The organism is Clostridium sp. DJ247 (assembly GCF_014231265.1).
In genome coordinates this window covers 1-57671 of sequence record NZ_JABAIW010000019.1, presented here as the reverse complement: position 1 = coordinate 57671, position 57671 = coordinate 1, and the positions used below count along the sequence as shown (strand labels likewise).

The window sequence follows — 57671 nt, the reverse complement described above, 5'->3', positions numbered from 1 at the left end:
CTCTGGTATTATCCCACTTATATATAGCTTTCCATGCTCATTTAGCTCTTTTGTTATTTTAAGCTCTAATATCTCTTCATATGCGTAAGGGGATATTATAATATCTGCATAGGTATGTACAACTTCACTCATACTCTATCATCTCCTTTTACTCTTCTTTCACTACCTTTATTGTTTTTATAACCTGAAAGGCTATTTCTCTCCAGTTTTCATAATCTTTATAAAGGCAAGAGAATGTACCCATAACAGTTTTACCTTCAAGCTCAAAGAAAAACATAATATTATATACAAAGTCGTCTATGGCAGAGCTTTTAAATTCAAAATAACCTATGTTTTTATCAGCTACTCTTTCAACTCCATCACTAAAAAATACATTAGCAGGATTAGTTTTCTTTATAATTGATTTCATTCCGTCTGTTAACTCCTTAACCCACTCCTCCTGTAGGTCATTGTCTATTTTGTTTAATGTTATATTGATGCTTCCTGTTTCATCCGTTTTAATAATTTGTGGACGGTTGCTGGATGGATATTTTAACTCTCTTAAATTTTCAGCCATTTCTTCAAAATCCTTTGGAATATACAGTTTTAATTTTTCATCAAAAAATTCTCGTTCTTCAAATTCATAATATCTATCTCCAACTTTAACTGGACCTTCACAAATGTTTTTAGGTTCATTTGCTTTTTCTGCCTGATTAATAAAATCTAATATTTTTTCATCAATATGCTCCATAGAACATACACCTCCCATTTAATTCACTTTGATACCTTCTTGTCATTACTTAGTTGACTTTTTCAAATCACTTAAATATTCATTACATTTATCTAAATCACTTTGGTTGTAGAACAGTATTTGATTAGAATATATTTACACCTTAACAACCTTTGTTCCAGCTATAAGATCATGGACACACCTTCTATCTTTACGTACAATTGATATAATATCTATAATGCCATAAATTACTGTTCCATATAAAATTAGGTTTAGAAAGCTTCTAACTAGATAATTTCTTATAAATCCACCATTTGTATTAGTATGTGCCTTTACAATTTTAATTTTCAATATTTTCTTTCCAATAGTTTGTCCTGAAACAGATAACAAGGCTATTTGAGTTATCGTTATAACAAACATTAATATACTCCCTACTATTTTAATTATTTCAGAATCATTTGCTCTCAATAAATACGAACCTATACCAATTCCATAATCAATTACTGCGGCAAATAATCTTGTCCAAACACTTACTTTATCCTTTTCGATATTCGTTTCTATGACACTATTATTTTGTATAGTATTATTGTCCAAAACCGGTATTTGGTTGTTACTTTCCATTTTAATATTATTTTTTTCTTTTTCTTCCTTACTCTCTTTCATTTGTTTTATAAAGTTTATTTGAGTTTCAGTTTTACCATAGTTATCGATATCCTCAGAATTGCTCACGTTAATATTCTTTAATTCTTTAAATTCCTCACTATTAAGTTCAATATAGGAACCGCAAACTGGACATACTAGTAACATCTTGATTTCATAAGGAAAAACAGAATAAAAAATAGTGTAAACCATGTAGATACTTTCACTAACTCCCAATAAGAATCATTGTTACAATGGTTGCAATGATATGCTCTTTTTGGTCCAAACTTTGTGGCCTTTCTACGCCCCCATCCAAAAACTATCATATTTATACCTCCATATTAATTATTTCGATTTGCTAATATGAATTTTACTTTTCCTAAAACGCTGGCTGAAATAATATTTTAACTTCCTTAGAAATTAGAATTTTTGTATATAAGTCTTTTAATCCACAATTATCCTTGAAGCTCTGCCTTGCCTTCTTTCAGCATTCCTTCTTACTCCACTTTCTACTTCCCTTGCTATGTGACAAAAGTATTTGTATATTTGCATATTAGAATACTCTTTGTATTCCATTTCCAATCTGTTTGATATGTAGTAAAGTATTACTTCTCTATCTATACATCCCTCTTTCATACACTGCATAGCAAAGGTTATGTCATAGACATTATTTGTTTTGTTTTTTAATACTGTTTCCGAAAAATATCTCAGTATATACGGATGCAGTGTGCTCTTCTTATAACCAGAATACTGTGTGTTTATTATATTTAGTGTGTTATATTCAGTTGAAACATCATAAAAATCTGTGTAATTCTGTCTTAACAAAGCTCTTTCTTTTAGCTTGAACCTTGCCAGCTCCAGCTCATCTCTTTCTATTACTGTATTTTCATCTATAAATATTTCTGCAGTGTTTATAGTAAAATCACTATTCAAAGCACCATCTAAAAATCTTACCTTTACTATTAACTCTCTATTAGCTGCATAATAAGGAATACTTATATCTCTTTCCATAATATACAGCTTATTTCCAAATCTAATTATACCTTTTGTTACTATAATTTCCTTTTCCTCTACTATTAAATCTGCACCAGAAATTACTCCATTTGAAAAATCCTTGAAGTAAATATCCAAAAAATTTCTTGGATAATCTCTTATATTCTCAAGCATCTCCTTCTTTAGAATTCTTCCCTTATTAAAATTAGGGAATATATTCACAAACAATGTCATTCCTCCCAAATACTTATTTTAGTCCGTCAAAGAAATCCAATTCTGACAAGTCATTTTCAAAGGCAAAGTATTTTTTCTTTCCCATATAAAGCTCATGATTTTCTCTTCCTACAGGTACCACATAAAAACCCCAGCTTTTTTCATGAGCAAAAACAAAAAATCTTGTTTCTCCGTTCCTTATAGTATCTGTGTCTTCCTGAGATATTTCTTCACCATAAGCTTCCCTAATCTCTTCCTCTGATGATAGCTTGTATTCATCAAAATTATTTTCATATACATATTTGTGTTTTAAGTTTCCTTCAGCATTTTTTAGATAAAACTCTATTTCTTCTGCTCTTAGTGGTCTTGAAATATATCCTTGTGATTTGTTTATTTTCTCTAAGCTGTATATGAGCATCTTTTCTTCTTTATTGTAAGTAAAGGCACTAACTGAATAAGGTATTATAGGTACTTCATTTTTTATACTTACTTCTACATCTCCCATTTTTCTTGAATTTAAGTATCTTATAGCACCTCTTAAACAGGAAAGCTTTAGCTCTGGTACTTTTTCAGCTTCTTCTTTTTTCTGTTTAAATTCTATACTTTTTCCTGGTACGAATTCCTTTAAAGCTTCCTTAAATATATCTATTCTACAGGATTGTCCTGTTAATTTTATTATGGAATATTCCTGCAGCTTTCCACTTTCATAAAAATCCTCAAGGAACTTTCTTACTATTTCATATATTTCTCCTTTTATTAGCTTACTTATTTCCTTAATATTGAATATTACTTTTGGAAATTCATAAACACTTACAAAATCCTCTTTTTCAAGTACACATATATTCCACTTACTCAAATGAGTTATTATAAGGTCCTTTTCATCTTCACTTTTATCGTAATCAAACTTGTTTCTTAATATATTTGTTCTTTGGAAAAACTCCTTTTTCATGTTGTCAGCTATTTCCCATAGAAAATAAAAATTATTTTTTACATTTTCATATTCTTCTCTTGATCTATTCTCATACTCTTTAAATCTAGTGGGTATAACTTTTTCATCATTTTCATAGTATTTCTCAAAGTTTTCATAAAGCTTTTTTATTCCTTTTTCATCTACATACCTAAATATGTCACTGTCTGGAACATCTATTATGCTGTCTATTTCAAGGGTTTTTCCTGTCTTATAATAGTTTGCAAATACTATCTTCATAAACTGCATTATTCTATAGGTTATATTGTTTCCACCAAAGTTTGTATCTCCATTTTCATAGGTAGTGTTTATGTCTATTTTATAAGAAATATGTCCCTCTTCAATGGTAAAACAGCAGGAGGATAAATCTGTAGTTCCTCCTCCACAGTCTATAATTAAAGCTTTATATTCTTCTCCATTATAAAAATTATTCTTTTGTATTTGATCTGCTATGGTATTGTACAGCACAGCTATTCCTTCATCTAAGGAATTTTCTCCTTCTATGTTATACTCAGGTAGTATTTCCTTAAACATGTCTATAAACTGCATCTTAAGTTTCACTGGACTTGAAATATGTAAATTCTTAAATTTACACTTAAATTGATGTTCTGCTGTTTCAATTATGTACTTTATATATGCTTTTATAATTTCTCCCCTTTGTATCTGTGCCACATTTCCCTTGCTATCATATACTTCTTCTATTTTTGAATAATTGTTTACCCATCTTTTTATTCCTTGGTATACACTGCCATTACATATATAATCATTCCTTTTCATAAGCTTTTGTGCTTTATATCCAAAGTAATATTTTATATTATCTGAATCAGCACAATTAGCCACATATACTATAGTTGGTATTTGTTCTATCCAACCTTCTTCCTTTTTTGTTATATCCATAAATCTTACATAGTTAATAGAATTTAGCTCTATATTATGGTTTAATATGTCATTGTAGCAGGGATCAGCTACATAATTACTGCTTAAATATACTCCTGCAGTGGTATTTGATGTACCAAAATCTATAGCTAGTACAGTATTAGTTTCTTCCAGTTCCTTTATTTCTAACTCAAGTAAAGGAATTTTGTAATACTCTAGATTTGCAGGAGGAAGAGGTATATCAGAATAGTATGTCCTAAAAATATATTCAGAATGTTCTTTGTTAAAAAATAGCAGACTATAATTTCTAGTAGTTGATTTTTTTATTTTTAAATTTTTTTCTGCAACTAAGTAGTATAAATCTTCTTCATTATCATCTCTTATTAAATTAAATATTCCACATAAATCATTATCTTCATTTACTAACAGTACATTGGATTCTACTATAATATTTTTTTCTCCTGTTACTTTATACATATCTTCTTTCTTAATACCCAGCTCTGGATACAAAGTAATTTTAGCTGGAATTTTAATTACTTCACTATTAGACATTTTTGAAACTAGGTATTTTTTTAAGGCTTCCTCTACTCTTTCAAAGCCCTCTTCCTTATAATCTTCTATAAGATAGCTTTCTTCTTTTCCTCTATATTTAAGAATAGTTCGTATAAAGCCTTCTCTATCAAGATTATTTATTACTCCTTTGATTATTCTTTCCTCAAGACATATATTCTTCAGTTGCATTGTAGTCATTTCCATTAATTCTTCTCTTGAATATTTTCTTTTATAAACATTAATTTTATTGTTGAGCTTATATGAATGCATGATTACCTTACTCTCCTATTACTTATTTTTTAGGATACTTTTAATAAATAGCTATGTTATCTATTTTCATTGTTTGTTCTACGCCTATTACTCCAAAATGATTTTTCCAATAGATTTCCGTATTATATTTTATAGGCAGAAACAGCTCCTTAATAAATGCTAATTTTGCTAGTTTTTCCTCTGTTTCTTCCTCACCCATATAAAAAAGTAATTCCTCAGTTTCTTCACAGTTTGTATAAATTATTGAATTTCTAAATAGCTTTCTTATGGTATCCTTCAGTAAGTATAAAGTTTCTCCTGTAGTGTATAATCTTAAAAGATTGTATATTAATATATTTTTTTCTTTAAAGCTAAATAATTTTATGTTTTCTTGTATAGCACTTCCAAATACGTTGTTTTTTATATCTTCTAAAATAAAGTTCATATAGTATTCTTTTTTATTCATACCTTGAGTTAAATCAATATCTGCTAGAAAATGCATCATAATATCAAATAAGGTTTCCCTTAGCTCTAAGTATTCATTATTATTTACATCAAATAAATCTTTAAATATTTCGTAAAATCTATAATTAGCATTAATTTCTATATTTTCTTCTACTATATGTGAATTAATATATTTATTACTAAGCTCCATATAAGGAGAACTCACTTTAGCTGGGAAAAATTTAAGTTTTTCCTTTGGTATACCGCACTGTTGAGCTTTTATAATTAAATCCCAAATATAGTTCATACAAGTTCACCTTCACACTTATATTCTGGAAAATACCTTTGTATTTCAGATACTAAAAAGCTCATAAAATCATATACAATAAAACTACTATAAATACTTGTTTTAAATTTTAGTGTCATTGTCTTTTTGTAACTACTTTCTCTTATTTCATCTATTATGAAATAGTTCATATCATAGGTTGTATTGACTTCATGACTTTTATCACCTATCTGTATATCCAATAATTGAAAATATTTAGAAATTTCAAAAGAATTTATTACTCTATTTATTTCTCCTTTTGTTCTTATCACAAGGGCTTGTTTTTTAGAAAATCTATTTATAAAACTGTCATTTTTTCTATTGGATGCCAATTCATATTCATATTCATATTTTTCTTTTTCTTCATTTATAGGCTGTGATATTCTAACTACATTCCAAGATGCTGCATTTTCTTTAGGAGAAACTATTGTCAGTTCTTCTTCACTGTGCTTTATATAGCTTACAAGTCCTTCTTCAGCATCTACCAAATATCCATTGCTGATACCTATTTTTTTTAATGAAACTACTTGCTCAAAGTTAACCTTATCTATTACAGGTATTGGAAATCCATCACTTTTTAAATTTACAGTATCAACATTCCAAAGTGGTATAACATCTATAACCTTATACTTTTCATATTCGCCAAGTTCAAAGGATATTTCTTTTATTTCTTCTTCTTCCATAATATCTTCACAACTTGTTAAAACAACTTCAAAAAATTTATTTATATAAGGGCTATTTATGGTGTTCCATGGAACATTATTTTTTTGAAATATATTGTATAGCTCTTCTATTTTTTTCATGTAGCTTCTATTCTGCTTTAAGGTTACTTCTATTTTATATATTCCTTTATCCGTAACAATTTTTCCCTTATAACTTGCTTTGTTATTTAAAATCTCATTTATTTTTATATAATCGCAATTTAAAAAAATTGTAACCAGTTTTATACTTTCTCCAGTTTTAAGTTTTTCTAAGATTTGTTTTATGTTATAATTCTTTTCTTCTAAATCTTCCTGAAGCATGGGGTGTAGAAACTCATCCAATGGATCCACCTTGTGTTTGTGACAAATAGTAGTATATATATTATATTTTTTTTCTGTATCTTCAATCTCATTAAATACTCTAGTTCTTATACTGTCATGCACCTTTTTTTCATATTCAACTAAGTTTGTAAAGACTCCAGCCATAATACTCTTTAAAATTTTACGCTGTTCCAAATCCTCTATTTTATTCAATCTTTCCTGTATTATATCTTTCATTTATATCTTTCCCTTACTAAATTTTTGCTAATTTGTTCTTACCTTAGAGCCTTTAACCCTTGTCTCTCCAATCATGTCTATTACACTAGATTTACATTTTATATTTATGGATTGCTAGCTGCTGGATTTGCATCTGTATTATTACTAGTATCTTTATTTGAGTTTTTATCTTTACCTGAATCTCCACCGCTTTTATTGGCATCATTCAAAGCTGGAGGATTAAGTTTTTCTTGTACGTCTTTTATTTTAGCTGCAATACCTAAAACTCCCTGAAGGTTATTTAGATTCTGATACATACTTTGAGCAGATTCATAATTTTGTAGAGCTTTTCCATAGTCTTGAGCTGTATAATAGTTATCTCCCAGCTTTTCTAAATCATTACCTTGAATAGTTTTTTGTTTTTTATCTAAATCTGCCATCTTTGAATCTGCTTCCTGAATTTTTGATTTTAATTCTTTTTTTGCTTCTTCAAAGGAAACCTGCTCTGCACTATCCTTGGCTTTTAAATAAGTATCCTTTGCACCTGCAAAATCTTGATTATCCAACTGTTTGTCCCCTTGTTTTTCAATGGCTAAAACATTTATAAAATCTGCTGTTTTAGTTATTTTTGCATTTAGTTCTTTTTTATCATAATACTCTTCACTATCTGCTATTTTCTTTGCCTTTTCGTATTTGTCTTCAGCCTTTTCATAGTCTTTATCTGTAAATTTTTTATCTCCATCCACAATAAGCTGTGTTATCTGCAATTTTTTGTCTAACTCTTTTTGTTTATCTTTAACCTTTAGTTTTTCTAAAGAAGCCTCTGCATCCTGATATTCCTTAAGTGCCTTATCAAAGCTGCCATCCTTTACAAAGTTATCTCCATTGGTTTCATGTTTAATCAGCTGAGCTCTTATTTCTGTTTGTTTCTTTTGGCTATTTATTCTGTAAGCTATTATACCTGCCGCTATTATAATAATAGGAAGTATTATTATAATTGCTTTTTTCACATAGGCTATTTTGTCTTTATTATTTTCTTTAAATATTCGATTTCCAAAGATTGCTGCCGCAGTATAATTGTTTAAAAGCTTTTTTTGTTTTGACAAAAGTATTTCCTCAAGATTATCTACAAATTCCTCTGGCTCTTTTGTATCCTTCAAAGCTTGAATCATTTCCACAGTATTTACATTTTCCCAGAATCCAGCTGTGCATAGCAGCATTACATCTCCATCATTTAATTTATATTTACCTGATATGAAGGGTTTAAAATTATTTTGTTTCCCAAGATAGTTTATAAGATTATTTTTTTCTTCATGCTGATCAATTTCATATTCATCTATTTTTCCTGCATCACACATTATTTGTGCCATACTTTGATCTTTTGTTTTAAAGTTAAATCTACCCTTTCTAAAATGATATAGTCTTGCATTACCTGCTACAGCCCATACTACTTTGGAATAATCTGTTACAACAATTATTAAGCTGGATTTTAATCTTATACTTCTGCTTTCCTTTTCTAATATTCTATTAGCATTCATTATGTATTTTTTTATTTTTCTTTTGGATATAGTAGGCTTTTCCGTAAAATCTGCAAATATACTTTTCACCGCTATTTCTGCACTTTTAATGTCATCATCAGAGTCTATGCCATCAGCTGCTATCCAGCAAGCTGCATCATCTAATTCTACAAATGCAAAATAATCTTTATTGGTTGTAAAAATTCCAGCCTCGGATATGAAACTAGTTTTAAACTCACTATTGTCTTTTCTCATTTAAACACCCCGTTAATTGTTCCAATATAAATACATTTATGAGTTTCATATAAAAATAAAGTAATTATGTACTTAACTATTTTTTTGAAGAATAATAATAGTTGCGTTATCCTGTTTTGGATGGTTTTTCTTATTAATTATATTTATAATTTCTTCTGCAGCTTTATAAGGCTTTGTATTTTTTATAAAAATTTTTTCCATTTCAAATTCAGATATACTATTATAAACTCCATCACTACACAGTATAATTTTATCTCCAGTTCTTAATTCTACAGCTTCTTTACTTAATTCTATATCCTTAAAATCATGGTGACCAATGTAGCTAGTAAGTCTTTTCTTCCTAGGATTATTCATTACTTCCTCCCAGGAAATTTTTCCTGAAGCATATTGTTCTTTTAATGTAGCTTCAAAAATGTGTTTTTTATTAAGATTTATAAACTCTCCATTTCTGAATAAAACTATAGCGCTATCTCCTACAGATACCCAGTGAAGATAACTGTCACATATTATAACAGCTGCCATAGTAGTACCAGTTCTTATGCCCTTTGAGTTCTCTATTATTTCTCTATTGGTCATATTTGCTACATTAATAAAAAAGTTTTTTATATTATTTATACTGTCCAATTTTGAAAACTCCCGTATGAATGTATTTACAGCTATATTACTTGCCATCTTTCCTTTTGAATAACCTCCCATGCCGTCTGCCAATACTGCCATTATTCCATTTTCAGTTATTACTGTAGAAAAACTATCTTCTTGTTCTTTTCTTTTACCAATTGTTTGCTCATTACCAATAGATATGTATTGTGTTTTATGCGGGTTTTTAAAAAACCTCCTTATGTAAATAAGAAAAAATATTATAATAATAAATATTAAGACTAAAAACTCAGAATTTTTATACCAGCTTTCTTTCATCAGTTATCTTTCCTTTTTGTTATCATTTTCCCATTCAAAATGTATACCACATAAAGGAATAAATATAAATTTACTTTTCCCCATTTGTATTACATCATAAGCTGTTAGCTCTAAAGAGGAATATACTGCTTCATCATTAACATATACAAGACCAGAAGCATCACCGGATTTAAGAATAAAAGTTCTGTTTTTAGGATCATAAATTATAACTGAATGGTTCCTTCTGGAAATAGAGTTATCTCCAGTTATTTGTATATGCATTTCTTCTGATCTTCCTATAAAGTTCTTTTCTGTTCTAATCTTGTAGTCTTGTCCTACTTGAGCACCTTCTATACATACTAACCATCCTACTACAGGCTCTATACCATCATACTCGTCCCAATAAGGTACAGTTTTTTCCACATCTTCACTTTTATACATTGCTTTTGGGGCCTCAGCTTTAAAGTTTTGCTCTACTGAAATATCGCAGTAAGGACAAGTGTTACCATACTTTCTTGAATTAAACATATGACCATTTGCGCATCTTATCAAACTCATGCTATTCATTCCTCCATCTGTTTTATATACAAATACTTTGTTTAATCTATTTACCTCAATTCATTTATTTTACAAATAATTTGGTATTTACTATATAAATAATATCTCCTGAATCTAATTTACAAGGAGTGTCCCTTTTCAATTTCTTTTTTGAGGTTTCATTAACCTTTTTTATTCCCACACCATTACAGGAACCAATATCTTCTATAAACCAACTGTTTGCAGCAAAATTTAAAACAGCATGCTGTTTGCTTATAAGGGAAGCATATTCCGTATTGGATAAATCTATATCAACTTCATTGTTTCTTGTATTTTTACCTATCACTAAGGCTTGTTTATCTTTTATATCCCATTCAGCTTCATAATTTCCTTTTCCATCTATAAGTATTAAGGTTGTTATTCCTTCATATTCTGTTTTGTAGTTCATTACATAGCTTGTTATTTTTATCATATACGCAACTATAAATGCCACTACTAAAATACCAATTGTTATTTTTAAAATATGATTAGTATTTATAAAATAAATATAGTAAAATGCTGTTATAACTGCTATTATGATTGCAATGTCCAATAAAATTATGCCAAATTCTTCATTAGTACCCTTAGAGTATTTTTCTAGCTTCTTTATAGCAATATACTTTTTTATATTACTTACTATGTTAAGATGATCAGGTATTTTCCACATGCTACCCCCCCTTTAAAAGTTTATTTTTTATTTATTCCAAAGTATCTTTCAAAAATATCTGTAGTATCAATGGGATTTTTTTTCTTTTTTAATGTTGCTTCTTTATTTTTAGGATTGAATCCAAAGAAATTTTCAAAACTTCTTTCAATATTCTCTATATCAATATCTTTATAATTTTTTTCTTTACTTTGTTCTGATTCTTTTGTTTTTCCATAGTAATTAGTATTTTTACTGCCTTTTTTTATATTGTCTATCTTCAAATCATATTCTTTTCTTAGAGAATCATTGTTTAAAGTATTATAGGCTTCATTTACCTCTTTAAATTTTTCTTCTGCATCTTTATTTCCTGAGTTTACATCTGGATGATATTTTCTAGCTAGCCTTCTAAAGGCTTTTTTTATTTCTTCCTGTGAAGCATCTCTTCCTACAGCTAATACCTCATAATAATTCTTCATTTTCCATATCCTCTCAATACTGTTTTTCTATTTTCTTAAATTTAATTCCTGTAAAATCACGTCTTAGTATAGCTTCTGCCAAATCTAAACTTAATACTGTAAATTCTTCCAAAATTCCATCTATCTTAAAAATTTTATTAAATCCTATTTTACTTTCATCTATTATAAGTTTTTTTAAAGTTCCATTTTTATTAAATTCACTTTTATTTGAAAGACAACTTACAGCTTTAGGTACTATATTCCAATATAAATCCTGCTTCATTCTTTTTATATCTGCAAGCACAACTGGTCTGTAAAAAGTATCCTCTTGAAAATTTTCCATTATAGTTTTTAACTTATCTGATACTAAAGGAATAGGCTTTTCAATATAATCTATATACTGATTTTCTTGTTTTTCTTTTATATAAAATTGCATAGGCATTTCATCAATAGTTTCACGTTGTTTCTTTTTCATTGCATTTTTATCTAATGCTATTCCTGCAATAGGCTCTGCAAAATTTATAACTCTTTCATCTTGACAGATAATATAGTAATCCATTTTAAATTTATTTCTCCTTTTAATTTTCTGCACTTATAAATTCTTCATGGTTCTCTGTTCTTTGTATACTAATTCACTTGATCCTCTGTACTCTCCAACTCTAATTTCTACAATGTCTTCTTTATGTATTTCTTTATATTCTTTCAATTTTATAGCTTCTGGCATGGAATATTTAGCTAAGTCTATAATGTATTGATTATATAATTTTGTTTCCTTTAACTTTATCTTGTCTATATCTGGAGCTGATATCTTATTCATATATAGCTTTCTTATTTCCTCTAGTTCTTTTTCAAATTCCTCTAAAAAATCAAATGCCCAGCTAGTGTCATATTCTGTACTACATTCTTGAATATCAAAGTACCAGTATTTATTAAATGCATCTACTAAATGCATGTATTTTCTATCCATTATATTAGTTCTAAGTATTGAGTAATTTATATACGCTATTTTATCTTTCTCTGCAGCTGACTGCATATTACTTATTTTTATACATATATCTTTGAATGATTTTATAAAACCATTTGCAAGTTCATCTTTATTTTTTATATAGTATTTTTTTAGTTCATCTATCTTTTCATCACTTTTTATTTTCACATATTTTTCTTGAAAATGTTGTAATGCTTCTTCTCTTGTCATCCTACTCGTTCCTTTCACTTTATACTGTGAAAAATTTTATTAATAATAAATATTGCATATAGGTTCAAAAGGCAGAATATTCTGCCTTCTAAACCTATAAAAAGTAAAATAAAATTTGCAGAAAATATTAGTTCTTAGCCTGCAGCATATCCGCCTTCAATTTTAACAAATTCGTTTTTGTCTCTTTTTTGTTTAACAACAAGCACAAAGGATCCTACGCCTTCAGTATCTCCAAACTCTTCAGTATAATCAACTACGAATGCATTTGGAATATTGATTTTTCTTACTACCTGATCAGCAGCTATTGTTTCAAGAGTAACTTTTCTGTAGCAATCTGCTTTTTCTGCTGACACAAGTGACCATTTAGCTAATTTTAAAGTGTCATCAGCCTTGTCACCGTCTGTAGCTGTGATAATTTTACCGCTTACTGTAAGAATAGAACCTACATCTGTAGATCTTGCGTTTGAATCATTAGGCGTATCTGTTTCATACTTTACAGTTTGAATGTTATCTGCCCCCAATTCAATTGTTTCTGAACCTTCAACTTTTAATCTGAATCCCATAAAATGTTACCTCCTATTTTTTAATAAATTAATTTATATTAATACTTTGGGAAAGTACTAATAGCTTGTACACCATTATTTAACTGCACTTGTGCTTTTTGTAATAGCCACTTGAAGATTTTTAACATTTCCATTAAATACAAGATCAATTTCACATAAATTACTTGAATCATCTATTATGTAATTTAAATCATCTCCATCTTGAATAATTGAATTTACAGAACTTCGGCTATTAATCCATTTGCTTTTTTGACTACTTGGATTATTACTAAAGAACTTTACAATATTATCTTGTTTAAAATCACTAGTCTGAAATCTTAAAATTCTTTCTATATAAGTACTTACACTTGTTTTATAAATAGAATCAAATCCATCTTCTGTAAGTGCTAAGCTTCGTGCTTTATAAACTGTTATTCTCTTTATATCCCTTCCTTGGAGCTGAGCATTCTCGGAAGAAAAAACAAATCCAAAGCTTCTTCTATTTATAGAGTCCTTTATGTTATTTGTAAATCCTGATATTTCTTTTGCCATAGTGGTAATTACTTTTAAATTATTCTCACCTGACTCTATATCAAATCTTACCCCTGGGTAATCTTTGCTTACATTTTTAAAATATTCCTTTAAGTACTCTGGACACTGATATGCAGCAACAATTCCAGCTGCTATGTAAGATGCATCTACGTATACACCTTCTATCCAAAGCTTTAATATATCTTCTTTTTCCTGTGAAAGTTTTACCCCTTCTTCTGTTTGCAGCATTTTACTATCTATTATTACTCCTGACTTGTCTTTTGGAATAATTGTAAAATTAGGCATACAAGGTATAGCAAACTCACTATAATCTTGATGAGTTAACACTTCACATTTTTCCATATACTTATCAATTCCAGCTGTGGCCATATTATTAAATGTAGTTTCATCGTTAGCCTCGAAATTGAAAAATACTTGTATCTTGTATTTTTTTAGAATTTCCAATAATATAGTTAAAGATTCAATTGTATTTCCTTCTTTTTGAGATACTTTTTCATTGCCTCTAAATCTTTCTCTTCTTGTCTTCACTTTGCCTACTGATGACATTTCTATAGATGGAACTATGCTGAACCATATAGTATCCATAAAATCATTCTTAGAATTTACTGTATTTAGATATGTTTCTAATCTATCTGAATTACTACTTTTTACTGTCATATCCAGTTTATTATTTGTAATAATAAGTGTAGGCTGCATTCCTTTATTTTTAGTATTATATTGATCAAAAAACATTTTTACACCCAATATTTTTTCAACTAGAGGCTTGGCTGTTTTTACAAAATCATCTTTTGCAGTTTTGTAAAATTCAAGATAAGTATTATAATTTTGTACTTCTCTTTCTACATCTATTTCATTTTGTATTGCTGGCAATGGACAAAATGTCCTCACTACAAGATCTTTTACATAATCAGATGCATTCTCTGTAATAACTTCATAGTCTTCCTCAAATGTACTAACAAGACTATTGTTTGTATTTTCATCCATTACCATTAATGCATTACTATCACTTTTAGGAGCTTCTATTATTTTTAATTCACCGTTATCTCCCATACTTAGCATGCCTATTTGTACAGCCTCTGCTTTGTTATCTTCTTGATTTTTTCCAAATAAAAGCCTAGTCTTTATATCTTCAATTGCCAAAGGAAGCATGGCCATTACATTATTATAATTTTGACTTGCTTCTTCAAATTTATAATTTAACTTATCTCCTAAATCTAATCTTTTAGGATCTTCTTCATCAAGTTCTTCATATTTATTATATAAGTAATGTATCTCTTTTCTTACCTGCTTTATATCTTCAATTACTTTTTTTGGGGATATCATATCAAGAACTTTTTCAAATTTAAAATCAACATTTTTTATACCTTGACTTCTTTTGGTATCTATTAGTGTAAATAACATTTTTAAAAAATCATTGTTTTGATCAAGCTTTATTTCTGAAATACATTCATCAGAAATGTTTTCAGGTTTTTTTAATGCGTAAACAACTTTTTGATTGGCAGCATTATAAAATGAATATACACTAGGAGAAAATTTTTCTAAAAATTCATCAAAATTCTTTACAAGAAGATGCTCATTAATTTCTCTTACTTTTTCATCACTTAAGCTATCTATTCCTTTAACATCTCCCACAATGGTAATAAGATCTAATTTTTCAGGATTAATTTCCTCAAAAAGTATACTTTTGTTTGTTTGGTAAATAGTATCCACTTTTGCCCCCCCTATTTTTCATTTTTAATCATATTGTGTCAATAAAATCCATCATTGGATAATTGTATATTAACATAACATTTTTACCCAATCAACCTTTTTTTATGATAATTAACCCAAAAAAAATTTTTTTTTAACGAATGTATATAATTACACTAAAGTTACAATTAAATTTAATATATAAATGAGACCTTGTTAAATCTATTTTGTAAAGGATTTACAAATAACTTTAGTTCTACAAAATAAAATAAAAAAATGTTGCTACATGTAGCAACAAAAATTAAAAAGATATGAAAATTTACAGTTTTATGGTATATTAGATTTGGAAATTACTTTTATAATATTAATGTGAATAATTGTTACTTCCTTATGTTAATCTTTATTTTTAAAATAAGGCATTCTAAATAAATAAATATTTTTAAAAGCTTTAATACGGAAAATCTTCTTCCATAGTCAATAGATAAGTTACGCATTATAATACTTGAGAATATAAAAGATATTTGTTTGTTATATTTATTTATATTTTCTATATTATCTTCAATAACTCTTTCTGATACCGCAGCAGGTGCCTTTCCACATAAATAATAATATATGGTAGCTGCAAAACTATAAATATCTGAGTATGTACCTTGTTTCGATTCTTCTGAGAAAAATTCTAATGGAGAAAATCCAGGTGTTATAAATATTATCTTTTTTTTATTTTCTTTATAATTTATGGCAGAACCAAAGTCAATAATTACATGATTGCATTTTTCATCAATTATTATATTGCTGGGTTTAATATCCCTATGTAGTATATTTTTTTTATGTATAAACTCTATAGTATTGATTATAGGAATAAATATATTTTTAAAAAAATAATAAATGGGAATATCCTTATTTTCTTCTATATATTTATCAAGAGTTTTTCCCTCATAATATTGTATTACAATATAGGTTGTATTATTTTCTATAAAGCAATCAATATATTTAGCAATATTTTTATTATTAAACTTTTTTAAGATCATAGCTTCATGAGAAAACTCTTTTCTTGAATTGTTATATTTATCTTTTAAACCTGGCATTTTACATAAAACTGTTTTACCATCTAAATCTCTTAATACCAGTTTATCTGGAAAATATTCCTTTATTACATATTTATACTTGTCCTTAATATTCTGTGCTATATATACTATAGACAATTCCCCTTTAGCTATTATTTCTTTTATTTCATAAATGCCTTTTAATATAGCCCCACTTTCAAGACATTTATCTTCTACATAAACTTCCAATTTTTAAGCTCCCCCCTATAGAAACTTATAGTCATCAAGTGATTCTTAGCTTTAGATAAAACGTTTAAATTTACATAAAAAGGAGCTATAAAGCTCCTCTCAATTACTTAATATAAAAATTTAAAACTCTCTTACTTTATTCTAATATTTTTCAACTCTAACGCCTTCTGTATCAGGCTCTAACAAAACAAGCTCCCATTGATCCTCAAGATTATCTAAAAATATTTTTAATTCTTTTTGAAACTTGTCTTCTTCATTCTTATTGATAACAGCCATGAGCGTAGAACCAGACCCACTAATAAATTCCCCTACAGCTCCAAGTTCTTTAACCTTTTCAAATACTAAATCTGAATCTTTAATTAAATTTTTTCTATAAGGTTGATGTATCCTATCTTCAAAACATATTCTTAATTTATCAAATTCTCCATTATATAGAGCACTAACAAGCATAGCAGTCCTTGATGAATTAAAAATACAATCTTCTCTTACATATGCTTTAGGTAAAACTTCTCTTGATTTTTCAGTACTTACCTTAAAACTAGGTATTATAGCAGCAAATTTTAATTCATTTGGTACTTTTATTTTAGAGTAAGTTACCTCATGTCCATTTTGTATTGATACAGCCATTCCCCCAACAGCAGCAGGAACTACGTTATCTGGGTGTCCCTCTATTTCTGTAGAAAGTTCGACAATTTCATCCATAGACATTTTATTTCCCATAAATGCATTTGCCGCTGAAATTCCGCCTACGATACAAGTTGCACTACTTCCAAGTCCTCTTGAAAGAGGCACCTCACACTTAGAAACATTTATAGTAAAATGTCCGTATTTATAATTAAATTTTTCAAAAGCTTTTACCATACTAATATATATTAAGTTTTCTTTATAATCTTCTTCACTTTTTATTCCATTATTAAATACTATTGTTTCTTCATTATTTTCACTTATTTCAAACTCATTATAAAACTTTAATGCCATACCAAGGCAATCAAAACCTGGTCCCATATTAGCTGTCGTAGCTGGTATTCTAACTTTAATCACTATAATTCACCTCTGTTTAATATTTGAATAAAAAACTTACCATTTTATCATTATGTTTAAACTAGCATAATTGATATTTATGTACTCCATTTATGAAAATAAAAAACTCTCCCCAAAAATGGGGCGAGTATTGTCCGCGGTTCCACCCAAATTAATGGAAATATAAATTGTATTTTATAATATTTAAACTTCGTTTTTGTATAATTATATTATTGGATAAAATATATGTCAATAGAAAGCCTTAAAATTATTAGTAATGGTTTAAACTGTATTAAAATTTAAAACAAATTATTAGTTTGTGTTTTTGAGCTACGCACACATGTATTACAGTTTACCTAATAATTTTAAAGTAACATAGTCAAATATTTCTTGCTTTTTTAGCACTAGATTAGCTGATTTTTTATCATTTATATTAACTTTAAGTAATATATATCTAGCTAAAAAAGACTCAAAAGGTAACCAACTGGCATGAGTCATGGGAATTACATACCTAGTTGATCCTTTCATTTCTCTAAAAAGCATAGTCCTACTCTTTAAAGGTAAGGTCTCATCAAACAGTGCATCTATAAAAGTTATTTTAGACTTATCAAGTAAGTGTGCATAGGAAATGGGGTCTATTCTGAAAAGTGGATGAATATGTTCACTTCTTACTATCTCTAATAATTCCATATTTTTTACTTGCTGAAACTGTTTATTATAAATATCATAAAGTTTTTCTTTATTTTCTAAGTAATACTCACTCTTAAATCCATTCTGAAAAAGTCTTCTAGCAAAGGCCGTAACCCTAGACTCATGTATTATTTTAGGGAAATATCCTCCCGTAGCCATAAATATAGTTTCACTTATACGCTTGTCGAATGTTGCAGCGATTGATGCCAGCATTCCTCCAAGACAGTATCCTACTACGCAATTATTTTTATTCCAGATTTTTTGTTGTTCTAATAAGTCTATTGTACATCGTATGTCTACAATGGCATGTTCCCAAAATTGATACATTACTTTAATATCTGGCCAAATATAACTTCTTCCACTAACAGATTTATGTTCTACACGGGTATAATTTCCAGGAAGTATTATTATAGTAGAGTTAACTCCTACAGAAGCTAAATGTGTACCTAACCAAAACATAAATTTAACATTACGACTACCTAATCCATGTAAAATAATTACAGATGCTTTTGGGGTACTTTTAGGTATAAAATTATATAACTCAACTACTTCTGTCCCTGGAGCTGGTGTCCTGTAAAATGTTTTAAATCTTGTATAGCTGCATCTATAAAAAGCTCCTTTTAATATATATCCTTCAACAAAGTTTATATTCTTTCTTGTATAAGAAAAATCTATTATCATAAACTCACCTGCCACTAAGTTAAATTTTGATTGAAGAACCCTATATAACCACGCCCGAAATTTAACTTATACTCCGGAATATGCTGCCAAACTTCGGCACATTAAAAACTTTTAATTAGTCTAAAGTTCGTGTTTATGAAAATCTAAGAACCTTTGATAAACTCGTACCTCAAACATATCAAAGCTTCTAAGATTTTCATAAACACTTCACTAAGACTAATAAAAAAGTTTTTAAAAGTGCGCTCAGTTTTGGCAACATATTCCTACGTATAAGTTAAATTTATGTTGTAGTTATCTATAATGTGCTAAAGTAAGAATATAAAAACTAGCTATTGTAATAGTCTATGTATATAATATATATGACCATATAAAAAAATTAGTATAATTGACAATATATACTTTTACCCATTAGTTTATCATAGCTATGACTCTTTAACTTTTATACTACAACCCATGAGTTAAAAACTGATGTGAACTGAATTTGTACAACTAAAATTCATTTTACCGAGAGAGGTGCTATAGATTGGAAAGATGTAGTTGGTGTGATAATGATGATTTGTACATAAAATATCACGACGAAGAATGGGGTATGCCTGTTTATGATGATAGAAAATTTTTTGAATTCATGGTACTTGAGTCAGCACAAGCTGGACTTAGTTGGATAACTATACTCAGAAAAAGAGAAGGTTATAGAAAAGCTTATTATAATTTTGACCCATTATTAGTCGCAACTTACTCAGAAGAAAAAATAAATGAGCTGCTTCAAAATAATGGTATTATACGGAACAAAAGAAAGATTGAGGCTTCCATAAATAATGCAAGATGCTTTTTAAATATACAAGAAGAGTTTGGCAGCTTCAGTAGTTATATATGGACATTTGTAGATAATAAGCCTGTATTAAACTCCTGGGAAAATATCTCAGAGATTCCTGCTAACTCTGAACTCTCCGATAAGATAAGTAAGGATTTAAAAAAGCGAGGGTTTAAGTTTTTAGGGTCAACTATTGTTTATTCATTTTTACAAGCAACTGGGATAATAAATGATCATATAATAAGTTGTTTTAGGTATAAACAACTTATAAACCCTATGACTTTAACATAGGGTTTATAAGTCTCACAGTATTACACAATTTTTACCGTATTTTTTAGTGCTCCTATTTTCTCTACTGTCACTTCTAATATGTCGCCATCTTTTACAGCCTGTATTCCTGAAGGTGTTCCTGTTGAGATTATATATCCATGAATATATGTCCATTTTATCTAATTATACATAGTTACATACTCTGCTTATAGCAATGTCATTAAATCCAAGAGCTTCAGCCTTTACAACTTTACCATTAGCAACTTCTATGATTTCTTTTAAAAGTTCCTCTCCCATTTCTTCCATTGATTTAGTTCCTGCTATTACTGCACTTACATCAAAGTCCATATTTTCTTTCATTTTATTATATGTTATTTTATTAGCAGTCATTTTTAAAACTGGAGCTAATGCATTTCCTGTAGGAGTTCCTCTACCTGTTGTAAATACTACCATTTGAGCACCACCAGCTACCAATCCTGTAACTGAAGCTATATCATATCCTGGAGTATCCATTATAACTAATCCTTTTTTACTTGGACCTACACCATAATCAGTAACTTCAACTATTGGTCTATTTCCGCCTTTGTGTATACATCCTAATGATTTTTCTTCTAATGTAGTTATTCCACCTGCTTTATTTCCTGGAGAAGGATTACCATTTCTTAAGTTTTCTCCAGCATTCTTTAAGTGATCTTCGTATCTCTTAATAATGTGATAAATCTGTTCTTTTATTTCTGGAGTAGCTGCTTTTTCAGCTAATACATGCTCAGCACCTATAAATTCTGTAGTTTCGCATAGAATTGAAGTAGACCCTAAGTCAACTAGTCTATCACTTGCATTTCCAAGTACCGGATTAGCCGCTAATCCTGATGTTGGGTCTGAACCACCACAGTTGGTTGCAACAATTAACTCTGATAATGGGAATTCTTCTCTTTGCAGCATGGAAGCTTCCATAACTAATTGTCTAGCATACTCTACACCCTTTTTTACTGTAGCAGTAGTTCCTCCTTCTTCTTGAATAACTACCATCTCAAGTGGTTTATTAGTCTTTGATTTCACTAATTCATACATATCATTTGGTTGAGCATTTTCGCATCCAAGCCCAACTAATACAGTTCCATACACATTTGGATTTGCAGCAAGTCCTGATAGTATATCCATTGTTATTTTTAAGTCACCCTCAACCTGAGCACATCCATTTTGATTTATGATGTGTACTGCTCCTTGTACTTGATTAGCTATTACCCTTGCAGTTTCACTTGAACAAGCACAAGTAGCTAATACTAATACATGATTTCTTATTCCAACTTTTCCATCTGGTCTTCTATATCCTAAAAAATTCATATTTAATTCCTCCCTTTCTTAACCTTCTAACATTTCACGAATACCAGTTATATTATGAGTGTGTAGATGTTGTCCTATCTTTATATCCTGGGTAGCCTTGCCTATCACTTGTCCATATTTATAAACTAAATCTCCTTCTTTTATATCAACAATAGCAAACTTGTGATATATAGGAACATTTTGTACAATATTAACTTGTCTTGTTTCTTCTCCAACTTTATAGCTAGCAATACTTGCTTCTTTTAATTCCTCTATTGCTACTGCAACACTATCTTTTTCGTTAATAATTAATGAATTAATCTTATTTTCCATTTTTATCATCCTTTCTTTCTTTATTTATTAAATTTATATTTATATTGAAGTTTCAGCTACATTATTATTGACTGCATCATTATTGAATTTAGGAGCTCCATACTTCTTTGCCATCCAATCAACAAAAGGAGGAACTATAATAGCTGTTATAACAACAGCTGCTGCAATCTGTGCTGTTGCTGACGCAACAAATGGTTTATATGTTGGATCAACTAATGCAACTGCTGCTGGTGTTGCGATGGTGTTTCCTGCTGCACTTGCTATAGCAGCTCCAGCATAACCAGGTCTTCTACTGATAAATTTGTCACCAAGTATAGCGCAACCTCCACCAATGATAAATACCATTGCTGCTAAAAGTACTCCACTAAATCCTGCTCTAACAATATTAAAGAAGTTTATTCCTGCTCCTAGAGCAAAACCTATAAATGGTATTACTAACCCTACCCCTGGTGAAAAGAATTTTCTGAAATCATCATCTAGATTTCCTAAGATACATCCAATAAGTAGAGGTACAATAGCAGCAAATAAGGCCATTATGGGAATATTAGCCAAACCTGATACGCCAAAAGTAAGAAGCGTTAAGAATGGACCATCATGAATATTCATAATGCTTTGTGCTGCCAAGTCTTTAGAATCTCCATACTCACCCATTAATGCAAGATACAAGCTTCCATTTGCACCTGTAACAGAACTTATTATTGCTAATGCTGATACTCCTAAAATACCTTCTCTTCCAAAAAACTTGGCTATAAGAATTCCTAAAATTGCACCAGCAACGTATTTTGATATAAGTAAAACAGTACCTCTTTTAAGAGCCTCTGGGGCCTCTTTAACTTTTAAACCTGTTCCTATAAAGAATAACTGCATTCCTACTATTGTAGCAGCAGCAACATTGGAAAAAAGTGCCGTAGTAAAAGATCCTATTTTTAAGGCTTGTGGAGCAAAGGTATTAATTATTGCTCCTAGTAGCAGTGGAACAACCATCATTCCCCCTGGAACCTTCTGTATGGTTTTCATTATCTTCATAAACTATCCCCCCATGATTATATAAATCTAATATATTAGGTTAACTTTGCTTTTTTAAGAATCTCTTTAATTTCTTCTACCTGATCTTCACTTAATGTAGATGCAGGACTTTTACATGTAGGCTTTATTTTATACCCTGTTAGCATTTTTGCTGTCTTAATAGCTGGGATAAAGAAATCAGATACTGTATAAATACCCATCAAAACGTTAACATTTCTTTGTAATAATTCAAGGGTTTCAAAATCTTTATCATTATAAGCTTTGAAAAGCTTTGCAAAATACTCTGGAGCAATGTTAGAAAGCCCTCCAATAAGTCCATTTCCACCTGCTAATAGATTGGGAACAAAATATTCATCAAAGCCTGAAAATACTGCAAAGTCTTTTATTTCTGATTTAACTATATTAATTAATTGTCTTGTATGGCTAATATTATCTACTGTATCTTTAATTCCAATGATATTCTTAAATTCCTTTGCTAATTTTAGAACAAGTTTAGCATCAATATTTACTGCTGTTCTATCAGGAAAGTTATAGAGAACTAATGGTAACTCTGTATTTTGAGCTACTTCAGCAAAATAGTTGTAAAGGCTATCATTATTTAACTTAAAATAATAAGGTGATATAACAACTGCTGCATCAGCACCTTCATCTTTAGCAAAGTTTGTTAATTCTATAACTTCCTTAACTACAGTACCACCTGTGCCTATTAGAACTGGTACTCTTTTATTTACTGTCTTAATAACAAATCTTATAAATTCTTTTCTCTCATCCATTGTCATTGCGAAGAATTCCCCAATACTTCCTAAAAACAAAAGACCATTTACTCCGCCATTTACTAAGCTATTAATTCCTTCTTCGTTTCCTTTAAAATCTAATTTCCCCTCCTCATCAAAAACGGTTACAACTGGTGTAATAACTCCTTTTAACATAATATACCTCCTAGTAAACTTTTATTTCTTCTACACTTTTATTATTAAGCAAACTCTGTGCCAAACTTATAAAACAAAAATTTTTTTGCTCACAAGCCTTAATTTTTAAAGATTCTGAAAACAATTACAAAAAAAGGAAAGTTCAAAAACTCAGAACTTTCCTTTTTGATTTCAATAATGAAATATTATTTTTCATTATTGAAATTTAGTTTTCTCCACAGAGTAGTTTTGCTTATACAGAAATCTTTACATAACTTGTCCTTATCGCCATTACACCTATTTAATAGAATTTTTAAAATTTCACTTTCCATTTCCTTTAAATTATTAGATAACCTTATATTTATTTCATTTTTGTTATCCTTCTCACTTTTACTAATTTTCTTTTTCTTTTTAGAGTTTAACGTTTCCATAATGAATTCTTCATTTAGTTCTTGTCCATCACAACAAGCTACAAGTCTCTCTATTAAGTTGCGTAATTCTCTAGCATTTCCATACCAATCATAGTCTAGTAAACAATTAAAAATGTTATTATTATTCCAGTATAACTTCTTATTTTCTCTAATGCATTCTTCTTGCAAAAATGAAATAACCATTGGAACAATATCTTTTTTTCTTAATCTAATAGGTATTAAATCTAATTCAAGTGCACTAAGTCTATAATATAAGTCTTCCCTAAAGTTTCCTTTTTCAACTTCTTCTAAAAGATTTCTATTTGTTGCACATATTATTCTTACATTAATAGGAATAACCTTATCTCCTCCTATTCTTCTTATTTCTTTTTCCTGTAATACCCTTAATAATTTTGACTGAAATCCTAAAGATATTTCACCTATCTCATCAAGAAATAGAGTTCCCCCATGAGAAAGTTCAAAAAGGCCTTTCTTTCCTCCTCTCACAGCTCCAGTAAATGCCCCCTCTTCATACCCAAAAAGTTCACTTTCAAGTAAGTTTGCACTTAGAGCCGCACAGTTTACAGATACAAATGGCATGTTTACCCTTTTACTTTCATTGTGAATACTTTGAGCAAACAATTCTTTTCCTGTACCAGTTTCACCGTGAATTAAAATAGTACCTTCTGACTTTGCAAATTTAATAGCCTGATTTTTCATCTTAACGATTTCATGACTTTCGCCAATGATATTTGAAAAATTATTTTTAGCTACAAATCCTTTTTCATTTAAGTTTTTTCTTATTTTTAATTCAAGTTTTTCTATGTTAGTAGTCTCGTCCAAAAATATGACAGTATCACATAATTTATCATCTATGCATATTGGAACTTTGTTGAATACTACCTTTTTACCATTTAAATCAGTGAGCATATTTTCTTCTTTCATTTTTTCACTAAGTTTATTTACTATACCTTCAGGTAAACATTCATTTATATTTTTTCCAATAACACTGTCCTTAGAATATCCTAGTATCTTCTCTACAGCAGAATTATATACAGTTAAGTTATCATGAGTGTCAACTGTAATGATGCCTTCTCTTACCATATTTAATATAGTTTCAAATTTTTTCGCTCTTACCCTCTCTTCTAAATTTAATTTTATTATCTCATTTGCTTGAATTATAGCTTGTACTATGGATTCTTCACCGGACTCTAGCAATTCTCCATATATACCATTTTTAATTGCTTCCCTTGTAGCTATTACATCTCCTACAATTGCATCAACTTTTTTATCAGATATAAGATATTTTACTTTACCTGCAATTTCACTCACTTCATTACACGCTTCAAAGTCTAGAGTAACATCAAGTATCTTATTGAAGTAATCTTTTTTAAATATGATATTTGATGTAGTAACAAAAGCTATCCTTTTGTAACCTTTGTTACTTATGCTGCTTATAGCCTTTAATATATCGAATGATGTTACAGGAATTTCTATAATAGGCGTATCTAACTTTTTTCTTAGATATCTGGCCGTTCCCCCTCTGGTTACTATAACTTTTACTCCTCCCTTTATCTTCTTTTCAATTTTATTAATTCCTTGATCTAAATTACTGGTTAATACAGAAAAGGGTACGTTTACAGATTTTTTTAGTTTCTTAGCTAATTGTTCTAATTTATCATAAGGAGCAACTAATAATATTTCTTCCATAAAACTTATCACACAAAATTTTATAACTATCTAACTTTTGTGTGAAGATTTCACCTCCCCTTATATTACTGAAAAATTTAAACGTTTTTATCCAATGACTACCCGCTCTAATACTCCCATCTGATTCAAGTTGCACTTTATATTGCTTTAAAAATAACTAACTTAAGCCTTGTTAATATACACAATAATTATATTCTAATTATCTAATTGTTTTCAATACTATACAGAATTACTTTTCAATTTTCTCCACAATGTACTTCTATTTACTCCGAGAATTCTTGAGGCCTCGGATAAGTTTCCCTTACATCTGCTTATTACTTCATTTATATAATTTTCTTCTAGTTCCTTCAAAGTAACTAATCTACCTTCAGCAACTTCCTCATTAACTATGTTATCCTTTATATAACAATCCTGAATCTTAATGTCTCTTAGTCCAATTTTATTGTTTTCACATAAAACTACAGCTCTTTCTATTATCCCTTCAAGTTCTCTTATATTACCCTTGTACTGATAGTTAATCAAGTACTGTTTAGCTTCATCTTCAATACCATAAATATTTTTATCATACTTTATAGAATATGAGGTTAAGAAAAACTGTGATAGTTCTAAAATATCCTCCTCTCTCTCATTAAGAGAAGGAATTAACAAAGTTAATATATTAATACGGAAGAATAAATCTTCTCTAAATTTATTTTCTTCAACCATTGCTCTAATATTTCTATTAGTTGCAGAAATAATTCTTACATCTAAAGGTATCACCTTATCGTCACCAATTCTCATAACTTTTTTTTCCTGCAGTACTCTTAAAAGCCTGGCTTGAAATTCTAGTGATAGCTCACCTATTTCATCTAGAAAAATAGTTCCCTTGTGTGCCAATTCAAAGAGTCCCGGTTTTCCACCTTTCTTTGCCCCAGTGAAAGAACCTTCCACATGTCCAAAAAGTTCGCTTTCAATAAGGTTCTCTGGAAGTGCAGCACAATTTATAGCTACAAAGGGTCCGTTACATCTCTTACTTTTGTTGTGTATACTTTGTGCAAACAGTTCCTTTCCTACACCAGACTTTCCCAATATCAATATTGGAGAGTCAAATTCGCTATACCGTTTTGCATTTTGGATACAAGTTTTGGTTATTTCACTTCTAAATATAATATCCTCAAAATTATATTTAGCGGTGAATCCTTTATCAATGAGATTACGCCTTATTTTATGTTCTAAATCTTGTATATGAGTCACATCCTGAAAAGTAGCTACTACTCCAGTGATAGCGTTATCTACAAGTATAGGTATTCTATTAAATGCAATCTTATGTTTATTTACTTCTTGTACCTCACCAATCTGCAATTTCCCTGTTTTTAACACTTCAACCATACTTGTATCTTTAAGTATTTCACTAATATTCTTACCTACTACATTCTTTTCTGAGTATGCAAACAGTTTTTCAGCTATTGAATTGAATAAGGTTATTTTCCCGTGCTTATCAATTGCTACTATACCATCACTAACGAAATTTGTTATAGTCTTAAAACGCTCTGTTTTTTCTTTTTCCTTCTTAGATACATTTAGTATTCTTATAGATTCCTGTATTGCATCATAAACTGCTTCCTTTCCCGACTCTATACGAAAACCCCTAACGCCTAGTCTCTCAGCAGTATTACTACCTATAGAATCACCTACAAAAACATTTACCTTATGATTTATCATATTTCTTATTAGTTCATAGACATCTTCCTCATTAGAAATTTCAGTAATCTCTAATTTTAAATTTAAAATTTCACGTATATTTTCGCATCCCAAAATAGTATTTTTATATCCCACAACTCCTATCTTTTCTTTGTAATCTATCAAATCCTTAAAACCTCTTAATATATCAAAGGAGCTCATTTTAATTTCAACAACTGGTATGTTTACTGAGTTTTTTATCATTGTATATGTACCACCACGTGATATAATAACATTTGCCCCGTTATCCACTGCCTTTTTTGCTTCCACTACTCCTTCTCTCAAATCTCCAACAACTACATCAACCTCAAGACCATTTTCCTCAATAACCTCTTGTGCAATATTTTTAAGTTTTTCAAAAGGAGAAATTAACACAATTTCTTTCATCGAATCACCCTACATTTTTATAATTTAGATTTAATATTAAATAGGTTTACTTAACCTATTTCTTTATTTAAGTTATGTAATTAAATTTATTTAACAATTTGATACATTGGAAAATACTTCATATTAATTATATGTAATATACATTACAAATTAACTAATTTTCATAATAACTTATAAAAAGTTTATACACCTCTAATAATTATATTAGAGGTGTATAAGTTAATATAAGAGTTTAACCTTGTACTCAGTTATATAAATACCCACAGCTTAAATTTAACTTATACGGGGGGATATATTACCAATGTTGAAGTCACATTTAAATATTTTTTTATTAGTCTTAGCGAAAATTCGAGAAAAATCTTAGAACTTTAGATATGTTTGAGGCAGGAGTTTATCAAAGTTCTTTTATATTATTATGAAACTCCTCTTCCTTTCGTCAGAGGAGTACTCACAGAGTAAGCGACCATATTAAAATCACAGATTTTGTATGTCTGCTTAACCGATTCGCACAAAATCATAGATTTTGGCTCTCTGCTTAAATTTGAGCTTTAGACTAATTAAAAATATTTAACGTGACGAAACATGGTAATATATACTGTAGTATAAGTTAAATTTCGGACATGATTATCTATATAGGGTCTAAACTCGAAACATATAACATTAAAATCTTATGAATTCACCCTCACTATCAATTAAGTCCTGAAATTCTCCTATAATTTCTATGTCATCTCTATATTTTATTTCTTCCAAAATTATATCAGATACATAAATTTCATCTAATTTTAATGTATTTTTTATTCTAACAATTCTTGCTTTTTCTATATCTATTGGGCCAAAAGTTCTTAGTGCAAACTGGATAGCCTGTTTATCTGTATCTGCTACAATAGGCATCTTTGCTCTTTCTATAAATGTACTTGTAACAGTATTTTCGTAGGTTGGTTTAAAATCTATTTTATTTGCTAGCCTTTTTGTTATAAAATCTGCTAGTCCCATGCCAAGAGCATTACCATGAGATTCTTCCGTTAAGTCCGTAACTATAATATTAGTGATATTAGGACTTTCAGGCTCTTGTTGACCTCTAATCTTAATCCTTCCTATAATATTCGTATCCATGCCTGTTCCACTTACGTTTTTACCCAATTCATCAACAATTAAAATATCTATTTTATCTACCGGAAGCTTCGGCATATTCTTCTTATTGTATTGTAAAAGCTTCTTCTCTTCCTCTTCTATTTCTGATGGTTTTAATACTCTTATTATAGCTGTTTCATCGTAAGCATTTTCAACTATACCTATTCCTGCAATAATATTTCCATACTTTAATACCTGCCTAGCTGTTTTAGGTATTAACTCTCTCAATCCATAAACTCCATATCTATGAATTTCTAATGCTTGTTTGTGTTTTCCTAAGCCTATAACGCACATTTTCATAAGGCCGCTTTCTGTAGGTCCATGGAAATCAGTGTGTACTTTTATTCTATTAATTATAATTGTTCCATCAGCCTCGTAAGCATTTTTATCCATATAAACTTTGTTAATCAAATCTTCTTGTGGAAGTTCTACTACTTGCATAGATGATTTAATAGGAGCTCCAATATATTCCTCCGTTACACCATAGCCCTCTAGTACTTCTTTTTGTCCTTGGGCAGTAGCTCCTCCATGGCTTCCCATAGCAGGTACTATAAATGGGTTTCCTCCCATTCCTTTTACACACTCAACAGTTGCTTTTACAACTCTTGCAATATTTGCTACTCCTCTACTTCCAACAGCTATTGCAATATTAGAGCCTTTTTCAATAACAAGTTCTGATTTTAATATTTCTTCTTTTACTACCTCTTCAATATTTTCAATCCTGTCTCTATTAAAATCTTGTCTAATCTTTATCATACTAGGAATATTCATTATTATGCCTCCATTTATAATTACATTTTTACACTTCTTCTGCTACTTCTACACTTTCTCCATGTGTCTTCCCAGCAGTCTTAGCTGGTAATGTCATTGTTAATAAGAATCCTAATGCCAAAATTACTACTAGGCTATAAATTCCTGCACTAGAACTATATCTATATGTTAACCATCCAACAAGATATGGTCCTAAAAATCCTCCAAGATTCCCCAGAGCATTTATAACTCCACGGGCACCTCCAGCTGCCTCTGCCGAAAATAACATTGGTGGTATTGTCCAAAAAACACTTGAAGCAGCTTGAAAAAATACTCCACACCCTATAAGGAAAGCAAAAGATACCCAAACTTGACTCTTAAATTGAACCGATAATAACAAGCATATTGAAAATCCAATTAGAGGTATACCAGTATACAGCTTCCTATTCCCACTCTTATCTGAGCGCGTTCCAAAGATATATAACCCAATAATTGTACCTATATATGGAAAGACTGATAGAAGTCCAACACCAGCCATACCGGAACGGGTTAACGTTTTCAAAAGAGTGGGAAGCCAAAGTGAGAAACCGTAAATACCTGTTTGATAACAAAAATATATGAGAATCAACTTCCACATATTAATATTTTTTAGTATTTCTCCTATAGATACTTTTTCACCTTCACTTTTTCTTAAAGCCTCCTGTTCTTCACGTAATTTAGTGTTAATATAATCTTTTTCCTCTTGACTAATCCATTTAGCATCCTCTGGACGGTCACTCATAAGTGGCAACCATATAAACATTAATGCCAAAGATATTATACCTTCAATAATAAATACCATACGCCAATTGTAAACAGAAATAATCCATCCTGATAGAGGACCAGTAATAATTGCAGCTATTGCAAGATTCATCATGAAAAATGCATTAGCCCTACCACGTTCTTCATTTGGAAACCAGTGACTTATGATGGTAAGTATTGCCGGCCAAACTCCACCTTCTGCCACACCTAAAAGAAAACGAATAGCAAGCAATTGCCATACATTCTGTACAAAACCTGAAATAATTGCAAATCCTCCCCATCCTAAAATAGTCCAAGCAATAAATTTTTTTGCGCTTCCCTTTTCTGCTATTTTACCTCCAGGTATCTGAAGAAACATATACCCAAAAAAGAATATACCTGCTGCTAACCCTGATATAGTTGCTGTCATACCTAATGATTTATCCATACCTCCAGCCATAGCGAATCCTATATTTGTACGATCCATGTACGCAACAATATATACTAGTATTGTTGGCGGAATTATATGCAACCAACGCCCATTTGGAACTTTATTGCTTATATTTTTATCCATTTTTATCCCCCCATTTATGGTTTAAAATATATCTTTAATTAAACATATAACTCTTTAAATAAACCTATTATAATTTTCTGAGCAATTACTAGTTGTAAAACTATAAAAACATTTCAGCTACTTTCATAGCCTCAATCATACTAGTTTCTCCTGCTTTCCCCTTACCTGCTATATCAAAGGCTGTTCCGTGATCTACAGATGTTCTTATAATTGGCAGACCTACTGTTACATTTACACCTATATCAAACCCTAAAAGTTTAAGTGGTATATGCCCTTGATCATGATACATACATACCACAATGTCATATTGACCTTTAAGTGCTTTTAAGAATACAGTATCTGGAGGAATAGGTCCATCTGCCTTTATTCCTAAGGCTTCTGCCCCTTCTACCGCTGGTTTAATTTCTTTAATATCTTCGTCTCCAAAGATTCCTGACTCTCCGGCATGAGGATTAAGACCAGCTACACCAATTTTAGGTTCTTTTACCCCCATTTTAATTAAAGTTTCATTTGCTAATTTAATTACATCTAAAACCCTATCTTTTTTAACTTTATCACAAGCATTTCTCAAAGATGTATGTGTGGATACATGTATAACTCTTAAAGACTTTGATGTTAACATCATAGAATATTTTTTTGTTTCTGTAAGTTTAGCAAATATTTCAGTATGTCCATCATAGTTATGTCCTCCCAGGTGAAGAGCCTCCTTATTTAAAGGTGCTGTAACTACACCTTTTATCTTACCTTCTAGTGCATATTTTATTGCCTTTTCAATATACCTAAATGCGGCATCTCCGCAGATAGCAGAAACCTTTCCTATTTGAAAATCAACCATTTTTAAGTCCATGACGTCAATAATATTTATTTTATTCTTATCAAATTGTGATAAATCATTTATATTATTTAGTTCTTTAGTTATTTTTAGCATGCTTTTGTAATAGTTCATAACTTCGTAGCTTCCAAATACAACGTAATCAGATTTTAAATTAGTGTTATGGCTAAGAGCTTTTAAAGTTATTTCAGCTCCAACTCCAGCGGGATCTCCCATAGTTATACCTATAATGCTCATTTATAAAGCCTCCTTAAGTTTTTTTATACTATATTCTAGAGAATCATCTTTTCCAAAGGCACCAGCCTTAGTTATGACTCTAAGACCATGGTAAGTTCCTCCCTTTAGCTTCATTAAAGGAATTCCTGGTGATATTTCTTGAATAATACTTGATCCTTTTGAATTTAATTTACTTATAATTTCTATAGCGGTGTCGCCGCCTGTTGCAAATACACCTGAAACTTCTACTTCTTTTAGTATCTTTTCAGTAATAGAAGCTAATTTTCTCTGAGTATATATGCTTATATCCTCCTTACTCATGCCCATACTTTCACCTATCTGTATACATGCTTCATAATCTTCTCTCCTCAAACTCGATATAACGATTACATCTCTTCCGCTTTTTAATTTGTCTATGGCATCATTAATAAGATCTTCTTCGTTATTATTTTGAAGAAGCAGCTCTATATGTGCATCAATAACATATGCTCCTTTAGCTTCAGCAAAACCCACTTGTTCTCTAGAGACATTACTAATACTTCCAACGATTGATAGTACAGGTTTAGAATTAGTTGTTGTCTGTAATATAGCATCTGCTAAACCTGCTGCACCTACCCAAAGTACTTTCTTTTTTGTGTCTATTACTGCTTCAACTATTTTTAATAAATCCTTGTTTAGTTCAGCATCAAAAGTGAAAATTTTTCCTTTAGATAAATCTATATTACCTGTCCTTATATCACTTATATATACATGAACTACCTCTTCCTTTAAACCACTTCTTAAAAAATTAGCTATGTTATCTTCTTTTACGGGCTTTTTAGGATCCTTTGCTATTTCTGTTTCTGTTATAGGTATACCATTCATTTTTTGAATTCCATTCACAGTAGTTCTGTTGTTATCCGGATATGCTGGCGCAAAAACAATAATATCTGGTTTATAATTTTCATTTATGGCTTTAATTTCAGCTATTATATTACCTCTTAATGTAGAATCCACCTTTTTATAAACATAGTCAAAGTCTATGTTCAATGCATTGCTACTTATATCCATCACCTTATCATAGGCTTCTTTTTCCGTTAACCCTCTAGATTCAGTATCGATAACAAAAGCTTCTCCTGAGCTATCTATAAGGGTTGGTTCAAAAATCACATCTGTCTTTATGCCTCTCTTTCTAAACTGTACACCAGTATCATTTGCCCCAGTAAAATCATCTGCAATTATTAAGTGCTGCATCTTTAATTTCTCCCTCCAATTATGTTTTATGTTAGGCTGTAACTTTAACTTGCCTTTATGCATACTGTTAATCCTCCTCCCCTACTTACTTATATTTGAAAATCTTTTCTATAATTTAATCAAAGCATTTTTCATGCCAATTGAAAACATTTAATTTAATGATATACATTATAAATCAGTGTTGAAAAATACAACAACTTATAATGCAAAAAGCAATGATTGATGCATTTTACATCAATCTTAACAATGCACTCCATGTGCCTTGTTAATGGAAATATTAACTTTTTTAGCTATTTAAACAAAATAACTGCTTTTTAGTGTAAAATTGCTAAAGCTTATAAGAAATTTTACGATAAATTATTGCAAACATATTGCTATTATATACATAATTTTGAGGGGGAAAAAGATGAATATACTAAGAAGAACAAACGTAAAAATAAAAATATCCATAGCATTTTTCATAGTAGTTTTAATAATCGGATTAGTTGGTGCTATAGGCATGAGCTCCTTAAAAAAATCAAATTCAAATTCAGAAAAAATATACAATAATAATTTAAAGAGTCTGTATATGCTATCAGATATAGAGCAAAATTTATCTTCAATTAACGGAAATATACTTCAGTTAATATATATAAAAGATGATAGCCAAAAGGCAAGTCTCTTAAAAAATACTCAGGATAACATAGATATAAATGATAGCTACTTAATGGAATATGAAAAACTCCAAGTTAGTGAGCAAGAAAGAAATTTATTTAATATATATAAGTCACAGCTTCAGGCTTTTAAGACTGAAGAAGAAAAAATGGTAACTTTTATTAATAATAATGATTTTGAGGGTGCAGCAAAACAATACAAACAAATGTATGATAAATTTGATCCAATGTTCAATACCATTGATAAACTTGTAAAGTTAAGCGACAATGAAGCAAAGCAGACAAATGAAAACAATAGAGTTGTTTATGTTGCTGCAAACGTTAATATGAATATATTTATTGTAGTGGGAATTATTCTTGCAGTACTATCGGCTGTAATTATTATAAGGCAAATAACTATACCATTATCAAAAATGATGTCCTTTGCTGAGAGGCTTTCTAAATATGATTTTTCTACACCCATAACCATAACAGGTACGGACGAATTTTCACAAACAGCCATTTCTCTTAATACAGCACAGGAAAATGTAAGAAATCTCGTTAAAACCATTACGGACAACTCTCAGGATATGAGTTCTGCCAGTGAAGAACTTTCTTCCATGGTACAGGAACTAAATGCAAACTTCGAAAATATAGATACAGCTACAAAGGGAATAACAAATGGAGTACAGGAAACCAGTACCTCCTCAGAAGAAATTAGTGCCTCTGTAGAGGAAGTAGATGCCAGTATCAGTCAGCTGTCAGAAAAAGCTATGGAAGGAAGCAATAACGCAGCTCAATTTAAAGAAAGAGCTAGTGAAGTTCAAAGTAAGGGTAAGGAATCTATAGAACAAGTAGGAAAAATATATACTGAAAAGAAAGAGAAAATTGTAAAGGCAATTGAGGATGGAAAGGTAGTAGAGAATATAAATGTTATGTCGGACACTATAGGGGCTATAGCAGAACAAATAAACTTACTTGCACTTAATGCAGCCATTGAAGCAGCCAGAGCGGGAGAGCATGGAAAGGGCTTTGCAGTGGTAGCAGAGGAAGTAAGAAAGCTGGCAGAACAATCCTCAGAAGCAGTAACAGGTATAAAGGATACTATTTCAAAGGTTCAAGAAGCCTTCAAAAATCTCTCCAATAACAGCAGTGATGTATTGAAATTCATAAATGAAGATATAAATTCACAATTTAAAGCTTTTGAAAAGATGGGAGACCAATACTATAAGGATTCAAATTTTGTAAGCTCCATGTCAGAGGAGATAGCAGCTATGACAGAAGAAATTACAGCCACTGTAGGACAAGTAAGTGAGGCAATACAAAACATGGCAGAAATCGCACAAAGATCCTCAGAGGGTGCGGAAGCAATACAGTCAAGTATATCTGAAGCAAACCAAGGTATAAATCAAGTAGCAGAAACATCACAAAGTCAAGCGGAACTGGCACAGAAACTTAATGAAATAGTACAAAAGTTTAAAATATAGAATTGAACAATATAGTCTGTGAATAATTTTGTGTAAACTTCCTTAAAAAATTTTATACTAGTATATTTGAATAAATAACTAGGTCGGATTAACCCCTTTATTTTGGACAAAGGCTAATTAATTCTTGCTTTTTCTTATAATTACACCCTTACTTCAATATTAGTTAGCTGCTCTCCAGAATAAAGGTGGTAAAATTCACTGGGAGTTATATACCCTAAGCTTGAATGTAATCTTCTATTTTAAAAGCAATTGTCCAAGTATCCTTAGGGGCTTAAGAGATATCCTAACCGCTGTCTCAACGTTGGTTTAGACGGACTTTAAATACCACCTGGCAAAAGATTAAAGAGGGTAAAATATAAACGAAATCTTAACTTTCAAATTACAACTCTTATTAGTTCAAGCTTATCTATACGTTAAAAAAATCCCACCATTAGGATGTTATTGACAATGAACGATTCCAGTATTATAATGTCGATATTTAAATACTGATATTATAGGAGCGAGCAATTATGTACGACGGTAAGGAATTCCCAATTTATATTTCAACGCAGGCATTAAAGCGCATGTCGTATTATCATCATTATTTAAAGCAATTACATAGGGAAGGAATAGAAGTGATTGCCGCACCATCGATTGCTGATGCATTAAAACTGAATGCTGTATAATTATCTGTTTGTATAAAGCAGATGGAAAAGAAAATTAAGGTAGTTATTTTGAATGGAGGATATATATGAACGAAACATTTGATTTCAAGATTGTTGATAGTATTATTGATGAGCTTGGATGTAAGGAAAGTGCAATTATTGCTATCTTGCAGAGTATACAGGAGCATTATGGGTACCTGCCCAAAGAGACTTTTCCATATCTCTCAAAAAAACTTAGTATCAGTGAAGCTAATATCTATAGTGTAGCCACATTTTATAAGAACTTTTCATTGGAACCAAAAGGTAAGTATGTCATAAAAGTTTGTGACGGTACTGCCTGCCATGTTAGAAAATCAATTCCTATACTTGACAGACTACGTAAAGAATTAGGTCTATCGGAAGCAAAAGCTACAACCGATGATCTAATCTTTACTGTAGAAACTGTATACTGTCTTGGCGCATGCGGACTGGCTCCCGTATTGACCGTAAATGATAAGGTATACCCTGCCATGACACCGGATAAGGCCGCTGAACTTTTGAAAGAACTGAAGGATTAATTTTTAAATTTCTTTAACAATTTAAACTTATAATTTTTTCTTCAATTCTGACATCATATTCATTAACTCTTCATCTTCATCAAATACGGAAGTTCCTTTAAGATCAGCTTCATTAACACTATGGCTGTATGGAATAGTATAGATAACGGGGATACTTAGTTTATCCTCAATAATTTTTTTCTCTCTTGAATTCTTTACTTTATTTAAAACCGCTACATTATTTTTTATACCTATATCCTTAGCTAATTTATTTATTCTTTCTGCCGTTTCAACTGAACGTAGATTTGGTTCCACAACTGTTATTAATACATCTATATTTTCTGTAGTTCCCCTTCCTAAATGTTCAATTCCAGCTTCCATATCCATGATCAAGGTATAGTCAGATTTGTTTAGGTAATGTTGTAGTAATTTTTTTATAAGTGCATTCTCGGGACAAAAACATCCGCTTCCTCCTTGTCTAATAGATCCAGCTACTAACAACTGCACACCATCATTACATTGGACTCCAAATCTATCTAAAATGTCATCTACTGTAAAATTCAATTTAAACATTTGACCATAGCCACTGCCTGGTTTTACTCCTGTCTTTTCTGCGATCAAATCATCCATTTCTGACAATGGCTTGATATCAGCTTGGCTCCCACCTAACGTAGTTACCAGATTTGGAGAAGAGTCAGTATCTAAAGCAATTACTTTTTCTCCTTCTTTAGAAAAAACTCTAGCAAGTCCTGCAGAAATGGTAGTTTTACCTACTCCACCTTTTCCTGAAATAGCTATCTTCATCTTTTCACCCTCCAAAATTTCTTCATCTCGTTATTTTTTTTACAAGTTTCACATAAATCCAAGTCTGAAAAACTTGGAAAATCTTCTTTTAGTTTTTCTATGATTTTTTTAGTACTAAAAAATTCTCCACAGTCCTTACATTCTTTCAGCTCAACCTTTGTATTAAAATATTCAATATATCTAGTTGAACCTTCATCTTTAACTTTTATAGTTCCAATAGGACAAATTTCAGCACAGGCACCACAGCCTATGCAAACATCAGAATCAATAGAAAAAGGAGTACCAACCTTAGTATCATAACCTCTTCCTACAAAACTTATAGCTTCAATCCCTACTTTTTCCTTACAGACTCTAACACATCTACCACAATATAATAAACAATCATAGTCCTTGCTTTCAAATCTGCTTTTTGTAATTCCTAGTTTCTCAAATCTTTCTTTTAATTCTTTTGAGCCTGTCGTTCGAGCCAGCAACAGTTCAGCTATTAATTTTCTTTTTTCCACTAGTTCTTTAGTTGCTGTTTTAATTACCATACCGTCTTCTACATATCTAGTACAAGAAGCATCTATGGTTTTGTTTCCATTTTTCTCTATCTCAACGATACATAATCTACAAGCACCGTAAGGTTCTAAACCATCATGATGGCATAGAGTTGGGATCTCAATATCCAGCTCTATTGCCAATTCAAGAATAGTTTTTTCTTCCTGCACTTTAACTTCTTGACCATCAATAGTTACTTTCATCCTATCACTCCTGCCCCAACTCTACTCTTTTATCACCTTGTTGAGAAGCAGTTAAAAGTCTTTGTGCTGCTGCTTCTTTTTTCTTACTAGATAACTCTTCTAAAGTTATGAGTTTCAAGGCATTTGTAGGACATCCCTTCACACATGCTGGTTCTTTTTCTTCTTCTAGCCTTTCTATACAGAAATCACACTTGATTACAGTATTGTCTGCTTTACTTCTCTTTAATACTCCAAAGGGGCAAACTTGAACACACATCTTACACCCTATACATTTATTATTATTTATCACAACTGGAGCTTCATCATTTTTTCTACCTATAGCGGCTGTAGGGCAGACAATCTCACAAGGAGCATCGTCACAGTGCCGACATTGCCAGGGAATATTACTTCCATTTATAGATTCTACACTTATCCTATACTGGGGTAGAGGTTTCTCCTGAATAGCTGCAAATAAATCCTTGGAATTAGAATGTTCAATAGCACATTCCAACTGACAGGTACGACAGCCTAAACATTTATCTATATCAATATCTATTATTTTTTTCATATTTATCCCCTCTTCCCTAACAGTTGTGCCCGCTTGCTTTCAATATGCTCAATCATTAGATCTGCTATTTTATGAGGATTACTTTCCACAGCAAATTTACCTCCAGTCACTTCTTCTACATCTTCAGTTAATAACTTAACTACCTCACTACTTCCCAAAATAGGAGGTGTATCTCCTAAAACAGTAAAGACTCCCGAAGCTATAAAATAAGTACCTATAGCTACTGCCTTTTCACTCATCCATTCAGGAGCTGCTCCTGCAACAGGTAAGTCAGAAGTCTTAACACCTAAAGCTTCTGCTATTGCTGATATGGCAACAAGAATTCTGGTATTATCTACACAGCTTCCCATGTGTAAACAAGGAGGAATACCAAGTTGTTTACAGACTGCCTGAAGACCATCTCCAGCTAATTTAGCACCTTCTGCTTTAAAAAGACCAGCTTTCATAGCAGCAATTGACCAGCAACCTGTTCCCACTACCAAGATATCATTAGCAATTAATTTTTTAGCAACTTCAATATGTCCTTTATCCTGTTCTACTTTAGGATTATTACAGCCTACTATGCCTGCTATCCCTTTGATTGTACCTTCTTTAATTGCATCAATAAGTGGATTTAAGGAACCACCTAAGGCTTCTACTATTGCTTCAACAGAAAATCCTACAACCCCATCCATCTTTTCTGAAGGTATTTTAATCTTATCTTTTACTCTGGCAGGGTAATTCTCAATGGCTGTTTTAATGATTTCCCTAGCAATTTCATCTGCCTGTTGTGGATGAAACTCAATATGTTCTGCTCCTGGTATCTTTGCTTTTTCAGAAGTAGTAATCACTTTAGTATGATAACAATTGGCTACATCTACTAACGAAGGCATAATACATTGGTAATCTACTACCATAGCATCTACAGCACCAGTAGTTATTGCCAATTCTTGTTGTAGAAAGTTACCCGCTGTTGGTATCCCATGTCTCATTGCAATTTCATTTCCTGTACAGCACATACCAGCTACCACAATTCCTGCTGCTCCTTTACTTTTGGCCAATTGTATCATTTCTTCATCTTCAGCAGCTTCAACAATCTTTTCAGACAAGATTGGAACATGTCCATGAGTAATTACATTTACCTTATCTTCTTCTAACACACCTAAGTTAGCAGAAGACTCAACAGGGTAAGGAGTACCAAACATCACATCTGAAAATTCACTACCAATTAAAGAACCACCCCAACCATCTCCAAGAGCTGTTCTAATTCCCTGTAGACTTAAGCTAAGAGGATCAGCATCAACTCCCATATTTGTGCGGTGCATACTTTCTATAACTTCCCTATCTATGTTTCTAGGAGCAACATTTATACTCTTCCAAAGCTTCTTTAAACTTTCAGGTGCATAAGCATTGGCAAATGAAAGCATCTTTTCATCCTGTTTTCCAAAGTCTAAAAGAGCTATTCTAGCAACATCTTCAGCAATTTCTTTAATTTCTCTATCTATATCAATTCCTAATTTAGACGCTATTGCTTTTAACTTAGCTTGATCCTTTATCTCATACCCTGATAATTCTCCTTCAACCATCTCTTTAAAGACCAATGCTACCTCTCTACCATGATCGCCATGGGCAGCCGCTCCAGCTGCAATCATCCTAACTAAGTTTCTAGAAACTATTGTAGCAGCTGTGGCACCACAGACCCCCTTTGAAGGTCCTTCTCCAAAGGGATCGATTCTACATGGTCCCATATTACAATTCCTACAACATAAACCAAGTTGCCCAAAACCACACTGAGGTTGTTGTGCTTTTAGTCTATCCCAAACAGTCTCCACTCCATCAGAATGTGCTTTTTTAATTCCTTCCTGTGTTGCTTTATCATATGACTTTTTTTCACTCAACATCTTTATACTCCTCTTTCCTATATGAATTATCAATACTTAAAATAGATCTTAGTATTTTTTATTCTTTAACTATGGCACCAAAAGGACAAACTTCAATACAAGTTCCACATTTAATACATTTATCTTTATCTATAATATGCTGCTTTTTAACCTCTCCACTAATGGCATCTACAGGACATGCCTTTGCACATTTAGTACATCTTCTACAGTTATCAGCAATATAGTATTTCAATAATGACTGACATACCCCAGCTGGACATTTTTTATCTTTTACATGAGCTTCATATTCAGCTCTAAAATAATTCAATGTTGACAATACTGGATTAGGGGCAGCTTGTCCTAAGCCACATAAGGCAGTATCTTTTATCACTTTTCCCAGAGTCTCTAATTGCTCTAAATCTTCAACTTTAGCCTTGCCTTCTGTAATCTTTTCTAATATCTCTAACATTCTTTTAGTACCTTCACTGCAAGGAGCACACTTGCCACAAGACTCCGCTACTGTAAAGTTTAAAAAGAACCGAGCTATATCTACCATACAGTTATCTTCATCCATCACAACCAATCCACCAGAACCCATCATAGCTCCCACTTCCAATAATAAGTCATAATCAACTGCTAAATCCAACTTATCTTTCGGCAGGCACCCTCCAGAAGGACCACCAATCTGAACTGCTTTAAAGTTTCTGCCATTAGGAACTCCCCCACCTATATCATAAATAATTTCTTTCATTGAAATTCCCATTGGTACTTCCACTAAACCAGTGTTATTAATATTACCTGTCAAAGAAAAGACCTTAGTTCCTCTGCTACCTTCAGTGCCTATTGAACTAAAGACTTTAGCCCCATTATTGATAATCCCTGCAATATTAGCATAGGTTTCTACATTATTAATGTTTGTCGGATGACCCCATAGTCCTTTTTGAGCTGGAAATGGTGGTTTAGATCTAGGCATCCCCCGTTTTCCTTCAATAGATGCTATCAAAGCCGTCTCTTCACCACAGACAAAAGCTCCCGCACCAGCTTTAATCTCCATATCAAAATTAAATTCTGTACCAAATAATTCTTTTCCCAACAAACCATACTCTCGCGCCTGAACAATAGCCTTTTCTAAGCGTTTAATAGCTAATGGATACTCGGCTCTAACATAAATATATCCTTTATCAGAACCAATAGCATAAGCAGCAATAATCATCCCTTCAAGAACCTTATGGGGATCTCCTACCAGTATACTTTCATCCATAAAAGCACCTGGATCACCTTCATCAGCATTGCAAACAACATATTTTTTGCTCCCTTTACTGTCTCGAGCAAACTGCCACTTAAGTCCAGTTGGAAATCCTCCTCCTCCTCGTCCCCGAAGACCTGATTGCTTAACTTCATCAATTACTTCCTGTGGCTTCATTTCAGATAAAACTTGTCCTAATGCTTGATAACCACCTCTTGCTAGATAATCTTTAATATTTTCTGGATTGATTTCACCACAATTAGCCAATACAAGTTTCTGCTGTTTACTATAAAAATCAATATCATGATAAGAGAAAATATTTTCTCCACTAACCGGATCTTGATATAATAATCTTTCTACTATTTCCCCTTCTAAAAACTGCTTTTCTACTAACTCTTTTACATCTTCAGCGCTTACTTCACAATAGAATATTCTTTCTGGATAGACAATTACAATTGGTCCTTTTTCACAAAAGCCATGACAACCTGTTTCTACTATCTTAACTTCATTTTCTAAATTGTTATTAATTAGTTCTTCTTTCAATGCATCTCGAACTTCTCTACATCCGGAGGAAACACAACCTGTTCCTCCACAGACTAGAATTCGTTTTTCTACTTTTTCTAAATCTTCTTGAAAATCTTTCTGCAACTTTTTTAATTCTTCCAGTGATTTCAAACTATTCACCTCCACAATATAGACCATTAATTCAAGAATAAAATTAAGCACTTCAGTATTTTTCCTCATAATTCATATACTTGGATAGTTATTGCTTAATTTATTATTTATTCCATCAAATCTTGAAAAGTTATTAAGTTTATTTATTTCATATCACTAGCGTTACATCGTTTTTTAGCTAAAATCACCTTTGAAAATAAAAGCTTCTTTGTTTAAATGGATAGATACTCACCACAGTACAAAATCCGTTAAACAAAGGGGCTGAAAAAAATGAAATATGCGGATAATTATACCATACTTTTAAACAAATTTATAGGTATAATCTGGTATAAACTATGTATCTATCATTTTCCCACAGCTTTTCGTCCTGTAATTCTAAAGGCTGATGGCTATCTTCACGACACACTCCACATGCTGTGTGTAGGAAATTTATTTTTTTCCTTACATAATCTTTTATTTTCTCCATAATAACAACATTATGTGTCCAAGGAATTTGCGCAACCACTTGTTGCACAAATTGAATAAAATCTATATAATCATTTATTCCTTCAGCCCATATTCCAATCTCTATTATATTGGGTAAGATTCCATTAAGTTCAACATAAAAATTATTCAGAGTGAAAATGTGTTTCTATTAATTCTTTTTCTTTTATTTTATCAAGTATTACAGCCGTTATCTTCTGGAAAAAGAGGTTCTTTTAATAAACCTGAAAAAGCCGATGTTTCTTCTTAAGAACATCGGCTTTTTTATGTATTTTATTTGAACCAACCCTTAATCCATAACCCTAATAGCATACCAGAGCCGACTACAAACATAACCCCTAGTACCGCAAAATATCCCCAACGCCATGTGAGTTCTGGCATATATTCAAAATTCATACCATAGATGCTTCCAATAAATGTTAGGGGAATAAAAATGGAAGTCATAACGGTTAGTGTCTTCATAATATTATTCATTCGGTTTGAATTTAATGAAATGTAGCTGTCTCGTATATCAGTCGTCATTTCTCGATTCGACTCAATCATTTCGGAAAGTTTCAGCAAATGGTCGTAAATATCCATGAAGTACACTCGTTCTTCTTTGGGTATTATCACCCTTTCCGAATTTAAAATTCTATATAGTAATTCTCTCATCGGGAAAATTGTTCGGCGTAATTTTAGTAACTTGTTCCTAATTTTAAATATACCTTCAATTAGATTTTGATTGGTTTCTTTCGTTTCAATTTCACTTATACTATCTTCAATTTTATAAATGGTAGGGAAATACTCATCAACAATTTTATCCATTATTAAATAAAATATGTACAATGCCCCTTTATTTAGAGTATTATTGTCTCCCATTAATTTTTGTCGAACCATTTCTATTTCAGGCGACGGCGATAAATGGAAAGTAACAATGAAATTTTCTCCAACAAATACATCTACTTCTTCAGGTGAATGTGAGTCTTGGTTTAAAGTATGTAGAACAAAAAAATCATATCCATCATAATAATCAAGTTTTGGTCGTTGCAAAAAATGCAAGCAATCCTCAATCGCTAGTGGGTGGAAGCTAAAATGTGTTTTAAGAAGCATTACTTCTTCTTCAGTAGGTGAATCAAAATCTACCCAAAACCATTTGATATCAGAATCAGATAAAAGATTTATCTGTATATCATCAATAAGTTTTAAATCGTTTGTAACCGCAAAAGTACGAATCATGCTCATTACACCCTCCTTTATTTTTGTAAACATACAATAATCTAGAAATCATATTTTTGCATCAGATACAAAAAATATAACAAACTGAGTGATGAGACAAGCATATCACAATCCCCTCAAACACAGAAAAGGCATTATTAAACAACATTAATTACATTAATTGAATTAATTATACGACATTTGATACGTGAAAATATCTCAATTTACATGTTTTGTTAATAATTCACACGTAATAAATATTTAACACGATTGTGGAGGAAGAATACATACTTCTTTTACTGTACAATCATCCATCTTGAAAAACCTCATCTGCAAATGTTTGCCCAAAAACATTTATTAAAAATATCTTAGAAAAGGAATTTGCTCTATAATTATTTTCTAACATCGTTCCTGCTAATTGATTAGCCTTTCTTAGAGTTGTTTCTTCATATAGTGGTATAGTATAAAATGTTGCATCTCTTAATTTACTAGCATCTATATTCATATTTTTAACCAACTGTTTTTTTTCCCTAATAGCTCTTCTTCTAATAGTTCGACTAATATTATCAAATGGCACTTTCTCGATTAGTCCTATGCAGCTCTTACCCTATCTCTAGATTCTTTTACTGAAGTATCTGCAAGACCTACTATATTAAAACAAGGCAAACCTCTTTCTATGTCTACCTCTACGGATACAATTACTCCATCTATGCCATTAAAAGCTGCTGTAGTAATTTTAACTGCCATAATATCACCTCTATTAGATTCTTGACAATTAAAATTACTTGTATACAGTTTTTCTTCTTTCAGCTAATAAAATCAACACTATAAATACCAATGAAACTGCACCGCTTAATATAAATGTAAAAGGTACACTAATGTTGCTGCTAAGGGTTCCAGTAAGCACACTTCCTACTGGAGTAAGTTCACTAAAAACTAATGCATATACACTCATTACTTTTCCTCTATACTAATCACTGGATTTCAGCTGCATAGTTGAATTTGCAGTAGTGCTGAAACGAATATTAAAAAATCCAACTAAAAACAGCAGCATTGAGTCTAAAACAAAACTCTTGCTAAATCCAACTAGCATAAGTACTATACTTGATATTACAGCACTTGAATAAAGCAAATATTTTTTAGGTCCAGATCTACTTTTAATTACTTGGGAAAATGCTCCTAAAAATGATCCTGCTCCCATAAAGGACATTAGAAATCCATATTCTTTAGATTCTTTATGTAGTACTACTTTAGCTAATAGAGGTATTAAAACGTTAAAGTTCATCAAAAATATACCTGCTATTGAAAATAATAAGTGCAAGCAATAACTTCCAGTTATTGCTACCACCTCTGAGGTCGTAACAGAAACTGGAAGTTTCTGTTTGATTGTAAAATATTTTTCTATATTTTACATTAATACTCCGAAAAATTAACTGTTACTATTTAACTTGAAATATTTTTAATAGTTATTTAATTATATCCATTTTCAAATCCATAAGTATCATTATAGATTCTAACTATATACACACTACTAAAAAAATGTATAATATAATTATTGCTTAAAAGAAAGGATCCGACAGAATTGAATAACAAAATTTTTTTTACAAACAAAAAGATAGTAATACTACTTGCATCATTTTGCTGCATATTATGGGGAAGTGCCTATCCAGGAGTTAAAAGTGGATATGCCCTATTTAAAATAAGTACAAATGATGTATTTTCTGAATTGTCTTTTGCAGGATATAGATTTATACTTGCAGGATTAATGGTTCTAATAGTGTCGTTATTTTCCTCTAAAAAACTATTTTCATTAAATAAAAAAAGCATTAAAGAACTTATACTCTTAGGTTTAACTCAAACAACCTTGCAGTACATATTCTTTTATATTGGACTTGCTCATACTACTGGCGTAAAAGCCTCAATAATGAATTCTACATCTGCTTTTTTTAGCGTTATTATGGCTCATTTCTTATATAAAAATGACAAAATGAACTACAAAAAAGCTATTGGATGTATACTTGGGTTTATTAGTGTATTGATAGTAAATTTCAGCAGTGAACTTTTAAGTTTTAACTTTAAAATTAACGGAGAAGTCTTTGTTGCCATAGCTGCATTTATCTTTTCAGTTTCTTCAATTTATAGTAAAAAAATTTGCCAAAGCATGGATTCAACAATTGTAACAGGTTATCAGTTATTAATTGGTGGATTGGTACTTATTATTTTAGGAATTTCAAATAAAGGCTATGTTACAAACTTTACAATAGGTTCTACACTTGTTTTATTGTATCTTAGTTTGCTTTCAGCTCTGGCTTTTTCCATATGGACAATACTTTTAAAATACAATAAGGTAGGTTCTATTGCCCTATTTAATTTTTTAATTCCCGTATCTGGCACCATTTTATCTTCAATATTTTTAGGAGAAAATATTTTTGATTGGAAAAATGCTGCAGCTCTTATATTAGTGTGCATTGGTATCTATATAGTAAATAAATCCTAAAACAAGCACTTGCAATTATTAGTAGCAAAACAAATTGTAACGATTTGTTAACAACCCCCGAGAGTAATTGACGACATTAACAAAGCAAAAATTCTATAATAAAAAGCACCCTCAACAGAAGATGCTTTATACCTTTTAATCCAAGTTACATGTTTTCTACGAATTGTATCCTAAAGCCATTAGGATCCTTAACATAGAAGAATTTAATATGTGGATTAGGCTGGAAAGGTCCATTATCTACTTCAAGTCCTTTTTCTTTTATGAACTTGATCATTTCGTCAACAGACTCAACTTCAAAGCCCAAAGAAATACCCTCAACATTATTAGTTGCTTTATGGTTTGAATCACAAATAAGTTCTACTTTTGTTTCTCCATCCCCTAAAAAAGAAATCTCCTTTTCAGCCCCAGCCATATATCTTGTACTAATAGAAAGTCCTACAATTTCTTGATAAAACTTTAAAGACTCCTCCATATTGTTAACCCTAATTGTACACCAACAAAATTTCATTATCTCACTCCTCATATTTACTTATCAGCATTTGATTTCACTGCTTTATTATATATAATTATGGCATTAACAACAACGATTTCATTATCATTTCTTCTAAAAATGTTCATTAAATTTTCAGTGTATCTGTGAGTGTGCAAGGGAATATATCCTATAATGAAGTTACACCAGCGTACTATGTATGTTTTACAAGATTTCTAGATGAACCAAAATTTTTTAGAATACTCTTAAGTATTAGAATGGTATAGAATAACAATAATATTAATATACTATAAAAAACTTAACTATATATAGCTAAATTGCAAAACTATAAAGTTCATAGTTAGAAACTTAGATTAATTAAAAACCTCAATGACTTTTAACTAGCAACTTTATCAAAGGTTCTTTTAAATTTATTTACAAGTTAAAATAGCCAATAAGGTAGGGATGTACTTTGTTTATAGCTGCTATTATCTTAAAAATTATATTAGTTTTACTTTTTATAATCACTGTAAGCTTCATACTACTATTGATAATTCCATTTAGATATAATATTAAAGGGAAAATACAAGGCACTTCTAATTATTATATAAATATTTCTTGTATGCTTAAATTGCTTAATATTAAGTTTTCAATTAAAAATCATAACTCTGAATTGCTACTGTCACTTTATAACAAAACTTTGCTACATAGTAACTTAAATGATATTAAAAATAAAAAACACATAAACCATAAACATAAACCTTATTATACATTTAAGAAATACTTTGACAAAAAGTTCTTATGCTATACAATATCATATTTAAAAAGCATACTATCTATTATAAAACCATATTATATAAAAATAGATGGAACATATGGCCTAGAAGACCCTTCTACTACAGGTATGCTATGTGCTTTTATATCAATACTTTCACAAATAACTCCAAGTACAGAAATAAATCTAAATCCTAATTTTGATGAAGAAGTACTAAATATAAAATTAATAGTTTACGGTAAGATATTTTTATTATTATTACTAATAAAAACTCTACGATTTTTATTATCAAAAGAAATAAGAAAAAAAGTGTTTAAAAAATCAAAAACTGCTGAAACTTATTAAAGAGTAGATTTATATTAATAAATACAAATTTACATAAGTGTATACTATAGATACACATAACTTATACGCAGGAATATGCTACCAAAACTGATAGCACATTTAAAAACTTTTTTATCAGTCTTAGTGAAGTGTTTTTGAAAATCTTAGGAGCTTTGATGTGTTTGAGGTACGAGTTTATCAAAGATTCTTATGAATTTATATTGAAACTACTCTTCCTTCCGTCAGAGTAGTAAGCGATTCGCACAAAATCACAGATTTTGGCTCTCTGCTTAAACACGAACTTTAGACTGATTAAAATTTTTTAACGTGCTGAAGTTTGGTAGCATATTCCGGAGTATAAGTTAAATTTCGGGCATGATTATCTATAATAAATCAGTATTAGAATTATCTTAAAATATAAGGAGGAATCAAAAATGGCAGATAATGTTTCTATAGCAGAAAATATAGATGCTTTATTTTCTAAATTGGAAAAATTTTTACGAAGTGATACCGTGGTAGGTCATCCAATTTCTGTGGGAGAAACCACTCTAGTTCCAATTGTCACAATTACTTTTGGATGTGGAACAGGTACCGGTTCAGGTTCAGGTGGCGATAACAACGGCATAGATGGTTCAGGTTCAGGTTTAGGAGCTGGTGCTAGAGTAACCCCAAACGCCATACTTGTAATCAGAAATAATGAAGTAACCATGTTGCCTGTAAAAGGTAAAAATAACCTTTCAAATTTAGTAGAAATGGTTCCTGAAATACTTTCTAAACTAGATCTTAAAAACATGAAAAAAAATGCTTCAAATCACACTGATAACGAATATAAAAATAAAGAACATAGAAATGGTGAAACTGACGAAGAAAATCACCAAGATGTGAATAAACATAAAGAAAATGACATTTTTAACGAGTCTAATGACAACTTTAAAACTCAAGATAATCAACAGGATATACCCTTGAGTTATTAACTATTAATTACTGTTATAAAGTTAACAAATAATCCAGAGATTATATTTATTTATCTCTGGGTTATTTATTATAAGTTTTCATTAATCTATACAGTCAAGTATTATTTAAACTTATTTTTATATGATTAATCTACTTTATTTCCTCTTTGTAGTCCAGTTAGACCTGTACGAACGCTTTCTTTAATTCCATAAGGCTTCATTAAATCAATAAAAGCAGATATCTTTTCCTCATCTCCGGTTATTTCAATAGTCATGCTTTTTGTATCAATGTCTACTACATTTCCTCTAAATATATTCACAGTCTCCATAATTAACGACTTATTATTAGAATCAGCAGATACTTTTATTAAAGCAAGTTCTCTATAAACAGCCTTATGAGTACTCAATTCTATTACCTTTATTACATCAATAAGTTTATTTAATTGTTTACTAACCTGTTCAAACATATATTCATCTCCTATGACAACAATGGTCATACGAGATATATTAGGATCTTCTGTAATTCCTACAGTTAGACTGTGAATATTATATCCTCTTCTACTAAATAAACCCGATATTTTACTTAATACCCCTGAATGATTTTCTACTAATACTGATAACACATATTTATTAATGATTTCCACCCCCCTCTAAAAGGTGCTCTCATAAGGATCTACAATACACTCTATAAAAAATGCTTTATTAGATTTCATAGCTTCCTTAAGAGCTTCTTGGAATTCTTCAGTGCGGTTAACTCTTCTGCCTGGTAACCCATAAGCTTCTGCTAATTTAATAAAGTCAGGATTAGCTTTAAAATCTACTCCATAATAATTCTTTCCTTTACCTGTTTGAATCTCTCTTACCATACCAAGTCCTGAGTTATTAAATAGTAGTATTATAATATTTAGATTATTTTCTGCAATAGTTCCCAATTCAAATAAACTCATTTGGAAGGCTCCATCACCCATAACGGATACAACCCTCTTATTTTGGCATCCCATTTTAGCACCAACAGCAGCCGGAAGAGAATATCCCATAGTACCTAATCCACCAGATGTAAAGAATTTTCTAGTACCCTTTACGTCAAAATTACGAGCACTCCAGATCTGATTTTGTCCTACATCAGCCACTAAAATAGCATCATCTTCCACTAATTCACTTACTAATCTTAAGGCTTCCTTTGGATTTACTTTATCCGTATCTTTTCTGACAACTTGGAATTGGTCTTTCCATTGTTTAATATCCTTAATCCACTCCTGTGTATCAATTGACACTATTCCCTTTATTAATTCTCTTAAAACATTTTTAGAATCTCCAACCACCGGTATTGTTGGTCCCAAGTTTTTTCCTATTTCTGCAGGATCAATATCTATGTGAATTATATCTGCATTTTTAGCAAAGTATTTTAACCCTGCTGTAGCTCTATCTGCAACTCTAGTTCCAATAAGTATTAGAACATCTGCTTCTGCTACAGCTTTGTTAGCATAGCTAAATCCATGAGTTCCTAATAGTCCTACATAATAAGGGTTATCCACATTGATACTGTCCTTTCCCATAAGGGTGTGAACTATAGGTATTTGAGATTTTTCTACAAATTCTCTTAATTCCTTCTCAGCTTTAGCAGAAACAACTCCTCCGCCTACGCAAATTAGAGGTTTTTTACTTGTTTTAATTCTCTCTAAGGCCTTTCTTATTTGACCCTGATGTCCATGCACTGTAGGCTTATATCCTCTAATATTTGCGCTTTCTGGATATTCAAATTCTATTTCTTCGTCTAAAATATCCATAGGTATATCTATAAGTACAGGGCCTGGTCTGCCAGTTCCTGCTATATAAAAAGCTTCTTTTAAAATTCTTGGAATATCCTTAGCATCCTTAACTAAATAGTTATGTTTTGTAAAGGATTCAGTAGCACCTATGATATCTGCTTCTTGAAAAACGTCCTTTCCAATTAAGGTAGACTTAACTTGACCTGTAATAATAATTAGAGGAATGGAATCCATATAGGCTGTAGCAATGGCAGTAATAACATTGGTTGCACCTGGTCCTGAAGTTACAATACAAACTCCTGTAGTGCCAGTGGCTCTTGCATATCCACTAGCACTATGTCCTGCCGCTTGCTCATGTCTAACTAATATATGATCAATATCGGAGTTTCTTAAAGCCTCGTATATAGGAAGTACTGCAGCACCCGGATATCCAAACACTACTTTTACTTTTTCTTCTCTCAATCCCTGGATAACCGCTTCAGCAGCTTTCATACGCTTCCCCTCCTTAAATATCTTTCCATTATGAATTAATTATTTCTTGAACAATAAGTTCTCCCATTTTTTCTGTTCCTACAGCATTTAAACCAGCTTCCATGATATCAAGTGTACGATAACCTTTGTCAAGAACTCTAGATACAGAAGCTTCTATATCTTTAGCTGCATCTTCCATATTAAAACTATATCTAAGCATCATAGCTACGCTCATGATAGTTCCAATAGGGTTAGCTTTATCCTGTCCTGCAATATCTGGAGCTGATCCATGTATAGGCTCATATAAACCTACTATTCCTTCTCCTAAACTAGCAGAAGGAAGCATTCCTAAAGAACCTGTTAACATTGAAGCTTCATCACTTAAAATATCTCCAAACATATTTTCAGTAACAATTACATCAAACTGCTTAGGATCTCTGATAAGCTGCATAGCCGCATTATCTACATACATATAACTCAATTCTACATCTGTATAATCTTCTGCTATCTTGCTTACTACTTCTCTCCACAATCTTGAGCTTTCAAGTACATTAGCTTTATCTATTAGTGTAAGCTTTTTATCCCTTTTTCTTGCAATCTCAAAGGATTTTCTTGCGATTCTTTCTATTTCTGGAGTAGAGTAAACAATTGTATCCCAGGCTTTTTGTCCTTCTGGTATGTCTACACGTTTCTTTTCTCCAAAGTATGCTCCCCCAATTAATTCTCTAACTATCATTACATCTAAACCATCGCCTAATACTTCTGGCTTTAAATTGGAAGCTGATTTAAGTTGAGGGAATAGAATAGCTGGTCTTAAATTAGCAAATACTCCTAAAGCTTTTCTTATACCTAAAAGTCCAGTTTCTGGTCTTAAATTACCAGGTAGTTTATCCCACTTAGGACCACCAACTGCTCCTAAAAGTATTGCATCACTATTTTTACAGATTTCTACTGTTTCATCAGGTAACGGACTACCTGTTTCATCTATAGCGGCTCCTCCTAGAAGCACTTCTTTAAGCTCAAACTTACATTTATATTTATTTGATATGGCATCTAATACCTTTAATGCTTGAGTGATTATTTCCTTGCCAATTCCATCTCCAGGTATAACTGCTATTCTCATTTGCTCTTCACCTCTTCTTTGATGTAATTTATAAGTCCGTCTGCATTTATTATCTTCTGCATAAATTCTGGGAAAGGTGCGGCTTTATAAGTTTTGTTCTTAGTTATGTTAGTAATTACACCTGTAGTTACATCTATAGAAACTTCATCATTATCCTCTATGTCTCTAGCAGCTTCTGCACACTCCATTATAGGAAGTCCAATATTTATTGAGTTTCTAAAGAATATTCTTGCAAAAGTTTCTGCTATTATACATCCGATTCCAGAAGCCTTAATAGCTATTGGAGCATGTTCTCTAGAAGATCCACATCCAAAATTCTTTCCTGCTATCATTATATCTCCAGCCTTTACTCTTTGAGAAAAGTTGCTGTCTAAATCCTCCATGCAGTGTGATGCAAGCTCCTTAGGATCACTTGTATTTAAGTATCTTGCTGGAATAATAACATCTGTATCTACATTATTTCCGTATTTTATTGCTTTTCCTTGAATCATTATTTTACTACCTCCTCTGGAGATGAAATTTTTCCTGTTACAGCTGAAGCTGCTGCCACAGCTGGGCTAGATAGATATACTTCACTTTGTGGATGTCCCATTCTACCTACAAAATTTCTATTAGTAGTAGCTATAGCTCTTTCGCCTTTAGCTAAAATACCCATATGTCCACCAAGACAAGGTCCACAAGTAGGTGTACTTACTACAGCACCTGCTTCTATGAAAGTTTCTAAAAGGCCTTCCTTCATTGCTTGAAGATAGATTTTTTGAGTTGCAGGGAAAATAATAGCTCTTACATTCTTATTTACTTTATTTCCTTTTAAAACTTCAGCTGCTGCTCTTAAATCTTCTATTCTACCATTAGTGCAAGATCCTATAACTACTTGGTCTATAGCTACATCTCCAACTTCATCAATAGTTCTAGTATTTTCAGGAAGATGAGGGAATGCTACAGTTGGACGAAGAGTTGATAAGTCAATTTCAATAACTCTTGCATATTTTGCATCTTCATCAGCCTTATATATAGTATAATCTCTTGTTGAATGTTCTTTTACATATTCTATTGTTTTTTCATCTACTTCAAAAATACCATTTTTAGCTCCAGCTTCAATAGCCATATTAGCCATTGCAAAACGATCATCCATAGATAAGTTTTTTAAACCTTCTCCTGTATACTCCATAGATTGATAAAGAGCTCCGTCTACTCCTATCATTCCAATAATATGAAGAATAACATCTTTTCCGCTAACCCAAGGAGCTAGTTTTCCCTTTAGTACAAACTTTATTGCTTCTGGCACCTTAAACCAAGCTTCTCCAGTAGCCATACCTGCTGCCATATCTGTACTTCCGATACCTGTAGAAAATGCACCTAAAGCACCATAAGTACAAGTATGTGAGTCAGCTCCTATTATTACATCTCCGCAAACTGCAAGACCTTTTTCTGGTATTAAAGCATGTTCAATTCCCATTTGACCAATTTCAAAGTAATTTTCTACTTCCTTATCCCTTGCAAATTCTCTAACACATTTGCATTGTTCTGCTGATTTTATATCTTTATTTGGAGTAAAATGATCTGGCACAATAGCGACCTTTTGCTTATGAAAAACTTCCTTAATACCTGTTTTATTAAATTCTCTTATAGCTACAGGAGTAGTTATATCATTACCTAATACTAAATCTAATTTTACCTTTATTAATTGCCCAGCTTCTACACTATCTAATCCAGCATGAGCAGCTAAAATCTTTTGCGTCATGGTCATTCCCATGTAATTCAACCCCTCTCAATTTTAATTATTTATCAAAACATTAAGCGACTTTTATATTTCCCATAAACATATGATATAAATATTAACAATTGTATCCAATACAATGTTTAAGAGTATATTTAAACTCATTTAAAGATATAAGTAGTTAAATGCTTACAAATTATTTAGTTATTTATAAATTTTATAAAATTAATTCATGTCATAATACAATTTATTTATAGCGTTAACAAGTGCTTTTGCACTAGCTTCTACTACATCTGTGCTTGCTCCTTTAGCCGAAAACATCTTTCCGTCTTTTTCAATTTTTACCGTAACTTCTCCTAAAGCATCATTACCGCTGCCTACAGCTTTTATAAAATAATCTTCAAGTTTAACCTGAATACCTGTAGCTTTTTCAATAGCCTTAAAAGTAGCATCTACAGGACCATCTCCACATGCAGCTTCACTAATACTGTTACCTTCAAATCCAATTTTAACAGTGGAAGTAGACATTATAGTATTTCCACTAGAAACCTGGTAGTACTCAAGATTAAATACTTCTGGTACTTGAAATACTTCATGCTTAACTAATGTTTCAATATCTTCATCAGAAACTGATTTCTTCTTGTCCGCTAAATCCTTAAACTTCTCAAAAGCTTCATTTATTTTATCAGCATCTAAATTAGTATATCCAAGTTCTTTTAAGCGATCTTCAAAAGCATGTCTACCTGAATGCTTACCTAGTACTATAAGATTTTTCTTTAATCCTACTGATTCTGGAGTCATAATTTCATAAGTCTCTCTACAGTTTAATACCCCATGCTGATGAATACCAGACTCGTGAGCAAAGGCATTAGCTCCAACTATGGCTTTATTATTTTGAACTTGAACTCCTGTCATATGACTTACTAATCCACTAGTTCTAATAATTTCCTCAGTAACTACGTCTGTGTGACAATTAAAATAATTAGCTCTAGTCTTAATAGCCATGACAATTTCTTCTAATGCAGCATTACCTGCTCTCTCACCTAAGCCATTTACTGCACATTCAATTTGCTGTGCTCCATTTTCTATGGCAGCAAGTGAATTAGCCACTGCTAAGCCTAAATCATTATGACAATGCACACTAATAATTGCTTTATCAATATTAGGAACATTTTCTTTAATACCTCTAATGAAACTACCGTATTCACTTGGTGTTGTATATCCTACAGTGTCTGGTATATTTACTATGTCAGCTCCTGCATCTATTACTGCCTCTAAAACTTTATACAAAAATTCTGGTCTAGTTCTTGTTGCATCTTCTGGAGAAAATTCAACACTTGGACATAAAGATTTAGCATACTTAACCATCTCAACAGCTCTCTTTAAAACCTCTTCTGGTGTCATCTTTAACTTATGCTCCATATGAAGATCAGAGGTGGCAATAAAAGTGTGTATTCTAGGCTTTTCAGCATACTGAAGAGCTTCCCATGCACGATCTATATCTCCTTTAGCTGCTCTGGCTAACCCTACAATAACAGGACCTTTTATACTTTCAGCAATAGCTTTAACTGCTTGAAAATCTCCGTTAGAAGCTATAGGAAAACCTGCTTCGATAACATCCACATTCATTTTTTGTAATTGTTTTGCAATTTGTAGTTTGTCATTTATATTTAAACTCACACCCGGAGTTTGTTCTCCATCTCTTAAAGTAGTATCAAATATATATATTTTTTTTGTCATGAAAAATCCTCCCCCTTTAATGTAATAATCTTTTTTACATTAAGAGGGGCTAGATTTACATCCCAAGCACGCCTCTTAATGCTATGTATATATTATTCCTTATTTTTAACCCAAGGCATCATTTTTCTAAGTTCTTTACCAACAGTTTCTATTTGGTGTTCTCTTTCTTTTCTTCTTATTGCATTAAAGGATGGTCTGTTTACTTGGTTTTCAACGATCCAGTTTCTAGCAAAAGTTCCATCTTGTATTTCTGTTAATACATCTTTCATTGCTTTTCTGCTTTCCTCTGTTATAATTCTCTTTCCTGTACAGTAATCTCCATACTCAGCAGTATCACTTATTGAGTATCTCATGTAGCTTAAGCCGCCTTCATTAATAAGGTCTACTATTAGCTTCATTTCATGTAAACATTCAAAATATGCACTTTCTGGTTGATATCCTGCTTCTACTAGAGTTTCAAAACCTGCTTTTATAAGTTCTGTAACTCCTCCGCATAATACCGCTTGTTCTCCGAAAAGATCTGTTTCAGTTTCTTCTTGGAAAGTAGTTTCTAATACTCCAGCTCTTGATCCGCCAATTCCTTTTGCATAAGCTAATGCATATTCTTTAGCTTTTCCGCTAGCATCTTGATGCATTGCTATAAGACATGGAACTCCTTTTCCTTCTTCATATTGGCTTCTTACAGTGTGTCCTGGTCCTTTTGGTGCTACCATGAATACATCAACGTAAGCTGGTGGCTTTATTTGTCCAAAGTGGATATTGAATCCGTGAGCAAATACTAATGATTTTCCTTCTGTAAGATTTGGTTCAATACTTTCTCTGTAAAGTGCTGCTTGTCTTTCGTCTGGTATAAGTATCATTATGAAATCTGCCTCTTTTGCTGCTTCTGAAGCTTCTAGTACTTTTAATCCTGCTGCTTCAGCAATTTCCCAAGATTTACTTCCTTTATATAGTCCTACACAAACATCTACTCCACTATCTTTTAAGTTAAGTGCATGAGCGTGACCTTGGCTACCATAACCTATAATTGCTACCTTCTTACCTGCTAATAATTCTAAATTTGCATCGTGATCATAATACATTTTTGCCATTTTTTTGTTCCACCCTTCTCTTATTTAAAATCTAATATAGTTTATAATTTTCTAATATATAATAATTTATAACTTTTTAACATATAAATTTTTTAACATATATAATAACATTTTTGAAATTTATATAAGTTTCCACTGGCCAGTTGAAAAACTTTTTGCAATTTTAAATATAAAAAAACAGACCTCCTCTATGGGGCGAGAAGTCTGTCGCGGTACCACCCAATTTTTTTACTCATATAAATAACGACTTTCGCCGGCTCAGCTTAC

The 57671-nt window shown here is 31.1% G+C and carries 55 protein-coding genes and 1 pseudogene (1 of these 56 running past the window's edge); 7 read left to right on the top strand and 49 right to left on the bottom strand.

What is annotated here, in order from left to right:
* The 19 genes from HGI79_RS09545 to HGI79_RS09455 form a co-directional block, all read right to left on the bottom strand.
* On the bottom strand, positions 1 to 132 hold the start of the coding sequence (locus HGI79_RS09545; protein ID WP_185650490.1) for a phage baseplate assembly protein V. It extends 1269 nt beyond the left edge of the window; only the first 132 of its 1401 coding nucleotides appear in the window; it begins with the start codon at positions 130 to 132; its stop codon lies off the left edge, out of view.
* Between the two features lie 16 nt (positions 133 to 148).
* On the bottom strand, positions 149 to 730 hold the full coding sequence (locus HGI79_RS09540) for a hypothetical protein (protein ID WP_185650489.1): 582 nt from the start codon (positions 728 to 730) through the stop codon (positions 149 to 151).
* A 135-nt stretch (positions 731 to 865) separates the two neighbouring features.
* The gene (locus HGI79_RS09535) at positions 866 to 1561 is read right to left on the bottom strand and encodes an RDD family protein (RefSeq protein ID WP_185650488.1); all 696 of its coding nucleotides are present in this window, start codon (positions 1559 to 1561) and stop codon (positions 866 to 868) included.
* A 231-nt stretch (positions 1562 to 1792) separates the two neighbouring features.
* Positions 1793 to 2569, bottom strand: coding sequence for a DNA and RNA helicase (locus HGI79_RS09530; protein WP_185650487.1), 777 nt, complete (start codon positions 2567 to 2569; stop codon positions 1793 to 1795).
* Between the two features lie 19 nt (positions 2570 to 2588).
* A complete protein-coding gene (locus HGI79_RS09525) occupies positions 2589 to 5219 on the bottom strand; it encodes a molecular chaperone (RefSeq protein ID WP_185650486.1) in 2631 nt (876 codons plus the stop codon).
* Positions 5220 to 5259: 40 nt separating this feature from the next.
* The gene (locus HGI79_RS09520) at positions 5260 to 5949 is read right to left on the bottom strand and encodes an iron-dependent peroxidase (RefSeq protein ID WP_185650485.1); all 690 of its coding nucleotides are present in this window, start codon (positions 5947 to 5949) and stop codon (positions 5260 to 5262) included.
* The gene (locus tag HGI79_RS09515; protein ID WP_185650484.1) at positions 5946 to 7226 is read right to left on the bottom strand and encodes a normocyte-binding protein; all 1281 of its coding nucleotides are present in this window, start codon (positions 7224 to 7226) and stop codon (positions 5946 to 5948) included. Before HGI79_RS09515 ends, HGI79_RS09520 begins: the two co-directional genes overlap by 4 nt.
* 104 nt (positions 7227 to 7330) lie before the next feature.
* Positions 7331 to 8977, bottom strand: coding sequence for a serine/threonine protein phosphatase (locus HGI79_RS09510; protein ID WP_185650483.1), 1647 nt, complete (start codon positions 8975 to 8977; stop codon positions 7331 to 7333).
* 72 nt (positions 8978 to 9049) lie between these two features.
* A complete protein-coding gene (locus HGI79_RS09505) occupies positions 9050 to 9892 on the bottom strand; it encodes a PP2C family serine/threonine-protein phosphatase (RefSeq protein ID WP_185650482.1) in 843 nt (280 codons plus the stop codon).
* 3 nt (positions 9893 to 9895) lie between these two features.
* On the bottom strand, positions 9896 to 10429 hold the full coding sequence (locus HGI79_RS09500; protein WP_185650481.1) for an FHA domain-containing protein: 534 nt from the start codon (positions 10427 to 10429) through the stop codon (positions 9896 to 9898).
* Positions 10430 to 10493: 64 nt separating this feature from the next.
* Positions 10494 to 11114: an FHA domain-containing protein gene (locus HGI79_RS09495; RefSeq protein WP_185650480.1), complete on the bottom strand. Its 621-nt coding sequence runs from the start codon at positions 11112 to 11114 to the stop codon at positions 10494 to 10496.
* 20 nt (positions 11115 to 11134) lie between these two features.
* The gene (locus HGI79_RS09490) at positions 11135 to 11569 is read right to left on the bottom strand and encodes a DnaJ domain-containing protein (protein ID WP_185650479.1); all 435 of its coding nucleotides are present in this window, start codon (positions 11567 to 11569) and stop codon (positions 11135 to 11137) included.
* Between the two features lie 13 nt (positions 11570 to 11582).
* A complete protein-coding gene (locus tag HGI79_RS09485; RefSeq protein WP_185650478.1) occupies positions 11583 to 12107 on the bottom strand; it encodes an imm11 family protein in 525 nt (174 codons plus the stop codon).
* A 33-nt stretch (positions 12108 to 12140) separates the two neighbouring features.
* Positions 12141 to 12743 carry a hypothetical protein gene (locus tag HGI79_RS09480; protein ID WP_185650477.1) on the bottom strand — a complete coding sequence of 201 codons (603 nt, stop codon included), beginning with the start codon at positions 12741 to 12743 and terminating at the stop codon, positions 12141 to 12143.
* A gap of 134 nt (positions 12744 to 12877) precedes the next feature.
* Positions 12878 to 13306 carry a membrane-associated protease 1 gene (locus tag HGI79_RS09475; RefSeq protein ID WP_185650476.1) on the bottom strand — a complete coding sequence of 143 codons (429 nt, stop codon included), beginning with the start codon at positions 13304 to 13306 and terminating at the stop codon, positions 12878 to 12880.
* A gap of 75 nt (positions 13307 to 13381) precedes the next feature.
* The gene (locus HGI79_RS09470; protein WP_185650475.1) at positions 13382 to 15547 is read right to left on the bottom strand and encodes a transcriptional regulator; all 2166 of its coding nucleotides are present in this window, start codon (positions 15545 to 15547) and stop codon (positions 13382 to 13384) included.
* A 359-nt stretch (positions 15548 to 15906) separates the two neighbouring features.
* Positions 15907 to 16818 carry a serine/threonine-protein kinase gene (locus HGI79_RS09465; protein ID WP_185650474.1) on the bottom strand — a complete coding sequence of 304 codons (912 nt, stop codon included), beginning with the start codon at positions 16816 to 16818 and terminating at the stop codon, positions 15907 to 15909.
* A 141-nt stretch (positions 16819 to 16959) separates the two neighbouring features.
* The gene (gene thrB / locus HGI79_RS09460) at positions 16960 to 17859 is read right to left on the bottom strand and encodes a homoserine kinase (protein ID WP_185650473.1); all 900 of its coding nucleotides are present in this window, start codon (positions 17857 to 17859) and stop codon (positions 16960 to 16962) included.
* A gap of 324 nt (positions 17860 to 18183) precedes the next feature.
* On the bottom strand, positions 18184 to 19209 hold the full coding sequence (locus HGI79_RS09455) for an alpha/beta hydrolase (protein WP_185650472.1): 1026 nt from the start codon (positions 19207 to 19209) through the stop codon (positions 18184 to 18186).
* A 523-nt stretch (positions 19210 to 19732) separates the two neighbouring features.
* Between HGI79_RS09455 and HGI79_RS09450 the strand changes: the two genes are divergently transcribed.
* Positions 19733 to 20311 (top strand): DNA-3-methyladenine glycosylase I, encoded by a 579-nt coding sequence (locus HGI79_RS09450; protein ID WP_185650471.1) that lies wholly within the window; start codon positions 19733 to 19735, stop codon positions 20309 to 20311.
* Between the two features lie 20 nt (positions 20312 to 20331).
* Here the strand turns inward: HGI79_RS09450 and HGI79_RS23220 are convergent, their stop codons facing one another.
* From HGI79_RS23220 to HGI79_RS09395, 11 genes are all read right to left on the bottom strand, one after another.
* Entirely contained in the window at positions 20332 to 20439 is a 108-nt protein-coding gene (locus HGI79_RS23220; protein WP_313885199.1) for a fumarylacetoacetate hydrolase family protein, read from the bottom strand.
* Positions 20440 to 20473: 34 nt separating this feature from the next.
* On the bottom strand, positions 20474 to 21634 hold the full coding sequence (locus tag HGI79_RS09440) for a UxaA family hydrolase (RefSeq protein WP_185650470.1): 1161 nt from the start codon (positions 21632 to 21634) through the stop codon (positions 20474 to 20476).
* An 18-nt stretch (positions 21635 to 21652) separates the two neighbouring features.
* A complete protein-coding gene (locus HGI79_RS09435; RefSeq protein ID WP_185650469.1) occupies positions 21653 to 21946 on the bottom strand; it encodes a UxaA family hydrolase in 294 nt (97 codons plus the stop codon).
* 39 nt (positions 21947 to 21985) lie between these two features.
* Entirely contained in the window at positions 21986 to 22972 is a 987-nt protein-coding gene (locus tag HGI79_RS09430) for a 2-keto-3-deoxygluconate permease (RefSeq protein WP_185650468.1), read from the bottom strand.
* Between the two features lie 35 nt (positions 22973 to 23007).
* On the bottom strand, positions 23008 to 23901 hold the full coding sequence (dapA, locus tag HGI79_RS09425) for a 4-hydroxy-tetrahydrodipicolinate synthase (protein WP_185650467.1): 894 nt from the start codon (positions 23899 to 23901) through the stop codon (positions 23008 to 23010).
* Positions 23902 to 24086: 185 nt separating this feature from the next.
* Positions 24087 to 26000 carry a sigma 54-interacting transcriptional regulator gene (locus HGI79_RS09420; RefSeq protein WP_185650466.1) on the bottom strand — a complete coding sequence of 638 codons (1914 nt, stop codon included), beginning with the start codon at positions 25998 to 26000 and terminating at the stop codon, positions 24087 to 24089.
* 219 nt (positions 26001 to 26219) lie between these two features.
* Positions 26220 to 28106: a sigma 54-interacting transcriptional regulator gene (locus HGI79_RS09415; RefSeq protein WP_185650465.1), complete on the bottom strand. Its 1887-nt coding sequence runs from the start codon at positions 28104 to 28106 to the stop codon at positions 26220 to 26222.
* Positions 28107 to 28766: 660 nt separating this feature from the next.
* Complete coding sequence (locus HGI79_RS09410; protein WP_185650464.1) at positions 28767 to 30008, bottom strand: DUF362 domain-containing protein; 1242 nt, start codon at positions 30006 to 30008, stop codon at positions 28767 to 28769.
* Positions 30009 to 30036: 28 nt separating this feature from the next.
* Positions 30037 to 31341 carry an MFS transporter gene (locus HGI79_RS09405; protein WP_185650463.1) on the bottom strand — a complete coding sequence of 435 codons (1305 nt, stop codon included), beginning with the start codon at positions 31339 to 31341 and terminating at the stop codon, positions 30037 to 30039.
* A gap of 100 nt (positions 31342 to 31441) precedes the next feature.
* Positions 31442 to 32410, bottom strand: coding sequence for a 4-hydroxythreonine-4-phosphate dehydrogenase PdxA (gene pdxA, locus HGI79_RS09400; protein WP_185650462.1), 969 nt, complete (start codon positions 32408 to 32410; stop codon positions 31442 to 31444).
* Complete coding sequence (locus HGI79_RS09395; RefSeq protein ID WP_185650461.1) at positions 32411 to 33685, bottom strand: four-carbon acid sugar kinase family protein; 1275 nt, start codon at positions 33683 to 33685, stop codon at positions 32411 to 32413.
* A gap of 343 nt (positions 33686 to 34028) precedes the next feature.
* On the opposite strand from HGI79_RS09395, the gene HGI79_RS09390 reads away from it, so the two are divergent.
* The 3 genes from HGI79_RS09390 (at position 34029) to HGI79_RS09380 (ending at position 36942) form a co-directional block, all read left to right on the top strand.
* Positions 34029 to 35741: a methyl-accepting chemotaxis protein gene (locus tag HGI79_RS09390; protein WP_185650460.1), complete on the top strand. Its 1713-nt coding sequence runs from the start codon at positions 34029 to 34031 to the stop codon at positions 35739 to 35741.
* A 509-nt stretch (positions 35742 to 36250) separates the two neighbouring features.
* A complete protein-coding gene (locus tag HGI79_RS09385; protein ID WP_185650459.1) occupies positions 36251 to 36406 on the top strand; it encodes a winged-helix domain-containing protein in 156 nt (51 codons plus the stop codon).
* A 65-nt stretch (positions 36407 to 36471) separates the two neighbouring features.
* On the top strand, positions 36472 to 36942 hold the full coding sequence (locus tag HGI79_RS09380) for an NAD(P)H-dependent oxidoreductase subunit E (protein ID WP_185650458.1): 471 nt from the start codon (positions 36472 to 36474) through the stop codon (positions 36940 to 36942).
* A 27-nt stretch (positions 36943 to 36969) separates the two neighbouring features.
* Here HGI79_RS09380 and HGI79_RS09375 read toward each other — a convergent pair whose 3' ends face one another.
* The 11 genes and pseudogenes from HGI79_RS09375 to HGI79_RS09325 all read right to left on the bottom strand — a co-directional run bounded on the left by HGI79_RS09375 (position 36970) and on the right by HGI79_RS09325 (position 45757).
* Positions 36970 to 37725, bottom strand: a complete 756-nt coding sequence (locus HGI79_RS09375) for an ArsA-related P-loop ATPase (RefSeq protein WP_185650457.1) — start codon at positions 37723 to 37725, stop codon at positions 36970 to 36972.
* On the bottom strand, positions 37722 to 38468 hold the full coding sequence (locus tag HGI79_RS09370) for a 2Fe-2S iron-sulfur cluster-binding protein (RefSeq protein WP_185650456.1): 747 nt from the start codon (positions 38466 to 38468) through the stop codon (positions 37722 to 37724). Before HGI79_RS09370 ends, HGI79_RS09375 begins: the two co-directional genes overlap by 4 nt.
* A gap of 4 nt (positions 38469 to 38472) precedes the next feature.
* Positions 38473 to 39015, bottom strand: coding sequence for a 4Fe-4S dicluster domain-containing protein (locus tag HGI79_RS09365; RefSeq protein ID WP_185650455.1), 543 nt, complete (start codon positions 39013 to 39015; stop codon positions 38473 to 38475).
* A 2-nt stretch (positions 39016 to 39017) separates the two neighbouring features.
* A complete protein-coding gene (gene cooS, locus HGI79_RS09360) occupies positions 39018 to 40895 on the bottom strand; it encodes an anaerobic carbon-monoxide dehydrogenase catalytic subunit (protein ID WP_185650454.1) in 1878 nt (625 codons plus the stop codon).
* Between the two features lie 58 nt (positions 40896 to 40953).
* Entirely contained in the window at positions 40954 to 42822 is a 1869-nt protein-coding gene (nuoF, locus tag HGI79_RS09355) for an NADH-quinone oxidoreductase subunit NuoF (RefSeq protein WP_207725748.1), read from the bottom strand.
* Between the two features lie 283 nt (positions 42823 to 43105).
* Positions 43106 to 43309, bottom strand: a complete 204-nt coding sequence (locus tag HGI79_RS09350) for a hypothetical protein (RefSeq protein WP_185650452.1) — start codon at positions 43307 to 43309, stop codon at positions 43106 to 43108.
* Positions 43310 to 43551: 242 nt separating this feature from the next.
* Entirely contained in the window at positions 43552 to 44499 is a 948-nt protein-coding gene (gene corA, locus HGI79_RS09345; RefSeq protein ID WP_313885197.1) for a magnesium/cobalt transporter CorA, read from the bottom strand.
* Between the two features lie 280 nt (positions 44500 to 44779).
* Positions 44780 to 45049, bottom strand: a complete 270-nt coding sequence (locus tag HGI79_RS09340) for a hypothetical protein (protein ID WP_185650451.1) — start codon at positions 45047 to 45049, stop codon at positions 44780 to 44782.
* Between the two features lie 17 nt (positions 45050 to 45066).
* Positions 45067 to 45219: pseudogene (locus tag HGI79_RS09335) on the bottom strand (magnesium chelatase domain-containing protein); the annotation flags it as partial.
* Positions 45220 to 45253: 34 nt separating this feature from the next.
* Positions 45254 to 45427, bottom strand: coding sequence for a hypothetical protein (locus HGI79_RS09330; RefSeq protein WP_185650449.1), 174 nt, complete (start codon positions 45425 to 45427; stop codon positions 45254 to 45256).
* Positions 45428 to 45442: 15 nt separating this feature from the next.
* Positions 45443 to 45757, bottom strand: coding sequence for an MFS transporter (locus HGI79_RS09325; protein WP_241428180.1), 315 nt, complete (start codon positions 45755 to 45757; stop codon positions 45443 to 45445).
* Positions 45758 to 46054: 297 nt separating this feature from the next.
* On the opposite strand from HGI79_RS09325, the gene HGI79_RS09320 reads away from it, so the two are divergent.
* Entirely contained in the window at positions 46055 to 46969 is a 915-nt protein-coding gene (locus HGI79_RS09320; protein ID WP_185650447.1) for a DMT family transporter, read from the top strand.
* Between the two features lie 145 nt (positions 46970 to 47114).
* On the opposite strand, the gene HGI79_RS09315 is transcribed toward HGI79_RS09320, so the two are convergent.
* Complete coding sequence (locus HGI79_RS09315; protein ID WP_185650446.1) at positions 47115 to 47477, bottom strand: VOC family protein; 363 nt, start codon at positions 47475 to 47477, stop codon at positions 47115 to 47117.
* A gap of 661 nt (positions 47478 to 48138) precedes the next feature.
* Here HGI79_RS09315 and HGI79_RS09310 point away from each other — a divergent pair.
* Entirely contained in the window at positions 48139 to 48558 is a 420-nt protein-coding gene (locus tag HGI79_RS09310) for a DUF2953 domain-containing protein (protein WP_185650445.1), read from the top strand.
* A 413-nt stretch (positions 48559 to 48971) separates the two neighbouring features.
* On the top strand, positions 48972 to 49511 hold the full coding sequence (locus HGI79_RS09305) for a spore germination protein GerW family protein (RefSeq protein ID WP_185650444.1): 540 nt from the start codon (positions 48972 to 48974) through the stop codon (positions 49509 to 49511).
* A gap of 125 nt (positions 49512 to 49636) precedes the next feature.
* On the opposite strand, the gene ilvN is transcribed toward HGI79_RS09305, so the two are convergent.
* From ilvN to ilvC, 7 genes are all read right to left on the bottom strand, one after another.
* Positions 49637 to 50125: an acetolactate synthase small subunit gene (gene ilvN, locus HGI79_RS09300; RefSeq protein ID WP_185650505.1), complete on the bottom strand. Its 489-nt coding sequence runs from the start codon at positions 50123 to 50125 to the stop codon at positions 49637 to 49639.
* A 15-nt stretch (positions 50126 to 50140) separates the two neighbouring features.
* Positions 50141 to 51751 carry a biosynthetic-type acetolactate synthase large subunit gene (ilvB, locus tag HGI79_RS09295; RefSeq protein ID WP_185650443.1) on the bottom strand — a complete coding sequence of 537 codons (1611 nt, stop codon included), beginning with the start codon at positions 51749 to 51751 and terminating at the stop codon, positions 50141 to 50143.
* A 28-nt stretch (positions 51752 to 51779) separates the two neighbouring features.
* Positions 51780 to 52853, bottom strand: a complete 1074-nt coding sequence (gene leuB / locus HGI79_RS09290; protein ID WP_185650442.1) for a 3-isopropylmalate dehydrogenase — start codon at positions 52851 to 52853, stop codon at positions 51780 to 51782.
* Positions 52850 to 53344 carry a 3-isopropylmalate dehydratase small subunit gene (gene leuD, locus HGI79_RS09285; RefSeq protein ID WP_185650441.1) on the bottom strand — a complete coding sequence of 165 codons (495 nt, stop codon included), beginning with the start codon at positions 53342 to 53344 and terminating at the stop codon, positions 52850 to 52852. The genes leuB and leuD overlap by 4 nt, the downstream gene beginning before the upstream one ends.
* A complete protein-coding gene (gene leuC, locus HGI79_RS09280; protein ID WP_185650440.1) occupies positions 53344 to 54609 on the bottom strand; it encodes a 3-isopropylmalate dehydratase large subunit in 1266 nt (421 codons plus the stop codon). The genes leuD and leuC overlap by 1 nt, the downstream gene beginning before the upstream one ends.
* Before the next feature lie 189 nt (positions 54610 to 54798).
* Positions 54799 to 56313, bottom strand: a complete 1515-nt coding sequence (locus tag HGI79_RS09275) for a 2-isopropylmalate synthase (RefSeq protein WP_185650439.1) — start codon at positions 56311 to 56313, stop codon at positions 54799 to 54801.
* A gap of 92 nt (positions 56314 to 56405) precedes the next feature.
* A complete protein-coding gene (gene ilvC, locus HGI79_RS09270; RefSeq protein ID WP_185650438.1) occupies positions 56406 to 57404 on the bottom strand; it encodes a ketol-acid reductoisomerase in 999 nt (332 codons plus the stop codon).
* Between the last annotated feature and the right edge of the window lie 267 nt (positions 57405 to 57671).

Coding starts and splice junctions, on each gene's coding strand:
- HGI79_RS09540 (WP_185650489.1), bottom strand. CDS start 730: ATGGAGCATATTGATGAAAAAATATTAGATTTTATTAATCAGGCAGAA.
- HGI79_RS09535 (WP_185650488.1), bottom strand. CDS start 1,561: ATGGTTTACACTATTTTTTATTCTGTTTTTCCTTATGAAATCAAGATG.
- HGI79_RS09525 (WP_185650486.1), bottom strand. CDS start 5,219: ATGCATTCATATAAGCTCAACAATAAAATTAATGTTTATAAAAGAAAA.
- HGI79_RS09520 (WP_185650485.1), bottom strand. CDS start 5,949: ATGAACTATATTTGGGATTTAATTATAAAAGCTCAACAGTGCGGTATA.
- HGI79_RS09515 (WP_185650484.1), bottom strand. CDS start 7,226: ATGAAAGATATAATACAGGAAAGATTGAATAAAATAGAGGATTTGGAA.
- HGI79_RS09510 (WP_185650483.1), bottom strand. CDS start 8,977: ATGAGAAAAGACAATAGTGAGTTTAAAACTAGTTTCATATCCGAGGCT.
- HGI79_RS09505 (WP_185650482.1), bottom strand. CDS start 9,892: ATGAAAGAAAGCTGGTATAAAAATTCTGAGTTTTTAGTCTTAATATTT.
- HGI79_RS09500 (WP_185650481.1), bottom strand. CDS start 10,429: ATGAGTTTGATAAGATGCGCAAATGGTCATATGTTTAATTCAAGAAAG.
- HGI79_RS09495 (WP_185650480.1), bottom strand. CDS start 11,114: ATGTGGAAAATACCTGATCATCTTAACATAGTAAGTAATATAAAAAAG.
- HGI79_RS09490 (WP_185650479.1), bottom strand. CDS start 11,569: ATGAAGAATTATTATGAGGTATTAGCTGTAGGAAGAGATGCTTCACAG.
- HGI79_RS09485 (WP_185650478.1), bottom strand. CDS start 12,107: ATGGATTACTATATTATCTGTCAAGATGAAAGAGTTATAAATTTTGCA.
- HGI79_RS09480 (WP_185650477.1), bottom strand. CDS start 12,743: ATGACAAGAGAAGAAGCATTACAACATTTTCAAGAAAAATATGTGAAA.
- HGI79_RS09475 (WP_185650476.1), bottom strand. CDS start 13,306: ATGGGATTCAGATTAAAAGTTGAAGGTTCAGAAACAATTGAATTGGGG.
- HGI79_RS09455 (WP_185650472.1), bottom strand. CDS start 19,209: ATGATAATAGATTTTTCTTATACAAGAAAGAATATAAACTTTGTTGAA.
- HGI79_RS09440 (WP_185650470.1), bottom strand. CDS start 21,634: ATGAATTTTTTAGGATATAGAAGACCAGATGGAAAAGTTGGAATAAGA.
- HGI79_RS09435 (WP_185650469.1), bottom strand. CDS start 21,946: ATGGAAAATAAGATTAATTCATTAATTATTAACGAAAAAGATAGTGTT.
- HGI79_RS09430 (WP_185650468.1), bottom strand. CDS start 22,972: ATGAAGATAATGAAAACCATACAGAAGGTTCCAGGGGGAATGATGGTT.
- dapA (WP_185650467.1), bottom strand. CDS start 23,901: ATGTTAAAAGGAGTTATTACACCAGTTGTAACCGTTTTTGATGAGGAG.
- HGI79_RS09420 (WP_185650466.1), bottom strand. CDS start 26,000: ATGGAAGAAATATTATTAGTTGCTCCTTATGATAAATTAGAACAATTA.
- HGI79_RS09415 (WP_185650465.1), bottom strand. CDS start 28,106: ATGAAAGAAATTGTGTTAATTTCTCCTTTTGAAAAACTTAAAAATATT.
- HGI79_RS09410 (WP_185650464.1), bottom strand. CDS start 30,008: ATGAATATTCCTAGTATGATAAAGATTAGACAAGATTTTAATAGAGAC.
- HGI79_RS09405 (WP_185650463.1), bottom strand. CDS start 31,341: ATGGATAAAAATATAAGCAATAAAGTTCCAAATGGGCGTTGGTTGCAT.
- pdxA (WP_185650462.1), bottom strand. CDS start 32,410: ATGAGCATTATAGGTATAACTATGGGAGATCCCGCTGGAGTTGGAGCT.
- HGI79_RS09395 (WP_185650461.1), bottom strand. CDS start 33,685: ATGCATAAAGGCAAGTTAAAGTTACAGCCTAACATAAAACATAATTGG.
- HGI79_RS09390 (WP_185650460.1), top strand. CDS start 34,029: ATGAATATACTAAGAAGAACAAACGTAAAAATAAAAATATCCATAGCA.
- HGI79_RS09385 (WP_185650459.1), top strand. CDS start 36,251: ATGTACGACGGTAAGGAATTCCCAATTTATATTTCAACGCAGGCATTA.
- HGI79_RS09380 (WP_185650458.1), top strand. CDS start 36,472: ATGAACGAAACATTTGATTTCAAGATTGTTGATAGTATTATTGATGAG.
- HGI79_RS09375 (WP_185650457.1), bottom strand. CDS start 37,725: ATGAAGATAGCTATTTCAGGAAAAGGTGGAGTAGGTAAAACTACCATT.
- HGI79_RS09370 (WP_185650456.1), bottom strand. CDS start 38,468: ATGAAAGTAACTATTGATGGTCAAGAAGTTAAAGTGCAGGAAGAAAAA.
- HGI79_RS09365 (WP_185650455.1), bottom strand. CDS start 39,015: ATGAAAAAAATAATAGATATTGATATAGATAAATGTTTAGGCTGTCGT.
- cooS (WP_185650454.1), bottom strand. CDS start 40,895: ATGTTGAGTGAAAAAAAGTCATATGATAAAGCAACACAGGAAGGAATT.
- nuoF (WP_207725748.1), bottom strand. CDS start 42,822: ATGGTCTATATTGTGGAGGTGAATAGTTTGAAATCACTGGAAGAATTA.
- corA (WP_313885197.1), bottom strand. CDS start 44,499: ATGAGCATGATTCGTACTTTTGCGGTTACAAACGATTTAAAACTTATT.
- HGI79_RS09330 (WP_185650449.1), bottom strand. CDS start 45,427: ATGAGTGTATATGCATTAGTTTTTAGTGAACTTACTCCAGTAGGAAGT.
- HGI79_RS09325 (WP_241428180.1), bottom strand. CDS start 45,757: ATGAACTTTAACGTTTTAATACCTCTATTAGCTAAAGTAGTACTACAT.
- HGI79_RS09315 (WP_185650446.1), bottom strand. CDS start 47,477: ATGAAATTTTGTTGGTGTACAATTAGGGTTAACAATATGGAGGAGTCT.
- HGI79_RS09305 (WP_185650444.1), top strand. CDS start 48,972: ATGGCAGATAATGTTTCTATAGCAGAAAATATAGATGCTTTATTTTCT.
- ilvB (WP_185650443.1), bottom strand. CDS start 51,751: ATGAAAGCTGCTGAAGCGGTTATCCAGGGATTGAGAGAAGAAAAAGTA.
- leuB (WP_185650442.1), bottom strand. CDS start 52,853: ATGAGAATAGCAGTTATACCTGGAGATGGAATTGGCAAGGAAATAATC.
- leuD (WP_185650441.1), bottom strand. CDS start 53,344: ATGATTCAAGGAAAAGCAATAAAATACGGAAATAATGTAGATACAGAT.
- leuC (WP_185650440.1), bottom strand. CDS start 54,609: ATGGGAATGACCATGACGCAAAAGATTTTAGCTGCTCATGCTGGATTA.
- HGI79_RS09275 (WP_185650439.1), bottom strand. CDS start 56,313: ATGACAAAAAAAATATATATATTTGATACTACTTTAAGAGATGGAGAA.
- ilvC (WP_185650438.1), bottom strand. CDS start 57,404: ATGGCAAAAATGTATTATGATCACGATGCAAATTTAGAATTATTAGCA.